Origin of the sequence: Arthrobacter oryzae, assembly GCF_030812315.1 — a bacterium.
In the GTDB taxonomy this organism is placed as follows: domain Bacteria; phylum Actinomycetota; class Actinomycetes; order Actinomycetales; family Micrococcaceae; genus Arthrobacter; species Arthrobacter oryzae_B.
In genome coordinates this window covers 456,477-513,735 of sequence record NZ_JAUSSM010000001.1, presented here as the reverse complement: position 1 = coordinate 513,735, position 57,259 = coordinate 456,477, and the positions used below count along the sequence as shown (strand labels likewise).

Annotated in this window: 55 protein-coding genes, 1 other RNA gene and 1 riboswitch (2 of these 57 only partly in view); of the genes, 27 read left to right on the top strand and 29 right to left on the bottom strand. The window is 65.0% G+C overall.

What is annotated here, in order from left to right; translation table 11 throughout:
* Both J2S97_RS02380 and hrpA read left to right on the top strand, forming a co-directional pair.
* Positions 1-745: the 3' end of a helix-turn-helix transcriptional regulator gene (locus J2S97_RS02380; protein WP_307046203.1), read on the top strand. 2,132 nt of this gene lie to the left of the window's left edge; 745 of the gene's 2,877 nt are visible here — the last part of the coding sequence; the start codon falls outside the window, past its left edge; it ends in the stop codon at positions 743-745.
* A 35-nt stretch (positions 746-780) separates the two neighbouring features.
* Positions 781-4,809: an ATP-dependent RNA helicase HrpA gene (hrpA, locus tag J2S97_RS02375; protein ID WP_307046200.1), complete on the top strand. Its 4,029-nt coding sequence runs from the start codon at positions 781-783 to the stop codon at positions 4,807-4,809.
* 150 nt (positions 4,810-4,959) lie between these two features.
* Here the strand turns inward: hrpA and J2S97_RS02370 are convergent, their stop codons facing one another.
* From J2S97_RS02370 to J2S97_RS02360, 3 genes are all read right to left on the bottom strand, one after another.
* A complete protein-coding gene (locus J2S97_RS02370) occupies positions 4,960-5,388 on the bottom strand; it encodes an HIT family protein (RefSeq protein ID WP_307046198.1) in 429 nt (142 codons plus the stop codon).
* Positions 5,385-6,566: an NAD(P)-dependent alcohol dehydrogenase gene (locus J2S97_RS02365; protein WP_307046196.1), complete on the bottom strand. Its 1,182-nt coding sequence runs from the start codon at positions 6,564-6,566 to the stop codon at positions 5,385-5,387. The genes J2S97_RS02370 and J2S97_RS02365 overlap by 4 nt, the downstream gene beginning before the upstream one ends.
* A gap of 63 nt (positions 6,567-6,629) precedes the next feature.
* Positions 6,630-7,466 carry a sulfurtransferase gene (locus J2S97_RS02360; RefSeq protein ID WP_307046194.1) on the bottom strand — a complete coding sequence of 279 codons (837 nt, stop codon included), beginning with the start codon at positions 7,464-7,466 and terminating at the stop codon, positions 6,630-6,632.
* 136 nt (positions 7,467-7,602) lie between these two features.
* On the opposite strand from J2S97_RS02360, the gene J2S97_RS02355 reads away from it, so the two are divergent.
* Entirely contained in the window at positions 7,603-8,703 is a 1,101-nt protein-coding gene (locus tag J2S97_RS02355; protein WP_307046192.1) for a PLP-dependent cysteine synthase family protein, read from the top strand.
* On the opposite strand, the gene J2S97_RS02350 is transcribed toward J2S97_RS02355, so the two are convergent.
* Positions 8,700-9,356 carry an MBL fold metallo-hydrolase gene (locus J2S97_RS02350; protein WP_307046190.1) on the bottom strand — a complete coding sequence of 219 codons (657 nt, stop codon included), beginning with the start codon at positions 9,354-9,356 and terminating at the stop codon, positions 8,700-8,702. The genes J2S97_RS02355 and J2S97_RS02350 overlap by 4 nt on opposite strands.
* 111 nt (positions 9,357-9,467) lie before the next feature.
* Here J2S97_RS02350 and J2S97_RS02345 point away from each other — a divergent pair, with 111 nt between their 5' ends.
* Positions 9,468-9,932: a Fur family transcriptional regulator gene (locus tag J2S97_RS02345; protein ID WP_104172316.1), complete on the top strand. Its 465-nt coding sequence runs from the start codon at positions 9,468-9,470 to the stop codon at positions 9,930-9,932.
* 28 nt (positions 9,933-9,960) lie between these two features.
* Here the strand turns inward: J2S97_RS02345 and J2S97_RS02340 are convergent, their stop codons facing one another.
* From J2S97_RS02340 to J2S97_RS02315, 6 genes are all read right to left on the bottom strand, one after another.
* Positions 9,961-10,848 (bottom strand): metal ABC transporter permease, encoded by an 888-nt coding sequence (locus J2S97_RS02340; protein WP_307046188.1) that lies wholly within the window; start codon positions 10,846-10,848, stop codon positions 9,961-9,963.
* Complete coding sequence (locus J2S97_RS02335) at positions 10,849-11,652, bottom strand: metal ABC transporter ATP-binding protein (RefSeq protein ID WP_307046186.1); 804 nt, start codon at positions 11,650-11,652, stop codon at positions 10,849-10,851.
* 139 nt (positions 11,653-11,791) lie between these two features.
* Positions 11,792-12,757 (bottom strand): metal ABC transporter solute-binding protein, Zn/Mn family, encoded by a 966-nt coding sequence (locus J2S97_RS02330; protein ID WP_307046184.1) that lies wholly within the window; start codon positions 12,755-12,757, stop codon positions 11,792-11,794.
* Positions 12,758-12,889: 132 nt separating this feature from the next.
* The gene (locus tag J2S97_RS02325; protein WP_307046182.1) at positions 12,890-13,960 is read right to left on the bottom strand and encodes a hemolysin family protein; all 1,071 of its coding nucleotides are present in this window, start codon (positions 13,958-13,960) and stop codon (positions 12,890-12,892) included.
* Complete coding sequence (locus J2S97_RS02320) at positions 13,957-15,294, bottom strand: hemolysin family protein (RefSeq protein WP_307046180.1); 1,338 nt, start codon at positions 15,292-15,294, stop codon at positions 13,957-13,959. Before J2S97_RS02320 ends, J2S97_RS02325 begins: the two co-directional genes overlap by 4 nt.
* 371 nt (positions 15,295-15,665) lie before the next feature.
* Positions 15,666-17,147, bottom strand: a complete 1,482-nt coding sequence (locus tag J2S97_RS02315) for a GuaB1 family IMP dehydrogenase-related protein (RefSeq protein WP_307046178.1) — start codon at positions 17,145-17,147, stop codon at positions 15,666-15,668.
* Positions 17,148-17,431: 284 nt separating this feature from the next.
* Between J2S97_RS02315 and J2S97_RS02310 the strand changes: the two genes are divergently transcribed.
* From J2S97_RS02310 to J2S97_RS23940, 6 genes are all read left to right on the top strand, one after another.
* Positions 17,432-21,241, top strand: a complete 3,810-nt coding sequence (locus tag J2S97_RS02310; protein WP_307046176.1) for a multifunctional oxoglutarate decarboxylase/oxoglutarate dehydrogenase thiamine pyrophosphate-binding subunit/dihydrolipoyllysine-residue succinyltransferase subunit — start codon at positions 17,432-17,434, stop codon at positions 21,239-21,241.
* A 174-nt stretch (positions 21,242-21,415) separates the two neighbouring features.
* Complete coding sequence (locus J2S97_RS02305) at positions 21,416-22,015, top strand: GDSL-type esterase/lipase family protein (protein ID WP_307046174.1); 600 nt, start codon at positions 21,416-21,418, stop codon at positions 22,013-22,015.
* 121 nt (positions 22,016-22,136) lie between these two features.
* Positions 22,137-23,423, top strand: a complete 1,287-nt coding sequence (locus J2S97_RS02300; protein WP_307046172.1) for a serine hydrolase domain-containing protein — start codon at positions 22,137-22,139, stop codon at positions 23,421-23,423.
* Between the two features lie 82 nt (positions 23,424-23,505).
* Positions 23,506-24,333, top strand: coding sequence for a DUF4097 family beta strand repeat-containing protein (locus J2S97_RS02295; RefSeq protein WP_307046170.1), 828 nt, complete (start codon positions 23,506-23,508; stop codon positions 24,331-24,333).
* A complete protein-coding gene (locus J2S97_RS02290; RefSeq protein WP_307046168.1) occupies positions 24,334-24,957 on the top strand; it encodes a PadR family transcriptional regulator in 624 nt (207 codons plus the stop codon). It begins immediately after the preceding gene.
* A gap of 83 nt (positions 24,958-25,040) precedes the next feature.
* Positions 25,041-25,115, top strand: a complete 75-nt coding sequence (locus J2S97_RS23940; protein WP_104061284.1) for a 50S ribosomal protein bL37 — start codon at positions 25,041-25,043, stop codon at positions 25,113-25,115.
* Between the two features lie 140 nt (positions 25,116-25,255).
* Here the strand turns inward: J2S97_RS23940 and rsrA are convergent, their stop codons facing one another.
* Complete coding sequence (gene rsrA, locus J2S97_RS02285; protein ID WP_028270137.1) at positions 25,256-25,516, bottom strand: mycothiol system anti-sigma-R factor; 261 nt, start codon at positions 25,514-25,516, stop codon at positions 25,256-25,258.
* Entirely contained in the window at positions 25,513-26,286 is a 774-nt protein-coding gene (locus J2S97_RS02280; RefSeq protein WP_307046164.1) for a sigma-70 family RNA polymerase sigma factor, read from the bottom strand. Before J2S97_RS02280 ends, rsrA begins: the two co-directional genes overlap by 4 nt.
* 363 nt (positions 26,287-26,649) lie before the next feature.
* Here J2S97_RS02280 and J2S97_RS02275 point away from each other — a divergent pair, with 363 nt between their 5' ends.
* The 11 genes from J2S97_RS02275 to J2S97_RS02225 all read left to right on the top strand — a co-directional run bounded on the left by J2S97_RS02275 (position 26,650) and on the right by J2S97_RS02225 (position 35,511).
* Positions 26,650-27,198, top strand: coding sequence for a DoxX family protein (locus J2S97_RS02275; protein ID WP_307046162.1), 549 nt, complete (start codon positions 26,650-26,652; stop codon positions 27,196-27,198).
* 6 nt (positions 27,199-27,204) lie between these two features.
* Positions 27,205-28,584 (top strand): 3-phosphoshikimate 1-carboxyvinyltransferase, encoded by a 1,380-nt coding sequence (gene aroA / locus J2S97_RS02270; protein WP_307046160.1) that lies wholly within the window; start codon positions 27,205-27,207, stop codon positions 28,582-28,584.
* Positions 28,574-29,689, top strand: coding sequence for a ribosome small subunit-dependent GTPase A (rsgA, locus tag J2S97_RS02265; protein WP_307046158.1), 1,116 nt, complete (start codon positions 28,574-28,576; stop codon positions 29,687-29,689). The genes aroA and rsgA overlap by 11 nt, the downstream gene beginning before the upstream one ends.
* Before the next feature lie 108 nt (positions 29,690-29,797).
* Positions 29,798-30,610 (top strand): histidinol-phosphatase, encoded by an 813-nt coding sequence (gene hisN, locus J2S97_RS02260; RefSeq protein ID WP_307046156.1) that lies wholly within the window; start codon positions 29,798-29,800, stop codon positions 30,608-30,610.
* Positions 30,611-30,802: 192 nt separating this feature from the next.
* Positions 30,803-30,916, top strand: a riboswitch (SAM riboswitch).
* Between the two features lie 34 nt (positions 30,917-30,950).
* Entirely contained in the window at positions 30,951-32,375 is a 1,425-nt protein-coding gene (locus J2S97_RS02255; RefSeq protein ID WP_307046154.1) for an aminotransferase class V-fold PLP-dependent enzyme, read from the top strand.
* A gap of 63 nt (positions 32,376-32,438) precedes the next feature.
* The gene (locus J2S97_RS02250) at positions 32,439-33,212 is read left to right on the top strand and encodes a class I SAM-dependent methyltransferase (protein ID WP_307046152.1); all 774 of its coding nucleotides are present in this window, start codon (positions 32,439-32,441) and stop codon (positions 33,210-33,212) included.
* Positions 33,213-33,243: 31 nt separating this feature from the next.
* The gene (locus J2S97_RS02245; protein ID WP_307046151.1) at positions 33,244-33,957 is read left to right on the top strand and encodes a metal-dependent transcriptional regulator; all 714 of its coding nucleotides are present in this window, start codon (positions 33,244-33,246) and stop codon (positions 33,955-33,957) included.
* 30 nt (positions 33,958-33,987) lie between these two features.
* Positions 33,988-34,407 carry a fluoride efflux transporter FluC gene (locus J2S97_RS02240; RefSeq protein ID WP_307046149.1) on the top strand — a complete coding sequence of 140 codons (420 nt, stop codon included), beginning with the start codon at positions 33,988-33,990 and terminating at the stop codon, positions 34,405-34,407.
* Positions 34,404-34,772, top strand: a complete 369-nt coding sequence (locus tag J2S97_RS02235) for a fluoride efflux transporter FluC (RefSeq protein ID WP_307046147.1) — start codon at positions 34,404-34,406, stop codon at positions 34,770-34,772. Before J2S97_RS02240 ends, J2S97_RS02235 begins: the two co-directional genes overlap by 4 nt.
* 86 nt (positions 34,773-34,858) lie before the next feature.
* Positions 34,859-35,230: a hypothetical protein gene (locus J2S97_RS02230; protein ID WP_307046145.1), complete on the top strand. Its 372-nt coding sequence runs from the start codon at positions 34,859-34,861 to the stop codon at positions 35,228-35,230.
* A gap of 146 nt (positions 35,231-35,376) precedes the next feature.
* A complete protein-coding gene (locus J2S97_RS02225; protein ID WP_307046143.1) occupies positions 35,377-35,511 on the top strand; it encodes a hypothetical protein in 135 nt (44 codons plus the stop codon).
* Between the two features lie 119 nt (positions 35,512-35,630).
* On the opposite strand, the gene ssrA is transcribed toward J2S97_RS02225, so the two are convergent.
* The 13 genes from ssrA to J2S97_RS02160 all read right to left on the bottom strand — a co-directional run bounded on the left by ssrA (position 35,631) and on the right by J2S97_RS02160 (position 46,045).
* Positions 35,631-35,999, bottom strand: a transfer-messenger RNA (tmRNA) gene (gene ssrA, locus J2S97_RS02220).
* A gap of 180 nt (positions 36,000-36,179) precedes the next feature.
* The gene (gene smpB / locus J2S97_RS02215) at positions 36,180-36,650 is read right to left on the bottom strand and encodes an SsrA-binding protein SmpB (RefSeq protein WP_104172296.1); all 471 of its coding nucleotides are present in this window, start codon (positions 36,648-36,650) and stop codon (positions 36,180-36,182) included.
* A 124-nt stretch (positions 36,651-36,774) separates the two neighbouring features.
* Complete coding sequence (locus J2S97_RS02210) at positions 36,775-38,154, bottom strand: peptidoglycan DD-metalloendopeptidase family protein (RefSeq protein WP_373460487.1); 1,380 nt, start codon at positions 38,152-38,154, stop codon at positions 36,775-36,777.
* Between the two features lie 36 nt (positions 38,155-38,190).
* Positions 38,191-39,105 (bottom strand): permease-like cell division protein FtsX, encoded by a 915-nt coding sequence (ftsX, locus tag J2S97_RS02205; RefSeq protein ID WP_307046138.1) that lies wholly within the window; start codon positions 39,103-39,105, stop codon positions 38,191-38,193.
* Entirely contained in the window at positions 39,102-39,899 is a 798-nt protein-coding gene (gene ftsE / locus J2S97_RS02200) for a cell division ATP-binding protein FtsE (protein WP_307046137.1), read from the bottom strand. Before ftsE ends, ftsX begins: the two co-directional genes overlap by 4 nt.
* A 188-nt stretch (positions 39,900-40,087) precedes the next feature.
* Entirely contained in the window at positions 40,088-41,203 is a 1,116-nt protein-coding gene (gene prfB, locus J2S97_RS02195; protein ID WP_307046134.1) for a peptide chain release factor 2, read from the bottom strand.
* A 54-nt stretch (positions 41,204-41,257) separates the two neighbouring features.
* The gene (locus tag J2S97_RS02190) at positions 41,258-41,671 is read right to left on the bottom strand and encodes a pilus assembly protein TadG-related protein (protein WP_307046132.1); all 414 of its coding nucleotides are present in this window, start codon (positions 41,669-41,671) and stop codon (positions 41,258-41,260) included.
* 44 nt (positions 41,672-41,715) lie between these two features.
* Positions 41,716-42,153 (bottom strand): hypothetical protein, encoded by a 438-nt coding sequence (locus J2S97_RS02185; RefSeq protein WP_307046130.1) that lies wholly within the window; start codon positions 42,151-42,153, stop codon positions 41,716-41,718.
* Between the two features lie 112 nt (positions 42,154-42,265).
* Entirely contained in the window at positions 42,266-42,577 is a 312-nt protein-coding gene (locus J2S97_RS02180) for a TadE/TadG family type IV pilus assembly protein (protein ID WP_373460485.1), read from the bottom strand.
* A 135-nt stretch (positions 42,578-42,712) separates the two neighbouring features.
* A complete protein-coding gene (locus tag J2S97_RS02175; RefSeq protein ID WP_307046546.1) occupies positions 42,713-42,904 on the bottom strand; it encodes a hypothetical protein in 192 nt (63 codons plus the stop codon).
* Between the two features lie 125 nt (positions 42,905-43,029).
* Positions 43,030-43,971 carry a type II secretion system F family protein gene (locus J2S97_RS02170; RefSeq protein ID WP_307046126.1) on the bottom strand — a complete coding sequence of 314 codons (942 nt, stop codon included), beginning with the start codon at positions 43,969-43,971 and terminating at the stop codon, positions 43,030-43,032.
* Positions 43,968-44,822: a type II secretion system F family protein gene (locus tag J2S97_RS02165; protein ID WP_307046124.1), complete on the bottom strand. Its 855-nt coding sequence runs from the start codon at positions 44,820-44,822 to the stop codon at positions 43,968-43,970. The genes J2S97_RS02170 and J2S97_RS02165 overlap by 4 nt, the downstream gene beginning before the upstream one ends.
* Positions 44,822-46,045 (bottom strand): CpaF family protein, encoded by a 1,224-nt coding sequence (locus tag J2S97_RS02160; protein ID WP_307046122.1) that lies wholly within the window; start codon positions 46,043-46,045, stop codon positions 44,822-44,824. Before J2S97_RS02160 ends, J2S97_RS02165 begins: the two co-directional genes overlap by 1 nt.
* A 295-nt stretch (positions 46,046-46,340) precedes the next feature.
* Here J2S97_RS02160 and J2S97_RS02155 point away from each other — a divergent pair, with 295 nt between their 5' ends.
* Positions 46,341-48,821: a lysozyme gene (locus J2S97_RS02155; RefSeq protein WP_307046120.1), complete on the top strand. Its 2,481-nt coding sequence runs from the start codon at positions 46,341-46,343 to the stop codon at positions 48,819-48,821.
* Between the two features lie 200 nt (positions 48,822-49,021).
* Positions 49,022-50,284, top strand: a complete 1,263-nt coding sequence (locus tag J2S97_RS02150; RefSeq protein ID WP_307046118.1) for a lipopolysaccharide biosynthesis protein — start codon at positions 49,022-49,024, stop codon at positions 50,282-50,284.
* An 8-nt stretch (positions 50,285-50,292) separates the two neighbouring features.
* On the opposite strand, the gene J2S97_RS02145 is transcribed toward J2S97_RS02150, so the two are convergent.
* The 4 genes from J2S97_RS02145 to J2S97_RS02130 are packed head-to-tail and all read right to left on the bottom strand — an operon-like array spanning position 50,293 to position 54,531.
* On the bottom strand, positions 50,293-51,285 hold the full coding sequence (locus J2S97_RS02145; RefSeq protein WP_307046117.1) for a glycosyltransferase: 993 nt from the start codon (positions 51,283-51,285) through the stop codon (positions 50,293-50,295).
* A gap of 11 nt (positions 51,286-51,296) precedes the next feature.
* Entirely contained in the window at positions 51,297-52,721 is a 1,425-nt protein-coding gene (locus J2S97_RS02140; protein ID WP_307046115.1) for a bifunctional dTDP-4-dehydrorhamnose 3,5-epimerase family protein/NAD(P)-dependent oxidoreductase, read from the bottom strand.
* A 3-nt stretch (positions 52,722-52,724) separates the two neighbouring features.
* Positions 52,725-53,723 (bottom strand): dTDP-glucose 4,6-dehydratase, encoded by a 999-nt coding sequence (gene rfbB, locus J2S97_RS02135; RefSeq protein ID WP_307046113.1) that lies wholly within the window; start codon positions 53,721-53,723, stop codon positions 52,725-52,727.
* A 31-nt stretch (positions 53,724-53,754) separates the two neighbouring features.
* Positions 53,755-54,531 carry a glycosyltransferase family 2 protein gene (locus J2S97_RS02130; protein ID WP_307046111.1) on the bottom strand — a complete coding sequence of 259 codons (777 nt, stop codon included), beginning with the start codon at positions 54,529-54,531 and terminating at the stop codon, positions 53,755-53,757.
* Between the two features lie 203 nt (positions 54,532-54,734).
* Here J2S97_RS02130 and J2S97_RS02125 point away from each other — a divergent pair, with 203 nt between their 5' ends.
* The 4 genes in view from J2S97_RS02125 to J2S97_RS02110 are tightly spaced (at most 25 nt apart) and all read left to right on the top strand, a layout consistent with a single transcriptional unit that may run on beyond the window.
* A complete protein-coding gene (locus J2S97_RS02125; protein WP_307046109.1) occupies positions 54,735-55,484 on the top strand; it encodes a glycosyltransferase family 2 protein in 750 nt (249 codons plus the stop codon).
* A 4-nt stretch (positions 55,485-55,488) separates the two neighbouring features.
* Positions 55,489-55,932 carry a DUF2304 domain-containing protein gene (locus J2S97_RS02120; RefSeq protein WP_307046107.1) on the top strand — a complete coding sequence of 148 codons (444 nt, stop codon included), beginning with the start codon at positions 55,489-55,491 and terminating at the stop codon, positions 55,930-55,932.
* A gap of 3 nt (positions 55,933-55,935) precedes the next feature.
* On the top strand, positions 55,936-56,823 hold the full coding sequence (locus tag J2S97_RS02115; RefSeq protein ID WP_307046105.1) for a glycosyltransferase: 888 nt from the start codon (positions 55,936-55,938) through the stop codon (positions 56,821-56,823).
* 25 nt (positions 56,824-56,848) lie between these two features.
* On the top strand, positions 56,849-57,259 hold the 5' end (the start) of the coding sequence (locus tag J2S97_RS02110; RefSeq protein ID WP_307046103.1) for an NAD-dependent epimerase/dehydratase family protein. 684 nt of this gene lie beyond the right edge of the window; only the first 411 of its 1,095 coding nucleotides appear in the window; its start codon is at positions 56,849-56,851; its stop codon lies off the right edge, out of view.

The window sequence follows — 57,259 nt, the reverse complement described above, 5'->3', positions numbered from 1 at the left end:
GGATTACGACGGCGTCATCCGCGCCCTGGCGCCCGTGCTGCGGATGCAGCGCACCACGGGCATCGATGAACCGGGGTTCTGGCCCTGGCAGGACCACTACGCCAACGCCTTGGTGATGTCCGGCCGTGTGGAGGAGGCGGACGCCTTCCTGATTCCCCACGAACAGCTGGCGGAGCGGCGCGGCCACCGGTCCACCCAGGCACGCCTTGCTTACGTCAGGGGTCGGATCTTCGCCGCCTCAGGAGACCTGGATGCCGCCCGGACCAGCTTCCTCGGCGGCCTCGCCCGGCTGGAAGGCCTCCCCCTGCCGTTTGCCCGTGCGCGGGTGAAATTCGCTTATGGCCAGTCGTTCCGGCGCGCGGGCAAACGTCGTGAGGCCGCGGCCGTCCTGACCGAAGCGCGGGACCTCTTTGCAGTGCTCGGCGCCGGCGCCTATGTAGAGCGCTGCTCCCGCGAAATGCGGGCCACCGGAGTCAGCCCGGATGACCATGCGGGCAGCGGCTCCGGCCGGGTGGCTCCGGGCCCGGCAGCCGGGCAGCCCGACCTGACCGAACAGGAGAAGGCCGTCGCCGCCCTCGTCGCATCCGGCCTGAGCAACAAGGAAGCCGCGGCTGAGCTGTACGTGTCCGTGAAGACCGTCCAATACCACCTCACGCGGATCTACTCCAAGCTCGGCGTAACGTCGCGTTCGGGCCTGGCAGCTGTCTACCCCGGCCGGCCTGCTGCTGCACCCGGCGGATCGTAAAGCCGGCGCCGGGCCGCAGTAGACTGTTTCCAGCCATGACTTTTCATATTTCGTACCCCGCCGAGCTGCCCGTTTCCGAGCGCCGCGAGGACCTGATGGCCGCCATTGCGGCCAACCAGGTGACCATCATTGCCGGCGAGACCGGCTCCGGCAAGACCACCCAGATTCCGAAGATGTGCCTGGAACTGGGCCTGGGCGAGAACGGACTGATCGGGCACACCCAGCCGCGCCGGCTCGCTGCCCGGACGGTGGCTGAACGCATCGCCGAGGAGCTCGGGGTGGAGATCGGCCAGGAAGTGGGCTTCCAGGTCCGCTTCACCGGCGAGGTGAGCCGGTCCACCAAGGTCAAGCTCATGACTGACGGCATCCTGCTGGCCGAGATCCAGCGCGACAAGCTGCTGCGCAAGTACAACGCCATCATCATCGACGAAGCCCACGAGCGCAGCCTCAACATTGACTTCATCCTCGGATACCTCAAGCGGATCCTGCCCCAGCGGCCCGACCTCAAAATCATCATCACGTCCGCCACCATCGACCCCGAGCGGTTCGCCAAGCACTTCGGCACCGAGGAGGATCCTTCCCCCATCATCGAGGTCTCCGGCCGGACGTTCCCGGTGGAAGTCCGGTACCGGCCGCTGTCCCAGCCTGCCGGCCGGGCCGCGTCCGCCGGTGATGATGAAGACAACTCCTCCGACGACGAACTCGAGGAGGACCGCGACCCGCTCGACGCCGTCTGCGACGCCGTCGACGAACTGGCCCTCGAAGCACCGGGCGACATCCTCATCTTCTTCTCCGGCGAGCGCGAAATCCGCGACGCCGCCGAGGCCCTCAACACCAGGATCCAGTCCAACCGGCGGCTGGCCGGCACCGAGGTCCTCCCCCTCTTTGCCCGGTTGAGCCTGCAGGAACAGCACAAGGTATTCCATCCCGGCAGCAAACGGCGGATCGTGCTGGCCACCAACGTCGCGGAAACGTCCCTCACCGTGCCCGGCATCAAATACGTCGTGGACACGGGCACTGCGCGCATTTCGCGGTACTCGCACCGGACCAAGGTGCAGCGGCTTCCCATCGAGCGTGTATCCCAGGCCTCGGCCAACCAGCGTTCCGGGCGCTGCGGCCGTGTCTCCGACGGCATCGCCATCCGCCTGTATTCGGAAGAGGACTACGAGTCCAGGCCCCAGTTCACGGATCCCGAAATCCTGCGCACCAACCTCGCCGCCGTCATCCTGCAGATGACGGCCATGGGCGTGGCCCGCGGTCCCAAGGACGTGGAGAACTTCCCGTTCGTGGAGCCGCCGGACTCGCGCGCCATCAACGACGGCGTCACGCTCCTCCGGGAGCTCGGCGCCTTGACTGCCGCCCGCCCGCAGGAACAGCCTGCCGGAGGTGACGTACACCCGGCCGACCGACGACCCCGCGGCGGCCGCCCCGCCGGCGCCGCGGGCGGAAGGAACGGGGGCGGCCTCACCGCCGTCGGGCAGCAGCTTGCCCAGCTGCCCGTGGACCCGAGGCTCGGCCGGATGATCGTGGAGTCCGGCAAGCGCGGCTGCGTCCGGGAAGTCATGATCCTCGCCGCGGCCCTGACCATCCAGGACCCCCGCGAGCGTCCGACCGACAAGCAGCAGCTCGCAGCGGAAAAGCATGCGCGGTTCCGGGACGAGAACTCGGATTTCACCGGCTTCCTGAATCTCTGGAACTATCTGCAGGAAAAGCAGCAGGAGCTTTCCTCCACGCAGTTCCGCAGGCTTTGCCGCACCGAGTTCATCAACTACCTGCGGGTCCGGGAATGGCAGGACCTGTTCGCGCAGCTCCGCCAGTTGGCCAGGCCCCTGGGCATCAGCCTCGACAACAAGCGCCTCGCCGATCCGGTGGGCCACCATGACGGCATCCACATCAGCCTGCTCTCGGGCCTGCTGAGCCACATTGGCATCCTCGACGAGCGCAAGCGCGAGTACGCCGGCGCCCGCGGCAGCCGGTTCGCGATCTTCCCCGGCTCGGCGCTGTTCAAGAAATCCCCCACGTTCGTGATGGCCGCGGAACTCGTGGAGACGAGCCGGCTGTGGGCCCGCGTCGCGGCGAAGTTCGATCCGCTCTGGGCCGAACAGGTGGCGCCGGACCTCGTCAAGCGCAGCTACAGCGAACCGCACTGGTCCAAGAAAATGGGCTCGGTGATGGCCCACGAGAAGGTCACGCTCTACGGGGTGCCCATCATTCCGAGCCGGCGGATCAACTACGGCAAGGTGGACCCGGAGCTGTGCCGGGAGCTGTTTATCCGGCATGCCCTCGTGGAGGGCGACTGGCAGACGCACCACAAGTTCTTCCACCGCAACCGGGCCCTGCTCCACGAAATCGAAGAGCTCGAGGCCCGGATGCGGCGCCGGGACATCCTGGTGGACGACGAAACCCTGTTCGCGTTCTACGACGCCCGGATCGGCAGGGACGTGGTGTCCGAACGCCACTTCGACAAATGGTGGAAGGACGCGCGCCAGCAGGATCCCGCGCTGCTCGACTTCGACCAGGCGCTGCTGATCAGCGAGGACGCCGATGCCCTCGACGATTCGGCGTACCCGAAGACGCTGCTGCACAAGGGCTTCGAGCTGCCCCTCAGCTACGAGTTCCACCCCGTGGCACCCGGCTCGCCGCCCAACCCGTCCGACGGCGTCACGGCCGAGGTTCCCGTGCTCTTCCTGAACCAGCTGGACGACGCCGCGTTCCGCTGGCTCATTCCGGGCCAGCGGGTGGAACTCGTCACGGCCCTGATCAAGTCGCTGCCCAAGCAGGTGCGCAAAAACTTCGTTCCCGCCCCTGATGTCGCGCGACAGGCCGTGGCCGCACTGGAGGCCGACTTCGATCCCGCCACCGACGAGCTGGAGCCCTCCCTTGAGCTGGTCCTTCGGCGGATCCGGGGGCAGGTCATCCCGCCGGGTTCATGGAACTGGGATGCCGTTCCATCCCACCTTCGCGTGAGTTTCCGGGTGGTCGATTCCAAGGGCAAGACGCTGGATGAAGGCAAGGACCTGGCGGAACTGCAGGAACGGCTTGCCCCGGCCATCAGGCGGGCGATCGCCGAATCCCTAGGGGCAACCCCGGTGACGACCGCCCCCAAGGGCCCGAAGGGCGGACAGGCCGCGCGGTCCCCGCAGAATGCGGGCGGCTTGGCAGCGTCCCCGAACGGGGCGGGCACACCGGGCTTCGCGGAGAAGACGGGCCTGACGGAGTGGAGCTTCGGCACTGTGCAGCGCCAGGTGCAGGGCATGGTGAAGGGTCACACCGTCACCGGCTACCCCGCCCTGGTCGATGAGGGCCCCTCGGTTGCCCTCCGGCTGTTCCAGACCCCGTCCGAACAGGAACAGGCCATGCGCGGTGGCGTCATCCGCCTGCTTGCGCTGAAGGTCCCCGCACCGGACCGCTATGTACTGGAGCACCTGAACAACACTGAGAAGCTGACCTTCAGCCAGAACCCGCACGGCTCCGTGTCTGCCCTGATCGCGGACTGCGCACTGGCCGCTATCGACAAGCTCACGCCGGCCGAACTGCCTTGGGACGAGGCATCCTTCAAGGCCCTGTACGAGCAGGTCCGGGCGGAGCTGATCGACACGGTCTTCACGGTCACCGCGGTCGTCGAACGGATCCTGGCCAGTACGCGCCGCATCGAGAAGCAGCTCAAGGGGACCACCAGCCTGGCCCTGATCAGCGCGCTCAACGACATGAAGAGCCAGCTCGAACAGCTCGTCTTCCCGGGCTTTGTAGCACGCACGGGCTACGCCCAGCTCAGCCAACTGCCGCGCTACCTGGCCGCGATCGAGAAGCGCCTCGATAAACTCCCCGGCAATGTCCAGCGGGACGCCCTGAGCATGGCAGCGGTCCAGGGACTGGAAGACGACTACGACGACGCCGTCTCCGCGCTGCTGCCCGGACGCCGCGCCGGCGCTGAGTTAACGCAGGTGCGCTGGATGATCGAAGAGCTCCGGGTGAGCCTCTTCGCCGTCGAGCTCGGAACTGCCTATTCCGTTTCGGAGAAGCGGATCCGCGCGGTGCTGAACAAGGCACTGGCCCCGGCGTAGCCCCCAAGGGGCAACTACTCACAGAGATGCGCGAACGGACACTTGAGGCCCTTCATCCAAGGGCCTCAAGTGTCCGTTCGCGCTCGATCCGGGCCAGTCGGCGCTCGAATCGTGGCTTGCTCGAATCCCGCATGGCAGGACACCACCATGTCAGGCGGCGGGAACGTGCTCCCCGTGACCAGCCTGGCGGAGCCCTGCGCGGAGTTTCTCGGCGTTGGCGTCCAGCTCAGCAGGATCGGGGTTCTGTTCTGCCGAGCCGAAGTCGTAGTCGGCCATGGAGTTGGACGGCCACACGTGGACATGGAGGTGGTGGACCTCGTATCCGGCCACGATCAGTCCGGCCCGTGCGGCGTCAAAAATATCAACCTGGACCGCGCCGATCTTCTGGGCAACCTCCATTACCCGGGCCAGGAGCGCAGGCGGAGCGTCCGTCCAGCGGTCCACCTCCTCCGTGGGAACCACCAGCGTGTGGCCGTCAGCGAGCGGGCCCATGGTCAGGAACGCCACGACGTCCTCGTCGCGCCAGACGAACCGCCCGGGGATCTCGCCGTTGATGATCTTGGTGAAAACGGTGCTCATGCGTCTGCCTTTTCCGATGGGGTCCCGAGGGTACTGGTGTCCAGGACAAAACGATACTTGACGTCGCCGGCCACCATGCGGTCATACGCCTCGTTCAGCTGGTCGGCGCGCACCACCTCGACGTCGGAAACGACGCCGTGTTCGGCACAGAAGTCCAGCATCTCCTGGGTCTCGGCAATGCCGCCGATCAGCGAGCCCGCGTAGGCGATCCTCCGCCGGATCAGGGTCCCGGGATTGACCGGCGGCATCGCTTCGGACGGCAGGCCCAGTTGGAATAGCGCTCCGTCCAGGCGAAGGGTCCGGAAGTAGGGGTTGAGGTCATGCGGTGCCGCCACCGTGTCGATGATGACGTCGATGCTCCGGTTCGCGGCCGCCATGGACGCTTCGTCGCGGGACAGGATGACGTCGTCGGCGCCAAGTTCGCGGGCTGCGTCGAACTTCGATTCGGAGGTGGTGAACACCTTCACCTCGGCGCCCATGGCCTTGGCCAGCTTGACGGCCATGTGGCCCAGTCCGCCAAGGCCCACCACTCCCACGACGTCCCCGGCCTCGACGTCAAAGTGCCGCAGCGGTGAGTAGGTGGTGATGCCGGCGCAGAGCAGCGGCGCAACGGCGGCGGGGTCAAGGTTTTCGGGCACCCGCAGCACGTAGCGGCGGTCCACCACCACCGAGGTGGCGTAGCCGCCCTGGGTGATGGAGTCCCCGTTGCGGGCGTCCACTGCGCCGTAGGTTCCGGTCATGCCGTTTTCGCAGTATTGTTCCAGGCCGTCCAGGCAGCTGTCGCACTCCCGGCAGGAATCCACCATGCAGCCCACTCCGACGAGGTCGCCCGGGGCGAAATCCGTAACGGCGCCACCCACGCGGCTGACGCGGCCCACGATTTCGTGGCCGGGCACCAGCGGGTATTTCTGCTCGCCCCACTCGCCGCGTGTTGCGTGCACGTCGGAGTGGCAGAGGCCGCAGAATTCGATCGCGATCTCGACGTCGTCGTCCTTCGGAGCCCGGCGGGCGACTGTCAGCGGAACAAGGCCGCGGTCGCTGGCCGTGGCGCCGTACGCTGCGGCCAGCCGGGGGTTTGAAACAGGTGCGGATCCGGGGTCATGGGGGGTCGCTTCAGGGATCGTGGTGCCGGGGATCGGCTTGGCAAGGGGCGGCGGTACGGGTCGTCCGGGAGTCATGCTCCGACGCTACCCCCGTCCCCGGCCATGGTTCCAATCGGAGCCGCGCCACCGGCGCCAGCCTCAGGGAGCCGCCCCCGTGGCAACCTCGTTGGCGGGGTCATTGGACCATTGGGAAAACGAGCCGGGATACAGCGCCGCCGGGAAGCCGGCGATTTCCAGGGCAGCGATTTCGTGCGCGGCCGTAACGCCCGAACCGCAGTAGACGGCGGTGGGGACGTCCGACCGGACCCCGAGGGCGGTGAAACGCTCCCGCAGCTCCTCCGGGGGCAGGAACCGTCCGTCGCTTCCGATGTTCGCGGCCGTGGGGGCACTCACTGCGCCGGGAATGTGCCCGGCCCGCGGATCGACGGGTTCGATCTCACCGCGGTAGCGCTCCCCCGCCCGCGCGTCCAGCAGCACGCCCCGTGCGGACCACTCCGCGGCCTGGGCCGCGTCGATCACCGGCATCGAGCCGTCGGTCAGCGTGACGTCGCCCAGCGAGGCCTGCTCGAGGCCGCCTTCGACGGCGTACCCGGCCGCCCGCCAGGCGGACAGGCCGCCGTCGAGCAGATAGACGTTGGAAAAACCGGCGTTGCGGAGCATCCACCAGAGCCTCGCGGCCGCCGTGCTGCCCGTGTCGTCGTACGCAACCACGACGTCGTGGTCCCGGATGCCCCAGCACCGCGCCGATTCCTGGAACTGCTGAAGCGGCGGCAACGGGTGCCTGCCCTGGCCCGGATCCGCTGGCCCTGCAAGCTCTGTGGGCAGGTCAACGAAGACGGCGCCCGGAATATGGGCCGCCAGGTAGTGCTCGCGGCCGTGGGGATCGCCCAGCGCCCAGCGCACGTCCAGCAGAACGGTGCGCTCGCCGGAGGTCATCCGGTGGTTCAGCGCGGACACGTCCATCAGGGGGTTCATCAAATCTCCTTTGGTTCGGATGACAGGCTGTCCGTGCCGGTGCAGGAAACGCGGGTATCCGTAAGGCTTCCTTGCGGGCGGCCAGCCATTTCCAACTGTAGCCGTGGAGGCCGTCCGTCCCGGGTAGGCTGAATCGGTGAGCAGAGCAGGTAACCGTGTGAGCAGCCAGGACCGCGCCTGGGCCGATGAAGCCGTCCGCAGGATCAACGCCGAAAACAACAGGTCGGCAGACACGCACCTCTACTCCGTTCCGTTGCCGGAACACTGGGGCGTCCAGCTGTACCTGAAGGACGAATCCACGCACCGGTCGGGCAGCCTCAAGCACCGGCTGGCGCGCTCGCTGTTCCTCTTCGGCCTGGTCAACGGCTGGATCCGGGAAGGCACCACCATCGTGGAGGCCTCAAGCGGCAGCACGGCCGTCTCCGAAGCCTACTTTGCCCAGCTACTTGGCCTGCCGTTCATCGCCGTCATGACCCGCACCACCAGCCCGGAGAAGATCGCCCTGATCGAGCAGTTCGGCGGGTCGTGCCTCCTCGTGGATCACGCCTCGGAGGTCTACGCGGCTGCGGAGGAAGTCGCCATGACAACTCGCGGGCATTACATGGACCAGTTCACCTACGCCGAACGGGCCACCGACTGGCGGGGGAACAACAACATCGCCGAGTCCATCTTCCAGCAGCTGTCCCTCGAAGAGCATCCGGTTCCGCGCTGGATCGTGGTGGGGGCGGGCACCGGAGGCACCAGCGCCACCATCGGCAGGTACCTGCGCTACCACCGCCACGACACGGAACTCGCCGTCGTGGACCCGGAGAACTCCGCCTTCTACCCCGGCTGGAGGGACGGCGTCGCCGGCTTCAGCACCGGGATGCCGTCACGCATCGAGGGAATCGGCCGCCCGCGGATGGAGCCAAGCTTCGTGCCCGCCGTGATCGACCACATGATCCAGGTGCCCGATGCCGCGTCGGTGGCCGCGATGCGGCACCTGCAGGATCTTGCCGGCCTGCATGCCGGCCCGTCCACCGGGACCAATCTCTGGGGCGTGTGGCAGCTGATCGCTGAAATGATCGCGGACGGAACGCGGGGCAGCGTGGTCTCGCTCATGTGCGACGCCGGTGACCGGTACGCGGGCAGCTACTACAACGACACGTGGCTGCAGGCGCGCGGCCTGGACCCGAGGCCGCATGAAGCCACCCTCAAGGATTTCTTCGAAACCGGAACCTGGCCGGTCGGGACCTAGACCTCCACTGAATCGCCGCTGGCGAGGTGTGCATACTCGGTGCCGTACTTGGCCCCCAGCCGCTTCACGTGCCCTTCAATCAGGCCGAGTCCGGTTTCATTGAGCAGGGCATCGTGGATGGGGAACGCCTTGCCGGCGCGGACGCCGATGACGAAGTCCACCACCTCACCCACTTTGTTCCAGGGTGCGTGCACCGGGACCAGGAGGGTCCGGACAGCAACGCCGTCCGGTATCACAAAGGAGTCCCCGGGGTGGTACACATTGGAGTCGATCAGGTACCCGATGTTGGCCACCACGGGGATCTGGGGGTGGATCAGCGCGTGTTGCCCGCCGAAGGTCCGCACGTCGAATCCGACGGCGCGGAATGTCGAGCCCGGGTCCACATCATGGATCCGCGGGGCCGCGAACGGCGCCTCGGACCGCAACTTCGCGGCAACGCCGGCGGGGGCAAAGACCTGCAGCGCATCATTGCCCTGCAGTGCCGAGGCCACGGCCGGGACATCAACATGGTCGCCGTGTTCGTGGGTGATCAGGACCGCCCCGGCACCGTCGAGGGCCAGGTCGGTTTCGGAGAACGTGCCTGGGTCCAGCACGAGCGCCTGGCCGTCCTTATCCAACCGGACGCACGCGTGGGTGTACTTGGTCAGCTTCATGGAGCCAGCCTAGGGTGGCCCGCACGACAGTGTCCATGAACGGCAGTGTCCATGGACCCCGGCTGGTAATCTAGGACATTGCCAACACCCCTCAGGGAAGCGAGTCCATCCATGGCCCACGGCGCCAAAGCCGACGGCACGAAGCTAGCCGCACCGGCTGCCACCGGAGGCAGGGAGCAGCGTGTCACCAAGCAGCGACTGGCGGTGAGCGCCGCCCTGGACGAGCTTGACGACTTCGTCAGCACCCAGGAGCTCTACCGCATCCTACAGAACCAGGGCACCTCCGTGTCGCTGGCCACGGCCTACCGGATCCTGCAGTCGCTGGCCGATGACGGACTGGTGGATGTCCTGCGAAACGGCGAGGGCGAGGCCGTGTACCGGAGGTGCGCCGTCACGGGCCACCACCATCACCTGCTGTGCCGAAACTGCGGCAAGGCTGTGGAAGTCGAGGCTCCCGCAGTAGAGACCTGGGCCGCACGGACTGCAGCGGAGCACGGCTACACCGAAGTGGCCCACACCGTTGAGATCTACGGCCTGTGCCCGGACTGCACGGCGCGGAAGGCCGCCGCAGGCTAGGCGGAAAAGCCGCAGGATAGGTCTGCAGCTAGGCCGCTCCGGCCTCCGCCGGCAGCACGCGTCCGTTCAGGCCGCGCCCGGCCCGCACACCGCCGATGATCCGGCACACAACGTAGATCAGGAATGACAGCGTGGTCACGTACGGGCTGATGGGAATCCGGCCGCCCAGGGCAAGCATGATCCCGCCCACCGTGGCTGTCACGGCGAAGGCCACGCTGAGCGTCACCACGAGCCGGGGCGAGGACGTCACCCGGAGCGCCGCGGCCGCAGGCGTGATCAGCAACGCGAGCACCAGCAGCGCCCCCACCACCTGGATGGACAGCGCCACGCTGATTCCCAGCAGCACCATGAAGCCGATGCCCAGCGTCCGGACGGGCACGCCCCGCGCTTCCGCCACTTCCGGGTCCACGCTCGCGAAGGTGAGTGGACGCCAGATGGCCACCAGCGCAATCATCACCACAACGGCCGCCGTGGCAAGCACCTGGAGCTGGACCGTGTCCACGGACACGATCTGCCCGGTCAGGAGGCCGAACTTGTTTGAAGCCCGCCCCTCGTACAGCGAGAGGAAGAGGATGCCCAGGCCAAGGCCGAACGGCATGATCACGCCAATGATGGAATTCTTGTCCCGGGCACGGACGCCCATCACGCCCAGGAGCAGGGCCGCGAGCACTGAACCGATGAGGGATCCGAAAACAATGTCCGCCCCGATGAGCAGCGCAAAGGCAGCGCCGGCGAAGGACAACTCGGAGATTCCGTGGACCGCGAAGGCGAGGTCGCGCTTCATCACGAAGGTGCCCATGAGCCCGCCGAGGAGCCCGAGCAGGGCACCTGCCCAGATGGAGTTCTGCACCAGGACCAGGAGCTCGCCGTAGTTCTCGAAATTGAAAATGGCACGGAGAATACTGTCGAAGTCCAATTAGCCCAGCTCCCCTGCCACGGAATGCGCATCCTCGTGGTGGTGCGTCGCCGCCTCGGGCAGCCCCACCACGATCATCCGGCCGTTGGCGTGGATCACTTCCACCCGGCTGCCGTAGAGCCCGGAGAGCACCTCGGTAGTCATCACTTCGGATGGCTTGCCCACCCGGAACCGTCCGCCCGCAAGGTAGAGGACGCGGTCCACGTAATCGATGATCGGGTTGATCTCGTGCGTGACGAAGACCACGGCACTGTCCTGGCTGCGGCATTGCTTGTTGATCAGTGCGCTGACAGCCTGCTGATGCTGAAGGTCCAAGGAGAGCAACGGCTCGTCGCACAGGAGAACCTGCGGATCGGCGGCCAGCGACTGGGCCACCCTGAGCCGCTGTTGTTCGCCGCCGGAGAGCTGGCCCACCGGCACCTTGGCGTACTCTGCCGCGCCGACGAGGTCCAACAGCTCATCGATCCTGCGGTTGGCCTTGGCCGCGCCCAGACGGAGTCCCCAGCGGTGGCCGTCGACGCCGAGTCCCACAAGGTCGCGGGCGCGCAGGGGTGTGTCCGGTGCGAAGGATTTCTGCTGCGGAATGTAGCCGATCAGGTTGCTGCCCCGTTCCACGGGGCGGCCGCCTAACCTGGCCGACCCGGAATGGAGTTCCTGGAGTCCCAGCAGGACCTTCAGGAACGTGGTCTTGCCGCTGCCGTTCGGGCCGAGGACGGCAAAGAACTCGCCGGGATTGATGTCGAGGTCCAGGTCCTCCCAGAGCGTCCGTTTGCCGAACTTCAGGGTGGCTCCGCGGAGGCTCACTACCGGTTTCAACGTTCTTTATCCTCGATTCATGCGGGGCGAAGCGCCCCCACCATCTTAGGACGGCCCGTCCAAGGATGGTTCACTCCGGCACGGTCCGATGCCGGCGGCCCAGTTGGGGCGGTTTGCCTGCGGCGGGCTACTTGCCCAGCGCCTGCTTGATGCTGTCCACATTGGCGCTCATCCACTGAACGTACGTCTTCCCGTCGGGAAGGGTTTCGCTGAAGTCCAGCACCGGAACGCCGGCCGCTTCGGCTGCTTTCTTGAGGGCCTGCGTCTGCGGGCCTTCCGTCTGCGTGTTGTACGCCAGGAACTTTATGTCTTTTGAACCTGCCAGTTCCGTGGCTTCCTTGAGGACCGCGGGCGGCACGTCGGAATCTTCCTCGATCGCCGCAGTGTAATCCGCCGGGGTTTTGTTCACCAGGCCGGCGGCCTCGAGCAGGTAAAGGGGAACGGGTTCCGTAACGGCGACAGGTGCCTGGCCGGCCGTGGGCGTGAGTCCGGTGACCTGGGCCTTCAGCCCGGAGATCTCCTGCTTGAACTCGGCGGCATTGGTTTTGAAGGCTGGCGCTGAGGCCGGCTCCAGCGATGCGAGTTTGGCCTCCACGGCGTCGGCCAGCTTGGTCATGGCATCGAGGCTGTACCAGACATGTTCGTTGAAGGCTCCGTGGTCATGGGAGTGTCCGTGCTCATCCTCCTCGGCCGTGGAACCGGCGGCCGGCTCCTCCTCGGGTGCGAGCCCGGACACCTCGACAGCGCTGATGATGTTGTCATGGCCCAGGTTGCTGTCGTCGGCCAGTTTGTGGATGAAATCGTCATAGCCGCCGCCGTTTTCAACCACCAGTTTGGCCTTGGAGACCGCCAGTTTGTCCTGCGTGGTGGCCTCGTAGGAATGCGGATCCTGGCTTGCCTTGGTGATGAGCGCCTTGACGTTGACTTTGTCGCCGCCGATTTCGCGGACGATGTCCCCGTAGACGTTCGTGGAGGTGACAACCTCGATGGCGCCGGAACCCTCCTGCTGGCCGCCCGCCGTCGTACTGCAGGCTGACAACAGCAGGCTCAGGCCGGTGAGGGCGGTGACAGAAAGGACGGCTGAACGGCGCACGGAAGAACCTCTGATCTGGTTATCTGGACTGGCTACATGAGAATCAGGAGCATTAGCAACAAGTCGAGTGTAGCCCTAAATGGGAATGATTCCTATTTAGGGCTACCCCGGCAACATGCGTCCGCTGGCCGGCTACTCCCCGTCGGGCTGACCCAGGCGGCGGATGCCCTTCGCCTGGGTGGCATCGCGGATCTCGCCCACCAGCTGCTCGATCACGTCTTCCAGGAACAAAACGCCGCCGGTGTTTCCGTCCGGTCCAATGACACGCGCCAGGTGCGAACCGGTGCGCTGCATCACGGACATGGCCTTCTCGATCTCGTCGTCCATGGACAGGTTCGCCAGGGACCTGATCCGGCTTTCCGCAACCGGATGCTCGTAGTCGCTTTCCGGGATGGACAGCACATCCTTGATGTGGAGGTAGCCCGAAAGCATGCCGTCCTCGTCCATCATCGGGAAACGGGAGAATCCGGTCCGGCTGACGGCCTTTTCGAACTCGACCGGCGTGGTGGCCGCTTTCATCATGACCAGCTTGTCCAGCGGGACCATGATGTCGGATGCCGTATGTTCCGAGAACTCCAAGGCTCCGGTGATCAGCCCTGCATCATCGTCCACCAGCCCGTGCCGGGTGGATTCCTGCACGATCGACTGGACTTCCTCCAGCGTGAACGAGGAGTTGACCTCATCCTTGGGTTCGATCCGCATCAGCCGCAGAATGTGGTTTGCGGACCAGTTGAGGGCCACAATCGCCGGATTCACGAGCCGAGCAATGAACATGAGCGGCGGTGCCAGCAACAAGGCGGCCTTGTCCGCGACGGAAACCGAAATATTCTTCGGCACCATCTCGCCGAAGGTCACATGCAGGAAGGTCACCACAAGAAGCGCCACGGTGAACGCCACGACATCTGCGATTTCCATCGGCAGGCCCACTGCTTCCAGGGGCACCGCCATCAGGTGGTGGATCGCAGGTTCAGCGACCTGCAGGATCAGCAGTGAACAGACCGTAATGCCCAGCTGCGCACAGGCCAGCATCAGCGAGACATTCTCCATGGCCCTCAACGTGGTCTGGGCCCGGATGGACCCGGCTTCCGCCAACGGCTCGATCTGGCTCCGGCGCGCCGACATCACCGCGAACTCCGCGGCCACGAAGAAGGCGTTGCCGATCAGGAGGACTACAAGCCACAGGATTCCTGCCCAGTCGCTCATGCGGTGCCTCCCCTGCCGGCAACATGCTGTTCGCCGTGCACCGGCGATGGCTTGAAGCAGATCCGGTCGATCCGGCGTCCCTCCATGCGGGTCACGCTTAGCGTTCCGCCTCCGACGTCGACGGTGTCCCCCACCACCGCGATCCGTCCAAGCTGGCTCATCACATAGCCGCCGACAGTTTCGTAGGCGGACTCGTCAGGAACAGTCAGTCCCGGAATCTGCTCGGAGAGCTCATCCGGGCGCAGCAGGCCCGGGAAGTACCAGTCGCCGGAAGCGCTCTGGAGGAGCCCCGGCCTGACTTTGTCGTGTTCATCCGCGACTTCGCCGACGATTTCCTCGACGAGGTCTTCCAGCGTTGCAATGCCGGCCGTGCCGCCGTATTCGTCCAGCACGACGGCGAGCTGCAGGTTTCCTTCCCGCAGTTCAGCCAACAGGGCATCCAGGTGGATGGTTTCGGGCACCCTCAGCACATCCGTCATGATGGCGCCGGCTTCGAGGTTGGCGCGCCGGTCCCACGGAACGGCGATCGCTTTCTTCACGTGGACCAGGCCGCGTATGTCATCAGCGGATTCACCGATGATCGGGAAACGCGAATATCCGGTGCGCTTCGCGGCGTCCACGATGTCCGAAACCGGCTGTTCGGCTGCAATGGTCTCCACCCGGATCCGGGGCGTCATAACGTCCGCGGCCGTACGGCCGGAGAACTTGAGCGTCCGGTCGATAAAGTTGGCCGTTCCGGCGTCGAGCGTTCCCATGGCGGCGGAGCGCCGCACCAGGGATGCCAGTTCCGCGGGTGTCCGCGCACCGGAGATCTCCTCCTTGGCCTCCAGTCCGAAGACGTTCAGCACCTTGTTGGAGAACCCGTTCAGCACGATGATGGCCGGCTTGAAGATGGCGGTGAAGACCAACTGCGGGCGGGCAACGGCTTTGCCGATGGGCAGCGAGAGGGCGATGGCCATGTTCTTGGGGACCAGTTCGCCGATCAGCATCGACAACAGGGTGGCGATGGTCATGGCCAGCACCAGGGAAATCGAGGCAGCTGCTGCCTCGGGGACGCCGGCCACCGTCAGCGGACCTTCCAGTAGCTGTCCGACGGACGGTTCCATGACGTAACCGGTCAGCAGTGTGGTCAGGGTAATGCCGAGCTGGCAGCTCGAAAGTTGCGTGGACAGCGATTTGAGGCATTTGAGCAGCGGCACGGCCGCGGCATCGCCATTGTCCACGGCCCGCTGGACCGTGGCCTGGTCAAGGGCGACGAGGGAAAACTCGACGGCGACGAAGAAGCCCGTGCCAAGGATGAGCAGGATGCCTGCTCCAAGCAGTAACCATTCCATTAGCGCCTTGCCTCCGGAGATCCGGGGAAAAGTCCGCTTTCGGGGTCACCAGTCGCCGAGGACCCGGCGGGTGAAGGGGAGGAGATGTTGCCGGGGAGCCTGGCCGGCGGAGGATGGTCAGCCGGTGCCGACCCTGTTTCCTTAAAGGCTGCGGCGTGGTGAACTGCTGCAGAGTGATGGGCGCGTGAACGGGGTTTGCCGGCTCTGTGGGTTGGCTGCGGGGAGCTGGTGTTCCTGCTCCGCTGACAGCCCCCAGGCCGGCACCTAGATTTACTGTCCATAAGAATTTCAGTCTACAGGAGCAGATGCGGCGCACAGGAGCGGCCGGCAGACGCCTGCAGTCCCTCCCTGCCGGTCCAGCCGGCAGTCCCTCACCAGCTTTGCGGAACGGGCCGGCCTTCCTCATAACCGGCCGCCGACTGGATTCCGGCAACGGCACGCTCACGGAAACCGGCGAGGTCGGCGGCCCCGGCGTAGCTCATGGAACTGCGAAGCCCCGCCGTGATCATGTCCACGAGGTCCTCAACACCCGGCCGGGCGGGGTCCAGGTACATGCGCGACGTGGAAATGCCTTCCTCGAAGAGCGCCTTGCGATCTTTCTCGAAAGCGCCCTCGCCCTGGTTCCGGTTCTGCACCGCCCTGGCCGACGCCATGCCGAAACTCTCCTTATACAGGCGGCCGTTCACATCGGGCTGCAGGTCCCCCGGGCTTTCGTGCGTCCCTGCGAACCACGAGCCAATCATGACCTGGCTTGCCCCGGCCGCCAGCGCCAGGGCCACGTCACGCGGATACCGCACGCCGCCGTCCGCCCAGATCCGCCCTCCGGCGGCGCGTGCCGCAGCAGCGCACTCCAGCACGGCGGAGAGCTGGGGTCGGCCCACGGCCGTCATCATGCGGGTGGTGCACATGGCACCCGGGCCAACTCCCACCTTGACGATATTCGCGCCGGCGTCGATCAGTTCCCGGGTGGCATCGGCGGTCACGACGTTGCCGGCCACGAGCGGAACCGTGGGGTTCAGGCTGCGGACGGCCGCCAGGGCGTCGAACATTTTCTGCTGGTGCCCGTGGGCCGTATCGATGACGAGCACGTCCACCCCGGCGGCCAGCAGTTCCGCTGCCCGGCCCGCCACATCACCGTTGATTCCGACGGCGGCAGCCACCTTGAGCTTCCCCGCAGCGTCCAGCAGTGGCCGGTAGATCGTGGAACGAAGGGCGCCCTTGCGGGTGAGGACGCCAGCGAGGGAACCGCCGAGCTGAACGGGGGCGAAGTCCGTGCCCGCGGAGTCCATGACCCCGAAAGCCGCCCGGAGGGAGGCTTCACGGGCGGCGGAGCCTGCTCCAGCCCCCTCCGCGGCACCGGCTTCGAACGCGGCGGCGTCGAGCACCAGGGCCTGCCGCATGACCGACGCGAGGGAGGCAAAACGGTCCTGCCCCTCGCAGTCCGCCGCACGGACCACGCCGGCAACCTTGCCGGCGTCATCCACCACCACCACTGCGCCGTGCGGCCGTTTGCCCATCAGGTGGAGGGCATCGATGACCGTTTCCGAGGCCAGCAGGCTCACCGGCGTTTCGAACACCCTGTGGCGGGACTTGATCCAGGCTGTGACGTCCCGGAGTACCTCCAGCGGAACGTCCTGCGGCAGGACTGCCAGCCCGCCGCGGCGGGCCATCGTCTCGGCCATCCGTTTTCCGGTCACGGCTGTCATGTTGGCCACCACCAGCGGGATGGATGATCCGGTGCCGTCGTCGGCCGCGAGGTCCACATCCAGCCGCGATGTCACGTCCGAACGCGAGGGCACCAGGAAGGCGTCCGAATAAGTCAGGTCGGTTGACGGTTCACTCAAAAAACGCACGGCTGCTCCTCGTCGAAAAGGGGTTCTCAGTCCGAGTCTAGGCGAGAGGCCGGCCCCCAGCGGGACGGCTCCGGAGACGGCTCCGGAGACTGCTCCGGAGGCTTATTTCCGCAATAGTTTCGCCTCTACATGATTTGGGTCACCCTTATTGGCAGTTAACCAAGAATCGTCACTAGACTGGCAAAGGTCTGGGTTCACAGGACGCAGAGACTGGTTCGATTGTTGTGCTGACGCACCGAAGGCGACCAGAGGGAAATCAAACTCATGGAAGAGGCGTATTTCAAGTGCCAGAGCAGCCTAGCCACCGTCTACCAGAGGAATTTGGCGGAAACGAGTGGCTCGTTGACGAACTGTACGAGCGTTACCAGCAGGACAAGAACACTGTGGATGCCAAGTGGTGGCCGCTGTTCGAATCTTTCGACGCCGGTGACAGCTCGTCTTCCAACGGGACCTCGGGGGCACCGGCGCCCGCCGACCCCGCAACTCGCGAACTTCCAGTTGTAGCTCCGGCTGCGGCAGCACCGGCACCGTCGCCGGCAGCCCCTGCCAAGCCGGCTGCTCCTGCCCAGCCCGCTGCTGCCCAGCCGCAGGCGGCCCCGGCCAAGAAAGCTCCTGCCACCATTGCCCGCGACGGCGCAAAGAAGCCCGAAGCCGCAGGCGCCCCGCCTATCCCGGCACAGCTGCCCAAGAATATCAAGGCCCCCACTGCGCCCGAGGAGGACGTCGTCTCCGTCCTTCGCGGACCCGCGAAGGCCATCGCGTCCAACATGGTCACCAGCCTGGAAGTTCCGACGGCCACCAGCGTCCGGGCCATTCCTGCAAAGCTGCTGATCGACAACCGGGTGGTCATCAACTCCAACCTGGCGCGTGCCCGCGGCGGCAAGGTCTCCTTCACCCACCTGATCGGCTACGCCGTCATCCGGGCCCTCTCCCAGTTCCCCTCCATGAACGTCTACTACGACGAAGTGGACGGCAAGCCCGTTGCGGTCCAGCCGGCACATGTGAACTTCGGCATCGCCATCGACATGCCCAAGCCGGACGGCACCCGCCTGCTGATGGTTCCGAACATCAAGAAGGCGGAGACCCTCAACTTCTCCGAGTTCTGGCACACCTACGAGGACCTGATCAAGCGCGCCCGCAACGGCAAGCTGACGGCGGATGACCACTCCGGCACCACCGTGTCCCTCACCAACCCGGGCGGCATCGGCACCGTGCACTCCGTGCCCCGCCTTTCCAAGGGCCAGGCGGCCATCATCGGCGTCGGCGCACTGGATTACCCGGCCGAGTTCCAGGGCGCAAGCGAGAAGATCATCGCGCACAACGCCATCAGCAAGGTCCTCACGCTGACCTCCACGTATGACCACCGCGTCATCCAGGGTGCCGGCAGCGGCGAGTTCCTGAAGCTCGTGCACCAGCTCCTGCTGGGCGCGCAGAACTTCTACGATGAGATCTTCGAGGCCCTGCGCATCCCGTATGAGCCCGTGCGCTGGAGCCCTGACCTCCAGATTGACCCGTCAGACCAGATAAACAAGGTCGCCCGGATCCAGCAGCTCATCCACTCCTACCGTGTCCGCGGCCACCTCATGGCGGACACCGATCCGCTGGAATACGTTCAGCGCAAGCACCCGGACCTCGACGTCCTGACCTACGGGCTGACGCTCTGGGACCTGGACCGCGAGTGGCCCACCGGAGGTTTCGGCGGCAAGCCCCAGCTCGCGTTCCGCGACATCCTGGGCGTACTCCGTGACGCCTACTGCCGCACCACCGGCATCGAGTACATGCACATCCAGGATCCGGCCGAGCGCAAATGGTTCCAGGACCAGCTGGAGCACCCGTACTCCAAGCCGAGCCGCGAAGAGCAGCTGCGCATCGTGTCCAAGCTCAATGCAGCGGAAGCCTTCGAAACCTTCCTGCAGACCAAGTTCGTGGGCCAGAAGCGGTTCTCGCTGGAGGGCGGCGAATCGCTGATCCCGCTGCTGGACGCCATCATCTCCGACGCGGCTGACGACAACCTCGACGAAGTGGCCATCGGCATGGCCCACCGCGGCCGCCTGAACGTGCTCACCAACATCGCCGGCAAGACCTACGCACAGGTCTTCCGCGAATTCGAAGGCACCCAGGACCCCCGCTCCGTACAGGGCTCCGGCGACGTCAAGTACCACCTCGGCACCGAGGGCACCTTCACGTCGGACAACGGCAAGGAGACCAAGGTCTACCTCGCCGCCAATCCCTCGCACCTCGAGGCCGTCGACTCGGTCCTCGAAGGCATCGTCCGGGCAAAGCAGGACCGCCTGGACCAGGGCGAGGCCTTCCCCGTGCTGCCCATCATGGTGCACGGTGACGCAGCCTTCGCAGGCCAGGGCGTGGTGGCGGAAACGCTCAACCTCTCCCAGCTGCGCGGCTACCGCACCGGCGGCACCATCCACGTGGTGGTCAACAACCAGGTCGGCTTCACCACGGCGCCGTCCTCCTCACGTTCCTCCACCTACTCCACGGACGTCGCCAAGATGATCCAGGCGCCGGTGTTCCACGTGAACGGCGACGACCCGGAGGCTGTGGTCCGCATCGGCCAGCTCGCCTACGAGTTCCGCCAGCGTTTCCACAAGGACGTTGTCATCGACATGGTCTGCTACCGCCGCCGCGGGCACAACGAGGGCGATGACCCCTCGATGACCCAGCCGCTGATGTACAACCTGATCGAAGCCAAGCGTTCGGTGCGCAAGCTGTACACCGAATCCCTGATCGGCCGCGGTGACATCACCGAGGAAGAAGCCGAGCAGCTGCTCCGCGACTACCAGGAGCGGCTGGAACGCGTTTTCGCCGAGACCCACGCGGCCCAGACCTCACCGATCCCGATCATCACTGCGGATTCCGCCGCCGTCTCGGACATCGAACGGCCCATCGCCCAGCAGGCCGACTTCGGCACCAACGCACCGGCCTCCACCGCGATTTCCGCCGAAACCCTGGCGCGCATCGGCAAGGCCCACGTCGAAATCCCCGAGGGCTTCACCGTCCACGCCAAGCTCAAGCAGCTCCTCGAAAAGCGGGAGCAGATGTCACGCGAAGGCGGCATCGACTGGGGCTTTGGCGAGATCGCAGCCTTTGGCTCACTCATCATGGAAGGCGTTCCCGTCCGGCTCGCCGGCCAGGACTCCCGCCGCGGCACGTTCGTGCAGCGCCACGCCGTGTTCCACGACCGCGCCAACGGCAACGAGTGGCTGCCCCTCGGCAACCTCTCCGATGACCAGGCCAAGCTCTGGATCTACGACTCCCTGCTGTCCGAATATGCGGCAATGGGCTTCGAATACGGCTACTCCGTGGAGCGCCCCGACGCGCTGGTCCTGTGGGAAGCGCAGTTCGGTGACTTCGTCAACGGCGCGCAGACCATCATCGACGAGTTCATCTCCTCGGCCGAGCAGAAGTGGGGCCAGCGCTCCTCGCTGGTGCTCATGCTGCCCCACGGTTACGAAGGCCAGGGCCCGGACCACTCATCCGCACGGATCGAGCGCTTCCTGCAGATGTGCGCCGAAGAGAACATGATCGTGGCCAACCCCACGACGTCGGCCTCCCACTTCCACCTGCTGCGCCGCCAGGCGTACAGCAGGCCGCGGAAGCCGCTCATCATCTTCACGCCCAAGCAGCTGCTCCGCCTGAAGGCCGCAGCCTCTTCGGTGGAAGACTTCACCACGGGTGCCTTCCAGCCCGTCATCGGCGAGCACGAGCACCTGCAGGCAGATGCCGTCGAGCGTGTGCTGCTGGTCTCCGGCCGGCTGTACTACGATCTCCTGTCCACCCGGCAGAAGACCGGCGACAAGACCACCGCGATCGTCCGCGTCGAGCAGCTCTACCCGCTGCCCGCCGCTGAAATCGCTGCCGAACTCGCCAAGTACCCGAACGCCGAAGTGGTGTGGGCACAGGACGAACCGGCCAACCAGGGCCCGTGGCCGTTCATGGGCCTGAACCTGCCCGAGGCACTGGACCGCAGGGTGAAGCTGGTGTCCCGTCCGGCCTCGGCCTCCACGGCCGCCGGTTCCATGAAGCGGCACGCCGCGGAGCAGGATACCCTCCTCAAGCAGGCGTTTGCACGGAAGTAGCTTGAACGCTGCCCGGCCGGAACTCGAAATTCACGACTCCGGCCGGGCAGCGCTGGTTAATGGAAGGGGCAGCGCTGGTTATGGTAAATGCCGCCGGTCCCCCGCGGAGTTGGCCGGGAGCCCGTTTCCATGGAACGCTGAATTTAGTTGCATATTGAGGGTAAAGAGGTAGTCGTGGAAGACAGGAAGCTGCGGATTGCGGCTGTTGGAGATGAACTGTTGGCCGGCTTGGGCGATCCCCGGGCGCTGGGCTGGCTGGGCCGCGTGCTGGCCCGCACTCCGCAGGACGGCATAACGGTTGAGTGTTACGCCCTCCCCTGTCCGCAGGAAGGCACCGAGGGCCTCGCCGGCCGGTGGCTTGACGAGGCCGGTCGCCGCTTCGGCAATAATCACGAAAACCGGCTGGTGATCGGACTGAGCGGACGCGACGTCGAGTTCGGGCTGTCCACGGCCCGCAGCCGGCTGAATCTCGCCAACATCCTGGATTCCGCATCGCAGAACAAGATCGAGGTTTTTGTGGTGGGCCCGCCGCCGTCGCTCGACCCGGCGCAGAACCGCCGGCTGGGTGAACTGAACACGGCCTTCGCAGACGTCACCACACGGCGCAAGCACCTCTATGTGGACACTTTTTCACCGCTCCTCAACCACGAACAATGGCGCCAGGACCTTGCAGCCAACAGCGGCACGCCTGGTCAGGCCGGCTACGGCCTGATGGCCTGGCTGGTTCTGCACCGCGGCTGGTTCCAGTGGCTGGGCATCGCCGCTCCGGAGTGACACCAACTCCCTGCCACGGCGCCCGCGGGCAATTGGCTGCACCGAGCCGGGGATGCTTGACACCTAAGTCCTTGCCGTGCCCCAATGGCCCCATACCACCGTCGACAGAAGGTTGTGGGTCATGGCCATTTCCGGACATTCCAAGGTCTCCAACGGCCCCGCAGTGCTGGCCGCGGCACTGACGCTGGCCTTGGCGGGATGCAGTGCGGGGCCGGCTCCCGCCCCTGCCGGCTCAGCAACCGGGTCAGCATCGCATTCGCCGTCTACCACCGCGAGCGCTGCACCGTCGGCTTCGTCGGCCGACGGCGCGCTGCAACCCTTCGACCAGGCCGCGCTTGAGCAGACCTTCACCGAAGCTGCCAGTGAACTGCGCCTTCCCGGCGCAGTGATGCTGTTGCGGACCCCCGGCGGGAACCTCACCCGCACCTACGGGGTGCGAAGCGTTGGCGGATCCGATCCGGTCACGCCGGTAGACCATGTCCGGATCGGCTCCGTCACCAAAACCTGGACCGCCACGGTGATTCTGCAGTTGGTCCAGGAAGGCAGGATCAAGCTCGACGACGCGGTGGCAGACTACCGCCCGGATGTGCCCAACGGTGCCAACATCACCATCGAACAGCTCCTGACGATGCGCAGCGGGCTCTACAACTACACCACCGCCCTCGAAGTGAACCAGGTCCTCGACGCCGATCCCGGAAAGGCGTGGACCCCGGACGAACTGCTCGCCGTTGCCTTCCGCCATCCGCCGTACTTCGCTCCCGGCGAGGGCTTCCGCTATTCCAATACGAATACAGTGCTGCTGGGCCTGATCGCGGAGGCCCTGGACGGCAAGCCGCTCGCGGAGTCCTTTCGCGACCGGCTGTTCACGCCGCTTGGCCTGACCGGATCCGTTTTTCCCGAACAAACGTCCAACGCCATTCCCTCGCCGCATCCGCAGGGGTACATGTTCGGGACCAACGTGCTGACCCTCGATGACCGGGCCCTCCCCGAGGACATGCAAAAGGCTGCCGCCGACGGGACGCTCCAGCCCACCGACCAGACAGCCATGAATCCCTCGTGGGGCTGGGCCGCAGGTTCGGGAATTTCGACGGCGGAGGATCTGGCAGCCTGGGCCGAGGCGCTCGGCGGCGGGAAGGTTCTGGGGCCGGACCTGCAAAAGCTGCGCCTGGAAAGCCTTCGGCCGGTTAACGCCGACGACCCGGGAGGCGCCCTCTACGGGCTGGGGATCGCAAAATTCGGGAACCTCTTCGGGCACACCGGTGAGCTGCCCGGGTTCAACACCTTCGCCGGCTATGACCCCGGGAACAAGGTCACCCTGGTTGTCTGGGCCAACCTGGCCCCCACGCCGGACGGCCGGGACCCGGCCACCACCATCGCGCGTACCCTAATCGGAAAGATCTACCGCTGACCGCCGCCGGACTATTGCGTTTCCCCAAGACGCGATATATCGTGAACCTCATATTCACGATATATCGCAACTTGGAGGAACTGTGGACGACACCACCTGGACCGTCACCGGTCCGCAGACCATCGACGTCGACGGCGTAAGGTCGCTCAAGCTCGGCATCATTCGGGGCCGGTTCGATGTGGTCACCCACGCCGAGGATGTCACGCGGATCGAGGTATCCGAAATCCACGGCGACCCGCTGAGTGTGACTCTGGCCAATGGCCGGCTCGAGGTGCGCCACCAGCTTCACGGCGCCCAGGGCTGGTTCAAGAACCTCATGGGAACAGTCAACAACAGCAGCACCAACTCCGTGGTGATCAGCATTGCACTGCCGGCCGGAGTGGAAGTCGAAGCAGGCACTGTCAGCGGCGACGGTTTCGTCTCGGGGATCAGCGGGCACACGAAGCTGAACACCGTCTCGGGCTCCGTCATGGCCGACGGCACCGCCGGCGAGCTCCACGTCAACACAGTCAGCGGCGAAGTCATCGCCCGGAACCACGACGGCGTCCTCACCGCCAAGAGCGTCTCAGGCGAAGTCACGGCGTCCGGCCGGTTCAGCAACATCCGCGCAAACACGGTCAGCGGCGACATGAGCTTCGACCTCCTGGGCTTCACCCACGACTTCGGGGCGAACTCGGTGTCAGGTGACCTCACCGTACGGCTACCCCACGACGTCGGCGTGGACATCGTGGCCAAGTCCGCCAGCGGCGCCGTGGTCATTGATGACCGGAAGTACGTCCAGCCCGGCGGCAAGGTACAAACCATCGCGGGCCCGGATGCCCAGCTAATGCTGGTCCGGACCAACTCCGTCTCCGGAAAGACGTCCATCATCCACAGCCAGTCGCCGGCGGACGCAGAAACGGGGCTCTAGGTGCCTCCCGTCTTCGCACATGGCGCACTGCGCCTCTATCTCCTTTCCTTGCTGGAGTCCGGCCCCAAGCATGGCTACGAACTCATCAAAGCCCTCAGTGAACGGTTCGGGGGAACCTACTCCCCCAGCGCCGGTACCATCTACCCGCGGCTCGGCAAGCTGGAGGAAGAGGGGCTCGTGGCGACGGAGTCCGAGGGACGCCGCACCAATTACCGCATCACGCCCGCCGGGCTGGTGGAGCTCAACCGGCGCCGGGACGAACTCGCCGGCGTCGAGAATGACATTTCCGACTCGGTGCGGAGGCTTGCCGATAACCTGCGCGAGGACATCCGGGCCAATATGCGCGGGCTCCGGGCCGACCTTGCCGCCACCGCGGAAGCAGCCAGGTCATCGGCGCGTTCGGCCGGGTTTCCTGACCGCGGTACCCGGCATACCGCCGAAAGCGACCGAACGCTCAAAGAAGCGGAAATGCTGCTCCAGGCTTTCAGGGACAGCCTCAGGGCGGAACTTCGGGCTCGGGCCGGCTCCGCCCCCATCAGCGGCGTCACCTTGGAAACGATCCGAACGGTCCTGGACCAGGCACGGATATCAATCCGCGACTCGCTCAAAGCCGACAGTCACTGAGCGGGACTCGGTTCGCGGGCCGTCGCGTGATGTGGGAGACTTGAGGGCAGCTCTTTTGAGTACCAAGATTAAGGAGGCCAGCTATGAGCAAGCGAGCACGTAAACGTCGTGACCGTAAGCGTGGCGGCGCGAACCACGGGAAGCGCCCCAACGCCTAAACTACGGTTTGGAACATGAGCTTTAAAGCGAAGGGCCCCGGAAACCACATGGTTTCCGGGGCCCTTCGCTTTAAGGCTACAGGCGGCAGCCCGGGCGGAGGTACGCCGGCTCCAGCCGGACCGCCTCAGTCGCCGGGAAGCTAGGCCTCCACAGGACGAATCGAGTGGATCCGATCCAGGATGGCGTTCTTCAGGTTCTCCGGGGCAGCCTCCGTACATGACCGCTTGACCACCTTGCGGATGACGCACTCGAGATCGTACTCCTCAAGGCACTCCGGGCAACCGTCCAGGTGATCCTTGATCTCGGCGATGTCGCTGTGGGTCAGCGCACCGTCCAGGTATTCGTAAATACGTTGCATCCGGGCGTCGTCGCAATCGCCCAGTCCCTGGCAGTCGCTCATTTCCTGTTCTCCTGTTTTGTGCTTTCGGCCGCTGCGCCGGAATCGGCTGCGGCTTTGAAACCCCGCTCTGCGGCATAGTCCGCGAGCATGTCCCGCAACATTTTCCGGCCGCGGTGGAGCCGGGACATCACAGTGCCGATGGGGGTGTTCATGATGTCCGAGATTTCCTTGTACGCGAACCCCTCCACGTCAGCAAAGTAGACGGCGAGCCGGAATTCTTCCGGGATCGCCTGCAGGGCCCGCTTCACATCGGAATCGGGAAGATGGTCCAGTGCTTCCGCTTCGGCGGAGCGCAGCCCTGTTGAGGTGTGCGACTCCGCACGCGCCAGCTGCCAATCCTCAATAGTGTCCGAATTCGACTGCAGCGGTTCGCGCTGCCTCTTGCGGTAGAGGTTGATGTAAGTGTTCGTGAGGATTCGGTAAAGCCATGCCTTGAGGTTGGTCCCGGGCTTGTACTGGTGGAATGCGGAGAAGGCCTTGGTGTACGCCTCCTGGACCAGGTCTTCGGCGTCGGCAGGATTGCGCGCCATCCTCATCGCAGCGGAATAGAGCTGGTCGACGTACTGCATGGCGTCGCGTTCAAACCGCTGCCTGCGCTGCTCCGGGGTCTCGGACCCGACGTCGACTGCCGGCTCCGCAGCGCCTGTCCCGGCAGTGTCCGGCCCGGCGGCAGGGCGGACCGCAGCGTCCGTCGGGGACTCACTGATGGTCTTGGCGTCGTTTCCGGCCGCCTCATATATGGCCGCAACGGCCGGATCAATGGTGCTCATTGCCTTCAAGTCTACTGTGACGCGCGTGGCGGTTCCCGGCGGACGACCGCCGGGTTCGCCGTCGCGTTCGGGCAACTCCAGTGGCGCGAGGAGTTCCACGCTGTCCCTTACCAATGTCAAAGCTCCATCTCCGCTCTGTGTCCGTACTGTCGCGTCCAGCTGAGGACGCCCGTGCTGACGCCGACGGCGTGTGAACCGCCCGGAGCCCGCAGGTATCCCGAGGCCGTGGCCATGCACGGCCCCTGACTCTTCGGGACCTGCCTTTCACAACCACGTCCGGCGGGCAAATATTCCGCAAAAGTGCAAGACTAGAACCGGTTCTCCCGCAGAAGTTCCGCGGCTCGTCCACCCAGGAGGAAATTCATGTCCTTTGTCCGTTTTCTCGCCCGGCCCATGCTGGCCTCCAGTTTTGTTCTCGCCGGCCTGGACAAGCTAAAGAACGCGGATGACACTGCGACGCAGCTGTCCCCTCTGCTGCGCCGTGCGGCGGACTCCCTCCCGTTCGCCACGAACGAAAAGGTGCTGGCCCGGGTAATCGGCGGCACCCAGGTGGGCGCCGGCGTGCTTTTCGCCCTGGGCAAGTCGGCCCGGCTCACCGCTTCCGTACTCGCGGTCATTTCAGCGCTGAATGCCTTCGTCGAGTGGCGCAGCGCTGATATCACCTCCAAGGAAGGCCGCGACGCCCGCCGCACCCAGCTCCTGAAGAACGTCACACTCACCGGCGGAGTCCTGCTGGCATCCGTGGACACCGCCGGCAAGCCGAGCCTGGCTTGGCGGGCCGAGCACCTGGCCGCTGATGCCCGTAAGGGTGCCAGCCACCTGACTGCGGACGTCCGTAAGACCACCGGCAAGCAGCTGAAGAAGGCCGACAAGGCCGTCCGCAAAGCCGTGGACCACGCAGTGAAAGCATAGGCACGAATGACAGGCACCGCCCCCACCACCCCGGCAGCGTCCGCAACTGCGGACGGTACCCACTGGCCCGCACCGTTCGCTGAGACACCGGTCGACGCGACGGTTACCGTGCCGGGATCCAAGTCGCTGACTAACAGGTATCTGGTCCTCGCCGCCCTGGCCGACGGCCCGTCCCGCCTTCGTGCGCCACTGCATTCGCGCGACTCCGCGCTGATGATCCGGGCCCTGCGCCAGCTCGGAGCCGCTATCCGGGAAGTCCCGGGGGACGGCTCGTTCGGGCCTGACCTTGAGATCACACCGCTCAGCCCGGACGCCGCGGCGGCCGATACCGCCATCGACTGCGGACTTGCCGGCACCGTCATGCGCTTTGTCCCGCCGGTGGCTGCGCTCCGCAACGGCGCCACCGTTTTCGACGGCGACCCGCACGCACGCAAGCGGCCCATGGGCACCATCATCGAGGCACTTGCTGCCCTCGGCGTTGAGGTCAAGGCCGGGGACGGAACAAGGCCCTCCTCGCTTCCCTTCGCCGTGAACGGCACGGGCGAAGTGCGGGGCGGCCATCTGGTGATTGACGCAAGCGCTTCGTCGCAGTTCGTTTCCGCGCTGCTCCTCGTGGGAGCGCGTTTCAGCGAGGGCCTGCACCTGGAGCACGTCGGCAAGCCCGTCCCCAGCCTGGACCACATCAACATGACCGTGGCCGTCTTGCGGGAAGTCGGCGTGTCCGTCGACGACTCCGTCCCTAACCACTGGATTGTGGCGCCGGGCTCCATCCGGGCGTTCGACCGCCGGATTGAACAGGACCTGTCCAACGCCGGGCCCTTCCTTGCCGCGGCACTGGCGACTCGCGGCACGGTCCGCATTCCCAACTGGCCCGCACCCACAACCCAGGTCGGCGATCTTTGGCGGAGCATCCTGACCGAGATGGGTGCGACCGTCACGCTGGACAACGGGACACTCACGGTGACAGGCGGGCCCGAAATCAAGGGAGCGGACTTCGCCGACACCAGTGAACTTGCGCCGACCGTCGCCGCGCTGTGCGCACTGGCCACGGGTCCCTCAAGGCTCAGCGGCATAGCGCATCTCCGGGGCCATGAGACGGACAGGCTTGCCGCCCTCGTCACCGAAATCAACCGCCTTGGCGGGGATGCCGAGGAAACCGCCGATGGCCTGGTGATCCGACCCGCGAAGCTCCATGGCGGCGTGGTCCGCAGTTACGCCGACCACCGCATGGCCACGGCCGGGGCCATCCTGGGCCTCGCTGTTCACGGCGTCCGGGTCGAAGACATCGGCACCACATCCAAGACCATGCCGGACTTCCCGCAACTGTGGGAAGCCATGCTCACACGGCAGCCGGGCCTGCAGACGGAACAGGCCAGTGGGGCGTAGCACCGGCACATGGGACGAGTCCGATATCCGGGTCCGTCCCAACAAGAAAGGTACGCGTCCCCGCACCAAGGACCGGCCCAGCTATGACGACGCCGTAACCGGCCGCATCATCACGGTGGACCGCGGGCGTTACACGGCGGTGGTGGGCGAAGATACCGGCAACGAGCGCACCGTCATCGCCGCGCGGGCGCGCGAACTGCGCCGTTCGCCGGTGGTGGCGGGCGACTTCGTGTCCCTCGTCGGCGATGTCTCCGGCGCGCCCGACACCCTTGCCAGGCTCGTGAAGATCCAGGATCGCCGCACGCTCCTGCGGCGCAGCGCCGATGACACCGACCCCATCGAGCGGGCGGTCGTTGCAAATGCCGACCAGCTCGTGGTGGTGGTTGCGGCCGCCAATCCCGAACCGCGCACCGGTTTTATTGACCGCGCCCTGGTGGCGGCCTACGACGCCGGGATCGAGCCGCTGCTGCTCGTCACCAAGGCGGACGTCAAGGATCCCACCGAACTCCTGTCCAACTACAAGCACCTCAATTTCCCCGTGATCATCAGCAGGACCGCCGATGCAGCCGCCTCGGGAATCGATGCGCGCTCCGATGACGGGCTGTCCGCCCGGCTCGACAGCGACGCCGTATCGCAGCTGCGCACCCACCTCGACGGCAAGGTGACGGTCATGCTTGGCCATTCCGGCGTGGGCAAGTCCACCATGGTCAACGCCCTCACCGGCGCAGAGCGCGCAACCGGCGGCGTTAACGCCGTCACCGGGCGGGGACGGCACACGTCGTCGTCGGCCCTTGCCCTGCGGATCAGCGATGCGCCTGCCGGGAGCTGGATTATTGACACACCGGGCATCCGGTCCTTCGGCCTCGCCCATGTGGACCCGGACCGGATCCTGCGGTCCTTCCCCGACCTCGAGCCCGGCACGGATGCCTGCGAACGCGGCTGCAAGCATGATTCCTCCGCCGTCAACTGCGGAGTGGACGCCTGGGTTTCGGAAGGTCACGCAGGGCCGTCCGGCGCAGCCCGGCTGGCGTCGCTGCGCCGCCTGCTCGGCACCGATCCCCGGATGGAAGCCCAGGAAGCCAAAGAACTGGGCATTGTTTCGTAGCGTTTTCGCCGCCGGTGCCCGGGCCCTGCCACCGGCACAGGCCCATGGCAGCACGGAGCAGGACGTGGCATCCCAGCCAGCCGGGCGCAGAGACGGTAGTTTGGAACCATGACCCAACCCGCTTCGAGCTACAACGATGACCTGCGCCTCGCCCATGTCCTGGCCGACTCTGTTGACTCCCAGACCATGAGCCGTTTCAAGGCGCTGGACCTTCAGATTGAAACCAAACCGGATCTGACCCCGGTAACGGATGCTGACAAGGCAGCTGAAGAATCCATCCGCGGACAGCTCTCGCGCTCCCGTCCGCGTGACGCCGTCCTGGGCGAAGAGTTCGGAAGTTCCGGGCACGGTTCCCGCCGCTGGATCATCGATCCGATCGACGGCACCAAGAACTTCGTCCGCGGCGTGCCCGTCTGGGCAACCCTGATCGCCCTCGTCGACGAGGGTGAGCCGGTGGTTGGCCTTGTCAGCGCGCCGGCACTGGGCAAGCGCTGGTGGGCTGCGAAGGGCGCCGGTGCCTATATGGGGCGGTCCCTTGCTGCTGCGACGCGGCTGAAGGTGTCGAACGTGTCCAAGCTTTCGGACGCTTCACTCTCCTATTCGAGCCTGGGCGGCTGGAAGGAGCGCGGCAACCTGGACGAGTTCCTCGGCCTCACCGAGGAGGTCTGGCGGACCCGCGCGTACGGCGACTTCTGGTCGTATTGCATGGTTGCCGAGGGATGCGTGGACATCGCCTGTGAGCCGGAGCTGAACCTCTACGACATGGCTGCGCTGGTGCCGATTGTCACCGAAGCGGGCGGCCGCTTCACCTCCTTGGAGGGAGTAGACGGCCCCTTCGGGGGAAACGCCCTTGCCACCAACTCGATCCTCCACTCCGAAGTCCTCAAGCGGCTGAACCCGGACCTCGACGACCTCCTCTGACGCGTGTACCGCCCCGGAAACGGGGGCGGCCGCATTCACGGACCGCAGAATAAACGACGGCGGACACCCTTCGCAAGGGGGTGTCCGCCGTCGTTTATTCGGCCGGAGCCCTGTCTTTCGGCAGGCGTAACAAAAGGCTTAATAATTGCCGCGACTTTCCCGCGGCGCCGCGAATGTCCTAATCTCGAAACAGGTCACGAGTGCCAGCGCGAAACCCCGGTTTGCTGGCCGGCAACCCTCCATTCGCGGTGGGGTGCCCCGGGTGACGACCAGGCCGGTCCGGAACGGACCCGGCAAGCGCGGATCCCCGGAGTGAGGGGTCCTTTACAGTGAGGTCCCCATGACTACTGCCACGTTCCCCGCAAACCACGGAACCACATCCGCCGCCGCAACCCTTCTGGACGAACGCTTTACTGTTGCAAAACGGCCGCTCTCGGCCGTCACAGGGGCGGAAATCCAGGCTCCGCTGATCCAAGGTGGACACGTGCGCTACGCAAACCTGGACTATGGAGCATCCGCCCCGGCCCTGTCCGTCGTATCTGCATACCTGAATGAGATCCTGCCGTACTACGCCAGCGTTCACCGCGGCGCCGGCTACGCCTCGCAGATCAGCACCTCGGTGTACGAAAACGCCCGTAACATCGTCCGGGGATTCGTCGGCGGCAGGACTGACGATTCAGTCATCTTTACCCGGAACACCACCGACTCCCTGAACCTGCTGGCGGGCTGCCTGCCGGTGGCAGACGGACGACACACCGGTGAGGTGCTGTATCTCGACATCGAACACCACGCCAACCTGCTCCCCTGGCAGGGTGTGCCGCACCGCAGTGTTGTTGCCGCTCCCACGCTGAGCGCCACGCTGGAGAACCTGCGCGCCGAGCTCAGCCAGGGTGATATCAGCCTCCTGGCTGTTACGGGAGCTTCCAACGTCACCGGAGAAATCCTCCCGATCCGCGAGCTGGCCGCGCTCGCCCACGAACACGGCGCAAGGATCGTTGTGGACGCAGCACAGCTCGCCCCGCACCGCCCCATCGACATCGCAAGGGACGACGTCGACTACCTCGCCTTCTCCGGCCACAAGCTGTACGCACCTTTCGGCTCGGGTGTCCTCGTGGGCCGGCCGGACTGGCTCGACGCCGGAACTCCCCACCTTGCCGGCGGCGGAGCCGTCCGCGAGGCCCGGCTGGACTCCGTCAGCTGGGCTACCGGACCGGCACGGCATGAGGGCGGGTCGCCCAACGTTCTCGGTGCAGCCACGCTGGCACGAGCCACCCAAGTCATCGGGGCACTGGACCAGGAGCTGTGGCACGCCCACGAAACCGCCATCAGGTCCTTCCTCGTCGAAGGCCTGCGGAAAATCGACGGCATCACCGTCCACCAAATCTTCAGCGACACGGACCAGGCAACGGACACCATCGGCGTGGTCAACTTCTCGGTTGAGGGCTACGACGCCGGCCTCGTGGCCGCCTATCTTTCCGCCGAGCACGGTGTCGGCCTCCGCGACGGCCGGTTCTGCGCCCACCCGCTGCTCAAGCGCCTGGGGCTTCCCTCCGGCTCGCTGCGGGCAAGCTTTGGCGTCGGGTCGAGGCTGGAGGATGCCCAGCGCCTGCTCGCCGGCATCGAGGAACTCCGCCGGACCGGTCTCGGCTGGGACTACGTGGTGGACTCGGGCCGCTGGGTGCCGGCCAACGACACGCGGAGCTACCCGGACTGGGCCCCCAACACGCCCGGTACCGCAGGGGCGGCTCCCTGCATCGAAGACTGAGGGCGCCTCGTTTGCGGTAAATTCGAGGGGTAAGAAATCCAGCCTGCCCGAAGGAGACTGCACGTGGCACGGGGAGGCCCCAAACTGCACCACCAACGCCGGTTCGAGCTCGGCCAGAGCTTCCAGGACGGCGGCGAGCACTATGACCGCGTCAGGCCGGGCTATCCTGCCGATTCGGCAGACTGGCTGATCCGAAGCGTCAGCAGGACAGCCGGAGCCGCCGATGCCGCTGACATCGGTGCCGGCACGGGCAAGTTCACCGCCTTGCTGGTGCAGCGCGGACTCAGTGTCTCAGCAGTGGACCCCTCGCCGGATATGCTCGCCCAACTGCGGCTTGTCCTGCCGGGAGTTCCCGCAACGGAGGGCACCGCAGAGGCCACCGGACTCGCGGACGGTGCGTTCGACGTCGTCAGCGTTGCCCAGGCGTGGCACTGGTGCGACCCGCAGCTGGCGAGCACGGAACTTTCCCGCATCCTCCGGCCCGGCGGCGTGCTGGGCCTGATCTGGAACCAGCTGGATACGTCCGTCCCGTGGGTTCACCGGCTGTCCCGGATCATGCATGCCGGCGATGTGCACAAGCCGGACTTCCGCCCTGCGATCGGGCCGGAGTTCACCGGGCTTGAGAGCCACCTGACACGCTGGGAAGATCCGGTGACGACGGAGGATCTTGTGGAATTGGCCAAATCCCGCAGCTATTACCTCGCTGCCGGTGAGGGCACCAGGGCTAAAGTCCGGGGGAACCTGGACTGGTACCTCCACGAGCATCTCGCCCACTCGCGCGGGGACGTCTTCGGTCTCCCCTACCTGACCCAGACCTGGCGGGCGTTTAAAGCATGAGTCCTGCGGGCAAAGCGGTAGGCTTGGACTCGTGAAGACCAGCGCGCCCTCCTCCTCCATCGAGGACTACGTCAAGGTCATCTACTCCTTTACGGAGTGGCAGGACAAGCCCATCACTTCCTCGCAGCTGGCACAGCGGCTCGGTGTCGCCAACTCCTCGGTCTCGGAAATGGTCCGCAAGCTCAAGGACCAGGGCCTGGTTGACCACAAGCCCTACAGCGCTATCACACTCACGGCCGACGGTATCCGGCTGGCACTTTCCATGGTGAGACGTCACCGCCTCATTGAGACCTACCTCGTCCAGGAACTCGGCTACAGCTGGGACGAGGTCCACGACGAAGCCGAGCTTCTGGAACACGCCGTGTCAGACACCTTCATTGAGCGGATGGCCGGCAAGCTTGGCAACCCCCTCCGCGACCCGCATGGCGATCCCATCCCCGCCGCTGACGGCACTGTCCACATGCCCCGGGCGCACCGGATGAGCGAGCTCGACGAGGGCCACAGGGGCCGGATCACCAGGATCAGCGACGAAAACCCCGATCTCCTGCGCTATCTGTCCGCCGAGAAGATCGACCTTGATGCCGACATCGAAGTGCTCGGCCGGAAACCCTTCGGCGGAGCCCTCGTGGTCCGCATCGGCCCGGCGGGCGCAGACCGCGAATTCGATCTCGCCGATGAGGTTTCGTCATCGCTCTGGGTCCACAGCGATACGGGCCATGCCGGCTGCCGGCTTGCGGACGCCTGAACAGGTGCCGCCCGCATCGGCCCTGCCCGTATGAAGACATCCACGCGCCCCGGCTGGCGCGCCTGGGCGGCGGTGGCCGTGGGGGCGCTTGTCGGGACGGAGCTCCGCTACGGCCTCGGCCTCCTCTTCCCGGAAGCCATCGGAACAGTTCCCTGGACCACTCTGTCCATCAATGTCAGCGGAAGCTTCATCCTTGCGGCCCTCACCACGCTCTGGATGGCGAATCCGACGACGGCGTTCTGGCTAAGGGCCGGGATAGGGCCGGGACTGCTGGGTTCCTTCACCACCTTCTCGGCGGTGGTCTTCTCCGTGGACCAGCAGGCACGCTCCGGCCAGCACATGACGTGGCTGATCTACCTCGGACTCTCCCTGGTCCTGGGACTCGGCGCGGCCGCCGCGGGCTGGAAAGCCGGCAAGGCCCTGAGTGACCGGACCGGAGGAGCCTCATGACAGCCGTGCTGGTGGGCATTTTTGGCGTTGCCGGAGGATTGCTCAGGTTCTCCATCGACACCTGGTTCGCGCACCGCACGGGCACACGCCGGCACTGGCCCTGGGCTACCCTGCTGGTGAATGTCATCGGATCACTCATCATCGGCCTTTCCATGGGCATCAGCGGACGACTGGGGCTGGGCGAGGAATGGCATGCCGCGATCGCCACCGGCCTCGCCGGCGGCCTGACAACGTTCAGTTCCTGGACCACTGCAACCATCCGGCTCGTCAGTGAGGGACGGTACCCTGCAGCTGCGCTGAACGTCGCCGCCAATCTCATTGCAGGGCTGTCCGCGGCAGCGGCAGGCATAGCCCTCGCGGCCTGACGTGCCAATGGATTCCCAGCCGGTGCCCGCCTGGCATCCCGCCACCGGTGAACGTGGAGGGGTCCGGCATCCCGTATCGTTAAACGATGGTTACGCGACGTGAAGCAGCTCAGATCCTTGATATTCCGCTGGAAATGGCACACCGTCACGGTATCCCAGCCCGGCTCTCGGACGCTGAGCTGTCCGAGCTCCTGGACAACCCCCCGGCCTGGCTCGTCCAGTCCAAAGCCAACCGGACCGGCAAGCGCCCCGTCTGGGTCCAGCTGACCTGCGCGGTCTGCGGTTTCTCGGAAGCCGCGCGGCCTAAGAAATGGTGGCCGCCGTTCACGTACGTCTGCTGCGCCCACCACGCCCCGAACGACATCCCACCGGTCATGCCGGGCCTGGTCCGCAGTGAATACGAGGGAATCGGGAGCCGATTCGTAGGCATTGTCGACGTTGAAGTACCTGGTTCCTGACAGCGGGGCGCCCGGGCAGGGTTCGCTGCGCCGGGTGATTCCGGCGGCGCCCGAAGCCGGCGGTGGTGCCAGTTACATTCACGACAAAACAGGCGTACCTTACAAGCACGGGGCCTATTCAGGGCCCCGACGTTAGGGAGGGCGACATGCCTGACAAATCGCCGCACCGGCAGGTCACCAAGAAATCGGACAAGACCATCAAGCAAAAAAGGGCCGAAAAAAAGTCCAAGCATGACGTGGACGCCCACGTGGACCCTGTAGCGCACATCAAGAAGCGCTGACACCCCGCGGCCACGGCTGGCCGGGGTCGAATGCGGAAACGGTGCTGAGAACGCAAAAGGCCGGAAGCTTTCGCTTCCGGCCTTTTGCGCGGGGTGGAACTGCGTTGCCGCCGTCCCGATGGTGGAGATGGGGGGAATTGAACCCCCGTCCGATGTCGTGTTGTCAGGGCTTCTCCGGGCGCAGTTTGCGGCGGATTTTCTCGGCCCCAGCTATCCTGCAAACAAGTAGCTGATCCGGGCCCAGTCATCTAAGAGTCCCGTTCACCCCAATGACGAGGGTAAACAGCAGTGGCTATCTTAATGACGCCAGGATCCGGGACGATAGCATTCCCGGGCTGACGGACTGTCTTACTGCTTAGGCAGCGAGAGCGAAGTCAGTGCGCGTTTGTTTGGCACTTATTGTTTTGCAGACAGCGTTTACGAGATAATTCTGCATCCTCGGCCCGCTTCACCTGTCGCGACTAACATCGTCGAAACCGATCATCCCCGTATTTTGTTACCAAACCGGTCAGGACCCTTGCAGAACCGTTTCACAGGTTCCGCGCCGTTCCTTCCCGGACTACCAATCATAACGCACTGCTGCCAGGAATCATTCCCGGCAGCATACCCGCGTGTTCTGAGCCGCCGCCGGATCGTACCGCTGCTGGTTGCGCGGGCTGGCCGAAGGATCAGCCGCGGTTCCGCTCGCGCATGATCCGCAGCGCTTCGCGCTTGTCCTGCTGCTCGCGGAGGGTCTGGCGCTTGTCGTATTCCTTCTTGCCGCGGGCGACGCCGATCTCCACTTTCGCCCGGCCGTCCAGGAAATACAGCTGGAGGGGGACGATGGTGAAGCCGGATTCACGGATCTTGTGAGAGATCTTGGTCAGTTCCTCGCGGTGGAGCAGCAGTTTGCGCCGCCTGCGGGCGGAGTGGTTGGTCCAGCTTCCCTGGTTGTATTCGGGGATGTGGATGCCCTCCATCCACAGCTCATCGTTGTAGAACGTGCAGAACCCGTCAACCATCGAGGCGTGGCCCTCGCGGAGTGACTTGACTTCCGTCCCCATCAGGGCGATGCCCGCCTCGTACGTGTCGAGGACATGGTAGTCATGCCGGGCCTTCCGGTTGGTGGCCACTACCTTACGGCCACTTTCTTTCGGCACGGTAGAACTCCTCAGCTCTTGGTCTGGATGGACGCCCCGGCCGCGGTGGCTCGAAGCTAGTTAATTCTACGGCAGGCGCGGGGCATGCCGCTTGTACCGGTCACCGCCCGGCACTCAGGGCCCGTCAGAGCAAAATCATTGGATCAACGGGCTGGCCGTTGAGCCAGGTCTCGAAGTGCGAATGGCAGCCCGTCGAGTTGCCGGTCGTTCCTGAATAGGCAATGAGCTGGCCCTGGCTGACCTGCTGGCCCATCGAGACCACCACGCTGCTGTTGTGGTAGTAGATGGTGGTCAACGAGTTGCCTTGGACAACGCCATGTGAAATTTTGACGTTGTTGCCGCCGCCGTCGTTGCTCCAGCCCGCCGAGACGATGGTGCCGGCCGCCGGGGCGTAGACAGGAGTGCCGCAGCTGGCGCCGAAGTCGATTCCGGTGTGCATGTATCCGCCGGAGCCGTAGAAGTCCACGGTGCCGGGGGGCGTCGCACGCCAGCCGAATCCCGAGGTGATGGGGACGTCTGACGAGAACGGATGCCGCAGCCCGAAGGCTGAGGGCGGCCCGATCTGCGGCACGTAGGGCTGGGCCGCCTGGCCGGCTGCCCTTGCCGCGGCGGCGGCAGCCTCGGCAATGCGGCGCTGTTCAGCCTCCCATGCTTCCCGGAGTTTCCGGTCGCGCTCTACGATTTCCGCGGCTACGGCATTTTGCGCCGCCTGGACCTTGGAGAGCTGGTTCTGGATACCGGGCTTGGCTGCCTGGAGCTCGTTGTTGAGTCGGGTGGTGTCAGCGATGAGCTTGTCCACCTGTTCCTTCTTGGCGGCAGCCTCGTCACGTGCCGCCTTCTCCCGGGCCAGGGCGGCGTCGGCCTTGGCCTTGAGGTCCTTGATCTCCGCTTCAACAGCCTGCAGGCGGGCTTGTGAATTGACGTTCGTAGCGTTCTGCTGGGACAGCTTGTCCATGGCGGAGTTCTGGCTGCGCATGGCCTGGTCCGCGAGGTCGATGGTGTCTGTGAGGCTTCCGCCGCTCTTGGATCCAAAGAAGAGTGTGAGGTTCGAAGGAACGCCGCCGGACTTGTAGGCCTGGGTGGCAATCTGGCCGATGAGTTTCTTGGTGTCGGCGATCTTCTGCTTGTCGGTTTCAAGCTGCTTCGTGATCGTGGCTTTGTTCTGCTGTGCCAGATCCACCCGTGCGGCGAGGGCCTCGACTTCCTTGACTGCACTCGCAACCCGGCCCTGCGCCTCGAGCAGCGCCTGTTGCGCGGCCGGGAGTTGCCCTTGGTAGATCACCAGGTCGCCGGCAGCCTTGGCAATCCTGCCGTCCACGAACTCAAGGGACTGCTGCACGCGTGCCGCCTCGGCTTCGAGCGCGGCCTGTTTGTCTTCAAGCTCGTCCGCGAAGGCCACGGGAGTGGAGGCGCCCAGGCTCGCGGCCAGGATCAGGGCAAGGGCGGCACTGATTACGCGGCTGCCCCGTGCCGCGGTCCGGAGCCGGCGGGCTTTGCGGTCCATAGCTGTCATCATCATTCCTTCGTTGGTAGCCACAGCCTAGACCCGCAAATATCTACGTAAGGTCAAGAGAGACGAAATTCCAGCCAAGGTTGCGCCCAGTGCGAGCAGGGCCGGAGCCAGGATCAGCGTCTGTGCCGGGGAGATAAACGCCGTGTCCGGATACTGCTTGGACATGTACTCGCCAAGGAAGAAGTGGGCCACGGCCCAGAGCGTTCCCGAGGCCAGGGCCGCTCCGATCACGGCGGCGATGACGCCTTCGAGAATGAACGGCAGCTGGATGACAGTCTTGGAGGCGCCGACCAGCCTCATGATTCCGGTCTCCCGCCGCCTGCTGAATGCGGACAGCCGGATGGTAGTGGCGATCAGCAGGATTGCGCAGACAATCATCACGCCTGCGATGATGACGGCCACCAGCGAGGCGGCGTTCATCACCGAGAAGAGCCGTTCCAGGACCTGGCGCTGGTCGATCACGGTCTCAACGCCGGGCTGTGAGGAAAACGTCTCGCTGATGATCTGGTACTTTTCCGGATCCTTCATGTTGATCCGGAACGAGGCCGGCAACTGGTCCGGGGTCACCGAGTCAACGATCGGTGAGTTGGAGAACTGCTCTTTGAAGTGCTTGTACGCGTCGTCCTGGGATTCGAACTGGAAGTCGTTGATGTACTGGGCAACGGCGGGCGATTCCAGGAGCGTGCGCAGGTTGTCCTGCTGTTCCGGCGTTGCCGAGCCGGTGGCGCAGCCGGCCGCCGTCGAGCCGTCACCGCAAAGGAAGATTGCCACCTGGACCTTGTCGTACCAGTAGCCCTTCATCTGGTTGATCTGCAGCTGGAGCATGCCCGCCGCACCGACAAACGTCAGCGACACGAAGGTCACCAGGATCACCGACACCACCATGGACAGGTTGCGTTTCAGTCCGCTGCCGATTTCACTGAGGATGAATGCGAGCCTCACTTCGCCTCCCCTGTGGACGAGGTGACGGATCCGTCACCCGGTTCAGTTGCGGACTCATCCGGGCGTCCGCTGGCGTCCTTGAGCCGCCGGGACTGTCCCACGACCGGAATCATCGAGGTGTACAGGGCGCGGGCCTCGTCACGGATGACAATGCCATTCCGGAGCTCCACCACACGTTTGCGCATCTCGTTGACTATGTCGTCGTCGTGCGTGGCCATCACCACGGTGGTGCCGTTCTGATTAATCTTGTCCAGGACGCCCATGATGCCCATCGAAGTGGTGGGATCGAGGTTTCCGGTGGGCTCGTCCGCCAGGAGGATCCCCGGACGGTTGACCACAGCACGGGCGATCGCCACGCGCTGCTGCTCGCCGCCCGAGAGCTCGTGCGGCATCCGGTGTTCCTTGCCCTCCAGGCCCACCGTTTTGAGGACCTCGGGGACCGTGTCCCGGATGATGCTGCGGCTCTTGCCAATAACCTGCATGGCGAAGGCGACGTTCGCGAAAACATTCTTCTGCGGCAGGAGCCGGAAGTCCTGGAACACGACGCCGATCCCCCGGCGCAGCCGCGGAACGCGCCAGCTTGAGATATTCGCTACGTTCTGGCCGGCCACGTATACGGCGCCGGAGGTGGCCCGGTCTTCCTTGAGCACAAGGCGGAGGAAGGTGGATTTGCCGGAACCTGAAGCGCCCACGAGGAACGCGAACTCGCCACGGTCAATTTCGAGGTTGACAGAGTCCAGCGCTGGCCGGGTTGTCTGGTCGTAGACCTTGGTGACATTTTCGAAACGGATCATTGCCCTAAGTACCCTGCAAGACACGGCTGATGGAGCCCCGTACTGCAGCCGGCGCACGGGCTTTCTTTTGGGGGAAGTAGAGCTCCGGCCCCTCGACTATACGCACGGGCACCTGCAGAAAAGCTTGAGTTCCGGGGCGTGTCGCCCGTTTTCAGCCACTGGAGAGATAGCCGCGCCAACGTGGTCTCCTAGTTGGCGGCGTTGCGGTTGTCGGTGCGCCAGCGGATGCCGGCGTCAATGAAATCGTCGATTTCGCCGTCGAACACCGCCGAGGTGTTACCGACTTCGTGCTCGGTCCGGAGGTCCTTGACCATCTGGTACGGGTTCAGCACGTAGGAGCGCATCTGGTCGCCCCAGGACGCCTTGACATCCCCGGCGAAGGCCTTCTTTTCCGCGTCTTCCTGCTCTTTCTTGAGAAGCAGGAGCCGGGACTGGAGAACCCGCAGGGCAGCGGCGCGGTTCTGGAGCTGGGATTTTTCGTTCTGCATGGACACCACGGTCCCGGTGGGAATGTGCGTCAGGCGCACGGCCGAGTCGGTGGTGTTCACGGACTGGCCGCCGGGGCCGGATGAACGGAAGACGTCCACGCGGATTTCGTTGTCCGGGATGTCGATCGAGTCCGTCTGCTCGATCAGCGGAATCACTTCCACGGCAGCGAAAGACGTCTGACGGCGGCCCTGGTTGTCGAACGGGCTGATCCTGACCAGGCGGTGCGTGCCGGCCTCGACACTCAGCGTGCCGTAGGCATAGGGGGCGTTGACCTCGAAGGTGGCGGACTTGAGCCCGGCTTCTTCGGCGTAGGAGGTGTCCATGATGGTGGTCGGGTATCCGTGGCGTTCAGCCCAGCGCAAGTACATCCGGAGCAGCATCTCGGCGAAGTCCGCTGCGTCCACGCCGCCGGCGCCCGAACGGATGGTGACAACAGCTTCACGTTCGTCGAACTCACCGGACAGAAGCGTCACCACTTCGAGGTCCTTCAGCGACTTGCGGATGGACTCAAGCTCCGCGGCGGCCTCGCCCATGGAATCCGCATCGTCCTCGTCCTGGCCCAGCTCTACCAGGACCTCGAGGTCGTCGATCCGGGAAACCAGGGTGTTGAGCCGTTCGAGTTCGCTCTGGCGGTGCGAGAGCCTTGAGGTGATCTTCTGCGCGGCCGCCGGATCGTCCCAGAGGTTCGGCTCGCCGGCGCGTTCGCTCAGCTCGGCGATGTCTTCCTTCAGCTCCTGAACATTCGAGACGTTTTCGATGGAGGTGTAGGTGGCGCGCAGAGCGCGGATTTCTGCGGAAAAATCAATTTGAGCCATGGTTGTTAAAGCCTACGCTATCCTTCCTAGCCGCCCTGCACCGGGTCCGGCCCGCTACCGGACAAGCCGGGAACGCGCGGTGGATGTCGCCTCGATCCTGATTCCGTCCGGGATAAGGAAGTTCACGATCGGAGGATGGACCTCCGCGGTCAGCACGACGACGGCGGTGGAACCGTCCGGGCTCCCCGTCGCCGGCGCCACGGCCAGGCCATGGAACCTGGCGTGGGCGTCATGACGGATGAGGTAGTCGGCGGCGACGCTGCGCACCCGCGCACCGTTGAGGACCGCAGTGGGGCTCCCTCCTTCGGTCTCGACCTGGCCCAGCGTGTAGCTGTCCGCTGCTGCTACGGATGCCCCGTCTGCCGCGGACTGCAGCTTCTTGTGTTCAAGGTAGAGGGCGGATGCCGCCATGACTGCGGTGGTGACCAGCAGGGCAAGGAGTACATAGCCGATGATGAGGACCGTCATCTGCCCGTCCTCCCCGTCTGGTTCAGTGTGCGGGATATTCGCCGTTATCGGAATCGCCCCACAACCTGGGTGGCGGAGGCATCCAGTTGGCTTGCGTTGAGACGGAACGAATCGCTGAACGGCACAAAAGGCAGCGGGACCGTGAGGTGGACGGTAATGGTGACGGCCGACCCGGGGGCCAGACAGTCCGAGGGCTGGCAGCTTGCGTCCATCCGGGCGTTGTCCGCCGGATGTCCGTAGTCCGCCAAGGCAAGCATGACTGCCTGCTCGGCTGCTGCGCGGCCGCTTCCCGCATCCGGCTGGGCGACGTATACCTTGGCGGCCTGGTCCGCCGCACCGACAACGGCGAAGGCGCCGCCCTGGATCTGCCCCACCGTGATGATGAAGTACACCAGGGGGACCATGAGGAGCAGGGCGAGGAACGTGAATTCGACGACCGCGCTCCCCCGCTCCCTTGGGCTTGTTTTCCCGGTTCCGGACATTGTGCCCTGTTCGGATTCGTGGTCCCCGGTACATTGGTGCCCGCATGCGGCCCCGTGGCGCTCAGGGCGGCACGCAGCTTCCAGCAAACGGCGTGTCAGAATGGCTCGCAACCTACGGCTGGATTGCGGCATGGCCTTTCACCTCCAGTGCCTCGCGCGGACCGATCAGGCCGATCACCGGCAGCGGCGCCCGGACTGTCACTTCCAGCGCACGGATTCCCTGGAATGTCACTTCCGTGGTGGTCACATCCTTGGCGAAATCCGCGTTCAGCGCCATTCCGATCAATTCGCCCGTGCGGTCCCTGGCATCGGCGGCGGTCCGGTCGGCGAGTGTGCCGTATCTGGCCCCAGAGGCCGCGGCGTCGATCAGTGTGTTGCGGACGTGCAGGACCAGCGTCAGCTGGATCACCGCGAGGAAAAACATCGTGAGCAGGCCGCCGACCAGAACAAAGTCCACGACGGCGGAGCCGCGTTCCCGCCAGGACGTACTGCACTCAGCCGGCTGCTCTTCCGTCCGGCGGCGCGCATCTTCCGCCACCGCGACCGGCGCGGGCATGGGCTAGTTTCCGACCTTGTCCATGGCCTGATTGAAGAGACCCTCGAGGGCGGGTCCGGCCAGGGCCAACAAGGCGGCGACGAGGACTGCCGACATAAGGGTGATCATCACCCAGCCCGGCACATCGCCCCGTTCGGGATGGTCGCCGCCCCGCGACATACTCCCGCCGGTTGCCGAGCCGGAGACCGCCGACATCCGGAACAGCATCGCAAATGAGTGGATCAGGGCCAACGCACGGATTCCGAGGTGTTTCATTGAGCTTCCATTCTGTGGTTCCGGCTGGGGTTTTGTTCCCGGCGGTTCGGGCGATCTGGATACGGTCATAGTCCGAGGCTGATAGCGGCGAGGCCGGGAAACACAGCAAAAATGACGGTCAACGGAAGGACGCCAAAGACCAACGGCACCATCATGGCGATTTCCTTCTTTCCGGCCGATTCCATCAACTCGCGCTTGGCGGTGTCGCGGACATCCTGCGCCTGGGCCCGGAGGACATCTGCAAGGGGTGTGCCCCTTTCCACTGCCACGATGATCCCGTCGACGAACCGCACCAAGGGGCCCAGGTCGGTCCGCGAAGAGAACCGCTGCAGGGCTTCGACCAGCGGTTTTCCGGCCCGGGTTTCACCAAGCACCAGCCCAAATTCCTTAGCCAGCTCGCCGTGCGAGCTGCGGCAGACCCGGTCAAGTGCACCTGAGGCACTTTCACCTGCGCTGACGGCAAGGGCCATCAGCTCGGCGAGGCTCGGGAACTCCGCCATCATCCGCTTTTCCCGGCGCCTGATCTGGGCGCCCAGCCAGTAGTCCCTGAAAAGGAATCCTCCAAGGGCACTGCCCAAGATCGCGACGACTGCAAGGAACGGATTGAACCGTCCTGATGCCGCGGCAATTACTACCAGGCCCGTGGCAGCAGTGAATCCCGTGACTGCCCAGAGCAGCTGTTCGGCCCTGAAGTCCACGGCTGACTTCCGGATTCCAGCCTGGGCAAGCCTGCGGCTCAATGCTGACGATCCAAGGTTGAAGCGGCTGAGGAACGAGAGCCCGTCCTTCAGAACTGGACGCAAAATGCGCTCCAGCGGCCCGAATGGCGTGAGGTTGTCACTGGCGGCGGACAGCAGCTTGGACTCCAGGTTCTGCGACTTCAGTTGCGGCTCAATGCGTTCCGTGAAGCTGATTGGCCGCATGAACGGCAACCTCACTACCAGAAGCCAGAGTCCCGCGCCGAGAATGATGCCGCAGACCACCGCCGCGGCGTGCGGCGACGTCACCTGAGCACCCGTTCGTCCTCGGGGAGGGCGCCGATCCTCAGCATGACGGAGTAGCAGATGCCGGACACAACCAGCCCGCCCAGGAGCACGGCCGCCCCCATCGGAGTGTTGTAGGCGGCGACGGCTTCCGGCCGGGTCGCCAGCAGTACCATGACAATCCAGGGCGCGGCCACTGCAAGCCTCGCGGCGTTTACCGTCCAGGACTGCCGGGCTTCAAGTTCACTTCTGGTTCTGGCGCTCTCCCGGAGGAATTCCCCAAGCGTTCCCAGCAGCCGCCCCAAGTCTGAACCGCCCACCTCACGTGTGAGCCTGAGTGCTTCGACAATCCGGTCGGCTACGGGGTCTGCGAGCCGTTCCTTGAGGCTGTTAAGTGCCGGATCGAACTGGCCGCCGGCGCGGTAGTCGGCACCGAAGTCACGAAACACGTGCCGCAGCTCCTCCGGACCCTTTTCACCCAGTTGGATCAACGCTTCCGGCAGGGACAGCCCGGCCCTGATTGCGGAGCGAAGATGGTCAACAACATCGGGCCATAACTGACGCAGCGTCGCCGTACGTTTGCGGGCCCGCCATCTAACGACGGCCATGGGGAGCCACCCACCAAACAGGCCGAAGCAGGCTGAGATGGGCCAGGACCTGGTCACAGCGAAAAAAATCAGTCCGACGAATGCTGCCAGGCCCAGGCAGGTTGATACCAGGCCCAGTGCTGAGACGTTTTCAATCCCGGCCGCACGCAGCAGGTCTTCGAGGCGGCTGGCCCGCGGCCGTCGTTTTGGCGTCTCGGGCGTTTCCCAGGCGGACCACCACATGAGGAATAGTCCGGTACCGAACAGCACGCCCAGCATGGGTGCCATCAGCGGACCTCCAGAAGGGCCGCAACGTCGAATCCTGCCCCGGCAAACTTCTCAGCGGCGGGCATGGAGTTGGGCTTGGGGTGGAGCCTCCCTTCGGCCATTTCGAAGACCATCGACGATTCGATGATGCCGTTTTCAACGCGTCTGCCAAGGGACAGGATCTCCGTCACCTGACGACGCCCGCTGGACTGCCGGCTGCAGTGGATCACCAGATCAATGCACGAGGCAACCGTCGGCACGACAAACGCGCTCGAGATGTTGTCTCCGGCCAGGAGCGGCAGCGTGCACAACTTGGTGATCGCGTCGTGCGCCGAGTTCGCGTGAACGGTGCACATTCCGGGGAGGCCGGAATTAAGGGCGATCAGCATGTCGAGGCTTTCGGCCTCACGGACTTCGCCCACCACGAGGCGGTCCGGTCGCATCCTGAGGGCTTCCTTGACCAGCCTTCGCAGCGGGATTTCACCTTCGCCTTCCAGGTTTGGCTGCCGGCATTGCAAACCCACAACGTCACGCAATGGAAACTGCAGTTCGAAGATTTCCTCAACAGTGATGACCCGTTCCCGGGCGCCGATGCTGGCCGCCAGGCAATTGAGCATGGTGGTTTTACCGGCCTGCGTCGCCCCCGAGACCAGAATATTCAGTCCGCTGGCCACTGCGGCACCCAGGAACCGCGCCGCCTGGGGAGTCAGCGTGCCGAGCTCCACCAGGTGTTCCAGCCGGCTGGCCTTGACCACGAACTTTCGGACGTTAACTGCCCAGTGCCGCCGCGTCACATCGGGAATGACGACGTGGAGCCGGGACCCGTCGGGGAGGGCCGCGTCCACGAACGGTGAGGACATATCGAGGCGGCGGCCCGAGCTCTTCAGCATGCGTTCCACCAGGTCCCGGACTTGCTGGTCCGAGAGGCTCAAGGACGTGAGCTCAGATTCGCCGTTTCGCGCCACATAGATTTCGTTGGGCGCATTGAGCCAGATCTCCTCGATGGCGGGGTCATCCAACAAGGGCTGCAGCGCACCGAAGCCGGCAACAGCGTCGTAAACATATCTGCGGGCAGTCTCGAGCGGGCCAATCGGTGGCAGAGGGCCCATCAGTGCGCGCTCGTCGTAGTCGCTGACCGCCGCCTCAACCAGGCGCCTGACCTCGCTCGCCTGCCGCAGCGGGTCCAGCCCGCGGCGCCGGATCAGCTCGCGGACTTCATCCTCCACGATTCGAACAGCGTCCATGAGTTCCCCAATACGACTGCCGCCCCCGACTGAGGCAGTACAACTGCGTTAAAGCTAAGGGAGCATACACACGTAGGCCAAGTCACATTTTTCCCGTTGTGGATAAGCCGGCATTTGACGTCAATTCCGATTCACATTGGTAACACCAGAATCACTAGTCTCACAATGCACACCGGTGTTATGGTAGGCGCGTTAAGTCAGACACTTCTCACAGTTCGGTTATTCCTGCGGAATGCAGCTGGAGATGCGACCTAGTGGCCTGTCCTTGGGGCACGTCATTATTCCGGAGCGAAAAATGAAGCGGAACCCAGAGACACACCGTCCAAGCCCACGCAGCCGGTTCGGGTCGCTATTCCTGGCTGCCGCCCTGCTGGTCGGTCCCGGCTTTGCCGTTCCGGCCAGCGCGGTTGAACCGGAACCGACGGCAACCCCGGCCGCCCCCACCGGGACAGCTTCTCCCTCGACTTCCCCTTCGCCCGACCCGGTGGTAGCGCAGCCGCCGACTCCCGCACCGGCTCCAGCGGAGACACCGGCGGCAATGGCGCCGTCGACGGACCCGGCAACAGTTCCGGACCCGACCTCCGACGCCGGCCGTGCAGCGATGGCGACAGCAGTCGGCCCCGGCGGGGCCGAGATGGGGCAGCGGTCCGCACGCGTGACAACCTCCGCCAAACTGCTGCAGGGGGCGAAGTCCCTGACCACGCAATCCATGGAGACCCAGGGCACCTGGTCCCCCACCTTCGGGGTCAAGGGACTTGACGTCAGCGGACACCAGGCCTCCGTGGACTGGCTGCAGCAGTGGAACATGGGCGCCAGGTTTGCCTACGTCAAAGCATCCGAAGGCAATTACTACACCAACCCGTCCTACAGCTCCCAGTACAACGGTTCACGCAACGTCGGCATGATCAGGGGGGCCTATCACTTCGCTATCCCCAACTGGTCTTCCGGGGCCGACCAGGCGCGCTATTTCGTGCAGAACGGCGGCGGCTGGTCCCCCGACGGCTATACCCTCCCACCGGTACTGGATTTCGAGTTCAATCCCTACGAGGGCCGGACCATCAACGGGTTCTACTTCGGCAACACGTGCTATGGAATGTCACCGGGGCAGCTGGCCAGCTGGGTGCGTGACTTCGGGAACACCATGCTGGCCATGACCGGGCGCCTTCCCATGATCTATACAAATACCAACTGGTGGAACCAGTGCCTGGGCAACCCCTCAGGATTCGGTGACTATCCGCTCTGGATCGCTGCCTACCCCAGCTCCCCCACCAACAACGCTGGTCCCGTTCCCACGTCCAGCTGGAGCACCTACAGCATGTGGCAGTACAGCAGCACAGGCCCCTTCGCCGGCGACTCGAATGTATGGAACGGCGACTACGCTTCGCTGTCGCTCTTCACGGGCACAAGGCCGCAGGGCTCGTTCGACACGGCAAGCATCGAACGCACCGGCACCACCACCGCGCTGAAGATACGGGGCTGGGCCCTGGACCGGGCATTGCCGGGCGCCACCACAGAAGTGCACGCCTACGTAACGGCGCCAAACGGGACGAAGACCCTGCATGAGTTCCCGGCGACAGCCTACCGGCCAGACGTCAACAAGGTACTGGGGTTGGGAGACAATCACGGATTCGACAATCAAATTCCGATCAAAGTTTCGGGAAAATACACCGTCTGCGTCTTCGCCATCGGTAAGTTCATCAACCCCGGACTCGGCTGCAAGTCGCTCACAGTGGACGGTGCCGAACCGCCTATCGGCAGTTTCGACGAATTTTCGGAACAGCGGTCGCCGGACAAGGAATCGCTGAAAGTACGGGGCTGGGCCGTGGACATGAGCCGCCCGTCTGTCACCTCTGAAGTCCACGCCTATCTCTACGGCCCCGACGGCGGCAGCACGCTCTACAAGATCCCGGCAAATACTTCCCGGCCGGATGTGGACCGGGTTTTGTCCGTCGGCTCCAACCATGGGTTCGAAACCAACATCGATATCAGCAAGGCCGGCAATTACAAGCTCTGCGCGTACGCGATCGGCCTGTACCTCCACTCCGAGCTTGGCTGCCGGACCATCAAGGTCGCGCCGGGAACGACGCCCGTGGGCACCCTGGACTCGGTCAGCGTCAAGAAGACAAGTTCCCAGGCATCGCTGAGTGTTCGCGGATGGGCGATCGACTACGGAAACACCTCCGCGCAGATCCCGGTGCACGCCTACGTCCTGGCGCCCAACGGCACCAGCACATTGCACGAATTCACGGCCTCAAAGGCCCGCCCTGACGTCAACACGGTGCTCGGTGTGCCGGGCAGCCACGGTTATGAAGCCGATCTCCCGATCAGCGGCCCCGGTAAGTACCGGGTGTGCACCTACGCCATAGCCCTCAGCCCGGTCTCCCCCGGTAACCCCCTTCTGGGGTGCAGCTACATCGACGCCGGCTTCAGCGCCAGCCCGGTCGGCTACCTCGACTCCGTGCGGATCGAATCCGTCAGCGGCATTACCTCCGTCGTCGCCGCCGGTTGGACCGTGGACCAGGACGTCCCAAGCGAATCACTGAGCGTGCACACCTATGTCACGGCTCCTGACGGCAGCGTGACCAACTTCGCGGTAACGGCCAACCAGCCGCGGCCTGATGTGAACCAGGCGCTCGGCATCAGCGGCGACCACGGTTACACGGCAAAGAAGGCAGTCAGCCAGCGCGGTACGTACCGGATTTGCACGTACGCCATCGCGGCTTCACCGTTCACGACGGGCAACTCACTGCTGGGCTGCAAGAACATCACTTACTAAGACGGGACGTCGACCGTGGCCGCCCCCTGGCTGGCGTGCCACGGTCGTCCGGGTCGCCCCGGACCGTTCGGCTGAGACCACCGGGCCGGTCAGCGCCCCGCGGTTCCTGGGCGCCACAGCACGCGAGGTAGGATTCAATTTGGCCTAATTGCCGACTCGCATGGGCGACATGCTTGGACCCATAGGATCGGAGATCTTGAGTGGCTTCGAAAGCTGCACCCGCTTTGTTCCGCCGTTTTGGCGGTTTCGCAACATCGCTCGTGTTCTCAACCGTCGTAAATCTGCTCGCCATCCCGTTCGTCATTTCCACGCTGGGCAAGGAGACGTGGGGCGAACTCGCATTGGCCCAGGCCACTGCCGCAATTTTCGGGATTGCCGTCGCCTTCGGCTGGGGAACCGTGGGGGCCGCCCTCGTGGCGTCACTGCCGGAGCGCGAGCGGCCGCAAATGTTCCTCGACTCCCTGGTCAGCCGCGTCTATCTGTTCCTCTTCGCTGCACCTGTGATGTATTTCGTGATGCTGCTCATGGGCAGAATCGATCCCCCGGTTGCGGCGCTGGCATCAGTTGCCTATGTCCTGCCATTCGTCGGGGCCTCGTGGTTCTTCATTGGCCAGGCAAAACCGTGGAAGCTATTTCTTTTTGACGTGCTTCCGCAGGGGCTGGGCACGGTTGCGGGCGTGGTGCTGATCCAGTTCTTCCCGGAGCCCATCGTATTTGTGCTCGCGCTGCTGGCCTTCAATCTGCTGGCAGTCATTATCGGCGCGGCCGGCGCCCTGTCCCGCGCAGGGCATCCAGTGAAAGCGGATCTTCGCATCGCGCCTGCCATGAAACGCTTGCGCGACCAGAAATACGGGGTGATTGCAGCGGGAACCGGAAGCCTCAACAGCAATCTGCCGCTGCTTGCGGTGGGCCAGGTGGTTGCGGCCGCACTCCCCCAATACGCTCTCGCGGACAAGCTTTTCCGCTTTGCGGTCGCCGGATTCGGGCCCGTCCTCCAGGTGATCCAGGGTTGGATTCCGGAAGCCGGCCCAGCCAGGAGCTCCCACCGGATCCGTACCGTGGCCAGGCTTGCCCCGGTAGTCGGCCTGTTTGCCGGAATCCTCCTTGCAGTCCTTACCCCGTGGGCCAGCCCGCTGTTCTCCAGCGGAGTCATCACTATCGACTACAGCCTCAGCGTCCCCTTCGGGCTGATTCTTGCCGGGGTCATCGTAGCCCAGGTCGTGGGCCTGGCCTGCCTCATACCGCTGGGCAAGGGAGCCGCCCTGGCCAAATCGACGGCGATCGGTGCAGCCTTCAACGTTCCGATGATGTTCGTCCTCGGCATCCTCTTCGGCGCCCCCGGTGTAGCTTGGGCGGTCGGCCTCGCCGAGCTGGTTGTTGCCGGCTACCAGATCATGGTGGTCCGGGACAGCCTCAAGCACCTCGTTCAGCCGCCCGTCCCAACCGCGGAAAAACCGCACTAAGCCTGCAGCTACTTCCGGCGCCCTTTGGCGAACAGTTCAACCGGAACGCCGGCAACAAATTCCACGAAGCACGGCAAAGCTATGTCGCCGCTCCGCAGCCCCGAGACGAGCGCGCGCGAGGTGGACACCCAGCCGTGGCCAGTTTCGAAGGCGGCCACCCCGCCGTCCAGGCCGGGAGACCCAGCAGCAACGCGTTTCCGCAGGGTATCCGCCATGACGCGGCGCCAGCCGAAGCTCAAGTCATTGGCAGTCCTGAGCATGGCGAGCGGACTGCTGCTGCCCTGAAACTTTCGGGACAGGGCTGTCACGTGCTCAAAAGACTTGGCGATGCTCTTCCTGCCGCCGACCTCACCGAGGACGTTGCCGCCGTGCTGCACGTAGTCCTGGACAACGTCGTCAACCACGAGCGCACCGCCGGTGGCCTTGGCGCAGACAGCCAGCCAATGGTCATGTACCTGCGAGATGGTGTTTAGGCGCGGGAAGGGAAGAGCCAGGTCCAGCAACTCGCGCCTGAACAGGCACAGGCTTCCGGTCACCTGGTTTTGGGCCAGCAAGGCATCCAGTGCGACGTTCTTCCGCTGGGTTGATGGCGTCACCACCACATTGCCGGGAAGCCGGACAACACGCGCCTGCGCCGCCACCAGGCTGACGTCGTTCAGGTGCGGCACGAGAATTTCGAGCTTCGACGGATACCAGGAGTCGTCCTGGTCCGACAAGGCGACCCACTCCGCCTCAGCAGGAGCGTGCTGGAGGACTCGTTCGAAGTTGCCGTAGAACCCGAGCCGCTCTTCGAACCCGATGACCCGGAACCTTTCGTCGCCGCCGAATTCCCCGGCCACGAAATCCCGGACTTCGGCGAAACCGCCGTCGGCTGAAATGAGGCACAGGAAACGCTCATGCGTCTGGTTCTGGATAGTTCGCAGCTGCGTTCGGAACAGCTCCCAGTTGGGTTGGTAGGCCGCGAGGGCGACCACGCCGAACGTACTCGAGTCGAAGCGCATGGGCCGGTCCGCTATTCCGCAGCCGTCCGCAGGCCGAGATACGCTTCCAAAACGTCCCTGGCGGGACGCGGCTTGAAGCCTGAGTTCTTGATCTTGGTCAGGTCCAGTACGCTGTTCAGCGGCCGGGGCGCGGCAGCTTTGCCCTTGAAGTACTCTTCGGTGCTCACGCCTGTGACGGCGGTCCGCGACTGTCCTGACAGCTCGTACACGTCCGCGGCGATGTCGGCCCACGACTGCGGTTCACCGTCATTGCTCAGGTTGTACGTGCCGTAGTCCGCGCTGGATTCCAGCAGGTGCTGGATGCCTGCCGCAATGTCTTCGGTGAAGCTGAGCCGACCGACCTGGTCATTGACCACGGACGGTTCGATGCCACGCCCGGCCAGGGATGCCATGGTGCGGACGAAGTTGTTGCCTTCGCCGATGACCCAGCTGGTCCGGACGATGTAATGGCGGGGAACAACACTGACGACGGCGTCGCCGGCTGCCTTCGTCTGACCGTACACACCGAGCGGGGTGAAGGGTTCAGCCTCGTCGTGGCTCTCGCGGACGCCGTCGAAGACGTAGTCCGAGGAAACATGGACGAGCGTGAGGTCATGTTCGACGGCGGTCCGGGCCAGCCGTGACACGGCGGCAACGTTGACGGCCCAGGCCGCTGCCCGGCCCTCCGCGGTTTCCGCGGTGTCGACAGCGGTGTAGGCGGCGGCGTTGATGATCGTCGAGTAGTTCTTCCAGTTCCGCTCGGTGAAGGACGCTTCGCTGCCGAGGTCGAATCCGGCGCGCCCGGCGAACTCAACGGTCGCGTCGCCGTCGTACAGTTCCCGCAGCGCCTTGCCCAACTGACCGTCGGCGCCGACCACGAGGATCTTCTTCGCCGGCATCGGCACGACGTCCGCGAGGCGGGGGTGCGCCTTGTCCTTGTCGGAGAGCTCAGCCTCGTCCAGCGGAACGGGCCAGGCAATTCCGGCCGTCTCGTCCGCGAGGTTCAGGAAGGTGTACTGGCCCTGGGCGTCCGCGGACCAGTGGTCGTTGACGAGGTAGGTGTAGGCGGTGTTGTCTTCCAGGGTCTGGAAGGCGTTCCCCACACCGCGGGGAATGAAGATGGCCTGGCTGGGGTCCAGTTCGGCGGTGAAGACGGCACCGAAGGACGGGCCCTCGCGCAGGTCCACCCAGGCGCCGAAGATCCGGCCGGTCGCCACGGAGATGAACTTGTCCCACGGTTCGGCATGGATGCCGCGCGTGGTGCCGGCCTTTTCGTTGAACGAGATGTTGTTCTGCACGGGGCGGAAGTCCGGCAGCCCGAGGGCCACCATTTTCTCCCGCTGCCAGTTTTCCTTGAACCAGCCACGGTTGTCGCCGTGGACCGGCAGGTCGTAGAGGACGACGCCGGGGATCGGGGTTTCGTGGGCGGTCAGCTTTTTGGAGAACTCGATCGACATCGTCTACTGGCCCTGTTCCTTGTACTTCGCTTCGGTCTGGGCCTTTTGCGGGCGCCACCAGTTTTCGTTCTCGCGGTACCAGGCGATGGTGTCCTCGATGCCGGCGTCGAAGTTGGAGAACTTCGGTTCCCAGCCGAGCTCGTCGCGGAGCTTGGTGGAGTCGATGGCGTAGCGCAGGTCGTGGCCGGGGCGGTCCACGACGTGGTCGTAAGCGTCCGGGGACTGGCCCATGTGCTTGAGGATGAGCTCGACGACGTCCTTGTTGTTCTTCTCGCCGTCGGCGCCGATGAGGTAGGTTTCGCCGATCGTTCCCTTGGCGATGATGGCCAGCACGGCCGAGGAGTGGTCGTTCGCGTGGATCCAGTCCCGGACGTTCTCGCCCTTGCCGTAGAGCTTGGGCCGGATCCCGTCGATCACGTTGGTGATCTGGCGCGGGATGAACTTTTCCACGTGCTGGTACGGGCCGTAGTTGTTCGAGCAGTTGCTGATGGTGGCCTGCAGCCCGAAAGAGCGCACCCAGGCGCGGACCAGCAGGTCCGAACCGGCCTTGGTGGAGGAGTACGGGCTGGAGGGGTTGTACGGGGTGGACTCGCTGAACCGTTCCGGGTCATCGAGTTCCAGGTCGCCGTAGACCTCGTCCGTGGAGATGTGGTGGAAGCGCTTGTTGTGCTTCCGGGCGGCCTCGATCAGCGTGTAGGTGCCGATGATGTTCGTGTCCAGGAACGGGCGGGGGTCATGCAGGGAGTTGTCGTTGTGCGACTCGGCCGCGTAATGGACCACGACGTCGGTCCCGGCAACGAGGCCCTCGACCAGGGCTGCGTCGCAGATATCGCCCTGCACGAAGCTGAAGCGCTCCTCCGGGAGCCCGCTCAGGGATTCCAGGTTGCCTGCGTACGTCAGCTTGTCCAGGACAGTGACGTGATCCTCGGTGTTCTCGAGAACGTAGTGGACAAAATTGGAACCGATGAACCCGGCACCGCCGGTGACAAGGAGTTTCTGCATTCAGCCAGCTTACCGGTTGAGCCATCCCGTTCTAATTTGAGCCGTCCCGCCGTAGGCGCAGCGCTGCCTCGGCGATGCAGCGAAGCAGCATCAGGCGCGCACGGAGGATCACGGACAGTGAACGCCACCCCCTGGGCGTAGCGTTGTCATCGTGGATCCTGCGCAGGAGCGTTGACTCGTCCAAGTGCCGCATGGAGCCTGCCAGGTTGCCGCAAATGGCAAGCCAAAGGTCGTGGGACTCGTTCACATAGCGGGGAACGGGCGTGAACACGGGCAGCATGTCGCGCCGGAAAGCCATGCCGCAGCCGTAATAAGCCCGGTATCCCACCAGGACGCCGAGGAGGTTTGCGGCATGTCGCCGGCTGTCCTTGTCCCGGAGCCGCGGGATGTTCGGACGGGGCCCGCCGCCGAGCACGTCGAAGTTGGAGGCAACGACCCTTGATGCCTGCAGCGCGCTAACCATTAGCTCAAGCCTGCCCGGCACCCAAACGTCATCCTGGTCGGCGAGCAGGATGTACTGTCCCTTCGCGGCCAGGGCGGCCTGTTCGAATGACCTTACGTAACCCTGGTTCACCGCCGCCTCAATCAGGCGGATCCGTCCATCGTGGAAGGTCCTGATCTGCTCGACGGTGTCGTCGGGTGAGGCGTCGTCAACGATGACCAGCTCATCGTCCGGACCCAGCTGGGCGAGGATGGACTCGAGCTGTTCCTTAACATAGCGCCCCCCGCGGTAGCTGGCGAGGCAGATGCTTGCTCGGGTTTGCTTGCCGCCTGTCGGGCCCGGGACGCCCTTGGAATCGGTTTTCAATCTGGTCCTTCCGCCTGCGCGAGATGGTTCCGGGGCTCACCAGCTGACATCCGGCGGGCCCGTCCCATCTTAGGCCGTCCGGTCCGGACCCCACCCCGCGGCCACGTTCAGCGTGGACAGCACCGAACATCGCAGTGCCCTCCCGCGCCGCGCGGCTGCGTCACCGCCGACCCGGATCGTGGAATTGATATAGTTTGGACACCATGGAATCCACCCCCAATCCGCGCGTTCTGGTCATCATGCCTGCCTGGAATGAATCGGAAGCCGTCGGCAATACCGTGCGGGAAGTGTTGAACACAGACTCCCGGTACGACGTCCTCGTCGTCAACGACGGGTCCACGGACAACACCGCAGCCGTAGCCGCCGAAGCTGGAGCCACAGTGCTCAACCTGCCCTTTAACCTTGGCGTGGGCGGGGCCATGCGCGCAGGTTTCAAGTACGCACGCCGCTGCGGCTACCGCCAGGTGATCCAGGTGGATTCCGACGGCCAGCACGATCCACGGAGCATCGACGAAGTCCTGGCAGGACTCGCCCACGCCGATATCTCAATCGGCGCGCGCTTCGCGGACCGCGGGGACTACAAGGTCACGGGGCCGCGGAAATGGGCCATGCAACTGCTGGCCAAGGTTATTTCCGGGCTGGCTAAGACCCGGCTCACGGACGTGACCAGCGGGTTCCGGGCAGCCAACGTGCGCGCCGTGGACCAATACCTCGACCACTACCCTGCCGAATACCTGGGCGACACCATCGACTCGCTTGTGGTGGCCATCCGCTCCGGGTGCACTGTCACACAGGTCCCCGTCGAAATGCGAGCCCGGCAGGGCGGAAAGCCCAGCCACAATCCGGCGAAGGCCGCCATATACCTCGGAAGATCGGTGTTTGCCCTGTTGTTTGCCCTGACCCGGAAGCGGTCCCACCTGGCCCTACCAGCTCCGCAAGCATCAGGAGCCTAGAAGTATGGGAAACATTGCCGCCTTCCTGCTCGCCCTGGCCATTGTTGGCCTGGTCGTCGAAATGCTCCGCCGGAAGAAACTCCGGGAGAAGTACGCCGCCCTCTGGCTGATCGTGGGCGTCGCCACGCTTGTGCTGGCGGCCTTTCCGCGGCTGCTCAACATTGTGGCGGAGTTTGTCGGCGTCCAACTGCCCTCCAACCTGCTCTTCGCCATGAGCATCCTCATGCTGCTCGGCGTCTGCCTGCACCTCTCGTGGGAAATCTCCGTAGTTGAGGACGAGACGCGGACACTCGCGGAGGAAGTGGCAATCCTGCGGGTTCAGGTGGAGGCTCTCGGCGCCCCGGCCAGCACCGATTCACCGTCACCGTCCGACTCGTTGGCAACAACCCCAGACACCGCCGGCCCGCACGCTGCGGAGCCCGACACACAACACAAAGGTTCGGATTAACACATGCCGCTGGATATTTTCATTCCCTACTGGGGCGATCCGGACTACATGAAGGAAGCAGTCAACAGTGTCCTGTCACAGGACAGCGATGACTGGCTCCTCACCGTCGTGGACGACGCGTACCCGGGCCAGGAGATCAAGGACTTCATGGCGGCGATCACCGATCCCCGGGTGAAGTACATCCGCAAGGAACAGAATGCAGGAATCACGGAAAACTACCGGACCTGCGTGGCCATGGCGACTGAGGAAGTCCTGGTGATCCTCGGCTGCGATGACGTCCTGCTGCCGAACTACGTCTCCACCATCCTCGATGCCCACAAACGGTACCCCGGCGCTGCCTTGATCCAGCCCGGCGTCCAGGTCATCGACGAAGCCGGCCAGGTGGTAGCCACCCTGGTTGACACCGTCAAGCAGAAGCTGATCAAGCCCCGGGGCGGCGGACGCCAACTGATCTCCGGCGAGGCCATTGCATCCAACCTGATGCACGGGGACTGGCTCTACTGGCCGTCGCTTGCCTTCCGGACTGACAGGGTCCGCCAGGTGGACTTCCGTGACGGGTTCCCCATCATCCAGGATCTCGCCCTGATCATGGACATGATCTACAACGGCGACCAGCTCCTCATCGAGCCGACCGTCTGCTTCCAGTACCGCAGGCACTCAAACAGCGCCTCCTCCACCAAGCTTGTCGACGGCTCCCGGTTCGCCGGAGAACGCGATTATTTCGCCGTCGCCGCTGCGCAGGCACAGGAACTGGGATGGAACAGGGCGGCCCGGTCAGCACGGCTGAGGTTCACGTCGCGTGCGCACGCGGCGTCCCTGCTGCCCAAAGCCGTACTCAGCAAGAACTCCTCCGCCGTCAAGGCCCTGGTCCGCCACACCTTCGGCAAGTAACGCCGTTCGCTACGAAAGGTCCCAAGTGACTTCCTCTTCAAGTTCCGCCCGTCCCGGAGGCACCGTCCTGGTTACGGGCGGCGCCGGGTTCATCGGCTGCGCGATCTCCGATGCCCTCGTCAATGAGTTCGACCGCGTCGTTGTCGTCGACAATCTCCACCCGCAGATCCATGCCACGGGGCAGCGCCCCGACCAGCTGAACCCGGCCGCCGAACTGGTCGTTGCGGATGTGACGGAAGCGAAGACCTGGGACACAGTCCTCCAGGACGTTACCCCCGACGTCGTCATCCACCTCGCGGCGGAAACAGGAACCGGCCAGTCCCTGGAAGAGTCCACGAGGCATACCCACGTCAACGTCGTCGGAACGTCGCAACTCTTGGACGGCCTCAACCGCCATGCCAAGCTGCCGCGCCGGATTGTCCTGTCCTCCAGTCGC

Bases quoted from the DNA above. Each gene is read 5' to 3' on its own strand.
- J2S97_RS02225 (WP_307046143.1), top strand. From the start codon at position 35,377: ATGCCTGACAAATCGCCGCACCGGCAGGTCACCAAGAAATCGGACAAG.
- J2S97_RS02230 (WP_307046145.1), top strand. From the start codon at position 34,859: ATGGTTACGCGACGTGAAGCAGCTCAGATCCTTGATATTCCGCTGGAA.
- J2S97_RS02240 (WP_307046149.1), top strand. From the start codon at position 33,988: ATGAAGACATCCACGCGCCCCGGCTGGCGCGCCTGGGCGGCGGTGGCC.
- J2S97_RS02345 (WP_104172316.1), top strand. From the start codon at position 9,468: ATGGCCCACGGCGCCAAAGCCGACGGCACGAAGCTAGCCGCACCGGCT.
- J2S97_RS02360 (WP_307046194.1), bottom strand. From the start codon at position 7,466: ATGAACCCCCTGATGGACGTGTCCGCGCTGAACCACCGGATGACCTCC.
- J2S97_RS02190 (WP_307046132.1), bottom strand. From the start codon at position 41,671: ATGACGGTCCTCATCATCGGCTATGTACTCCTTGCCCTGCTGGTCACC.
- J2S97_RS02115 (WP_307046105.1), top strand. From the start codon at position 55,936: ATGCCGCTGGATATTTTCATTCCCTACTGGGGCGATCCGGACTACATG.
- rfbB (WP_307046113.1), bottom strand. From the start codon at position 53,723: ATGCAGAAACTCCTTGTCACCGGCGGTGCCGGGTTCATCGGTTCCAAT.
- hisN (WP_307046156.1), top strand. From the start codon at position 29,798: ATGACCCAACCCGCTTCGAGCTACAACGATGACCTGCGCCTCGCCCAT.
- J2S97_RS02145 (WP_307046117.1), bottom strand. From the start codon at position 51,285: ATGCGCTTCGACTCGAGTACGTTCGGCGTGGTCGCCCTCGCGGCCTAC.
- J2S97_RS02165 (WP_307046124.1), bottom strand. From the start codon at position 44,822: ATGGCACCCATGCTGGGCGTGCTGTTCGGTACCGGACTATTCCTCATG.
- J2S97_RS02210 (WP_373460487.1), bottom strand. From the start codon at position 38,154: ATGGACCGCAAAGCCCGCCGGCTCCGGACCGCGGCACGGGGCAGCCGC.
- J2S97_RS02175 (WP_307046546.1), bottom strand. From the start codon at position 42,904: ATGTCGGCGGTCTCCGGCTCGGCAACCGGCGGGAGTATGTCGCGGGGC.
- J2S97_RS02235 (WP_307046147.1), top strand. From the start codon at position 34,404: ATGACAGCCGTGCTGGTGGGCATTTTTGGCGTTGCCGGAGGATTGCTC.
- J2S97_RS02275 (WP_307046162.1), top strand. From the start codon at position 26,650: ATGTCCTTTGTCCGTTTTCTCGCCCGGCCCATGCTGGCCTCCAGTTTT.
- J2S97_RS02370 (WP_307046198.1), bottom strand. From the start codon at position 5,388: ATGAGCACCGTTTTCACCAAGATCATCAACGGCGAGATCCCCGGGCGG.
- J2S97_RS02365 (WP_307046196.1), bottom strand. From the start codon at position 6,566: ATGACTCCCGGACGACCCGTACCGCCGCCCCTTGCCAAGCCGATCCCC.
- J2S97_RS02160 (WP_307046122.1), bottom strand. From the start codon at position 46,045: ATGGACGCTGTTCGAATCGTGGAGGATGAAGTCCGCGAGCTGATCCGG.
- J2S97_RS02325 (WP_307046182.1), bottom strand. From the start codon at position 13,960: ATGAGCGACTGGGCAGGAATCCTGTGGCTTGTAGTCCTCCTGATCGGC.
- J2S97_RS02280 (WP_307046164.1), bottom strand. From the start codon at position 26,286: ATGAGCACCATTGATCCGGCCGTTGCGGCCATATATGAGGCGGCCGGA.
- J2S97_RS02155 (WP_307046120.1), top strand. From the start codon at position 46,341: ATGAAGCGGAACCCAGAGACACACCGTCCAAGCCCACGCAGCCGGTTC.
- hrpA (WP_307046200.1), top strand. From the start codon at position 781: ATGACTTTTCATATTTCGTACCCCGCCGAGCTGCCCGTTTCCGAGCGC.
- prfB (WP_307046134.1), bottom strand. From the start codon at position 41,203: ATGGCTCAAATTGATTTTTCCGCAGAAATCCGCGCTCTGCGCGCCACC.
- ftsE (WP_307046137.1), bottom strand. From the start codon at position 39,899: ATGATCCGTTTCGAAAATGTCACCAAGGTCTACGACCAGACAACCCGG.
- J2S97_RS02125 (WP_307046109.1), top strand. From the start codon at position 54,735: ATGGAATCCACCCCCAATCCGCGCGTTCTGGTCATCATGCCTGCCTGG.
- J2S97_RS02255 (WP_307046154.1), top strand. From the start codon at position 30,951: ATGACTACTGCCACGTTCCCCGCAAACCACGGAACCACATCCGCCGCC.
- J2S97_RS02180 (WP_373460485.1), bottom strand. From the start codon at position 42,577: ATGTTTTTCCTCGCGGTGATCCAGCTGACGCTGGTCCTGCACGTCCGC.
- J2S97_RS02350 (WP_307046190.1), bottom strand. From the start codon at position 9,356: ATGAAGCTGACCAAGTACACCCACGCGTGCGTCCGGTTGGATAAGGAC.
- J2S97_RS02140 (WP_307046115.1), bottom strand. From the start codon at position 52,721: ATGTCGATCGAGTTCTCCAAAAAGCTGACCGCCCACGAAACCCCGATC.
- J2S97_RS02320 (WP_307046180.1), bottom strand. From the start codon at position 15,294: ATGGAATGGTTACTGCTTGGAGCAGGCATCCTGCTCATCCTTGGCACG.
- J2S97_RS02300 (WP_307046172.1), top strand. From the start codon at position 22,137: ATGGCCATTTCCGGACATTCCAAGGTCTCCAACGGCCCCGCAGTGCTG.
- J2S97_RS02120 (WP_307046107.1), top strand. From the start codon at position 55,489: ATGGGAAACATTGCCGCCTTCCTGCTCGCCCTGGCCATTGTTGGCCTG.
- J2S97_RS02185 (WP_307046130.1), bottom strand. From the start codon at position 42,153: ATGTCCGGAACCGGGAAAACAAGCCCAAGGGAGCGGGGGAGCGCGGTC.
- aroA (WP_307046160.1), top strand. From the start codon at position 27,205: ATGACAGGCACCGCCCCCACCACCCCGGCAGCGTCCGCAACTGCGGAC.
- rsrA (WP_028270137.1), bottom strand. From the start codon at position 25,516: ATGAGCGACTGCCAGGGACTGGGCGATTGCGACGACGCCCGGATGCAA.